The following is a 56,035-nucleotide window of genomic DNA, read 5'->3' as shown; positions in this document are numbered from 1 at the left end:
GTCGAGATCGACCACCCCGGTATGCGGCTTGGCGCGGTAGCCGACGAGCCCGCCGGGCCCCGGGCTGAGATCGACGGAGAAGCCGAGCCCCTCGGAGATCACCGCCGGGCCGCCATCGACCAGCGGCTCGGCCGCGTGGCGTGCGGCCAGTTCGGCATCGGTGATCACAGCCCGGCCGCGGCGCAGCCGGATCTGGTTCAGCCGCATGCCCGGGCGCACGAGCACCGAGAAGCTGCGCGGGCAGATCTCGGCATAGAGCGGGCCGTCATAGCCGGCCGGGATGCGGTCGAATTCGGTGCCGTTGTCGGTGACCAGCCGGGTCAGCAGGTCGAGCCGCCCGGTGGAGCTCTTGGCGTTGGCGATGCCCTCCAAGTCGGCGGGCAGGGACAGCCGCTCCATCAGCGGGACGAGGTAGACGCAGCCCTTTTCCAGCACCGCGCCCTCGGAGAGGTCGATCGTGTGCATCAGGAAATCCGGCAGCCTGTCGGAGATCGTCGCGTCGCGCCCGGCCAGGAACGAGGCCCTTAGCCGGTGGGCGGTGCGGCCGAGCCGCAGGTCGAGGGAAGCAGGCTGGATCTGGCCGTCCACGAAGGGCAGCTCTGGCGCGATCACCCCCTGGGAGGCGAGCGCAGCCAGCAGCTGCCGTGGCAGGACCCCCTGTCCGTTAAGTGCGGTCATGGATCCTCCACGTCGTATCGTGCGGTCTTAAATGGTCGGGCCAGCGAGATTCGAACTCACGACCTTCCGTCCCCCAGACGGACGCGCTAACCAGGCTGCGCCATGGCCCGACGTTTGGCTCTTCTACTGTTTTCTCCGGCGGCCGCAAGGCGAAAAAGACAGAAATTTCGGAAATGCCTACGCGGCGCCCAGGCGGTCGCGCAGGGCGGCCAGACGGGCCAGCTGCCGGGCGGCTTCGTCGCGGCCCAGACGGTCCAGAATCGCCTGGCGTCCGAGCGCGCGCAGCTCGGCTGCCTGGGTGGGCAGGGCGGGCCAGGCAGGCGCGGCGGCGGGCGGATCGACGGGCAGGACCGGGCGCGGCACGCTCTGCAGCTGCGGCGCGGGCGCCGCGGCAGGTAGCGCGTCCGTTGGGGCATCGTCCATCTCGTCCGTGCCGGGCGCCTTTCCTCCGGCCAGCGCATCGAGCGCCGAATAGCCCTGTCCCGGCTCCAGCTCCTCCTTTTCCAGGGCGGAGGCGGGCGGCGGCAGGACGTCCTGCTCGAGATCGTTGAAGAAGAATCCCTGGATCGCCGGGCGGTCCTGCTGTCCGGGCCGGTCGCGCCGGGTCCGGAACCCGCCGAGCTCGGCCGCGGGCGCCGGAGGCACGGCCGCGGGCGGCGGCGCAGGAGGCCGCTGCCAATGGCGCTGGAAGACGGGCGGCGGATCGGCGGGCACCTCTTCCGCGGACTCTCCGGTGTCGGCCATCGGCTCCTCGGTCCCGGTCTCCTGACCGGGAAGGCCGGGCGCCTGCGGGCCCGCGCCATCGCCGAAGGCCGAGGGCCAGGCATCGCCGCTTTCGCTGGGCCCGTCGCCGCCATCGAGCGGCTCGGGCATGGCGTCGGCGGTCTCGCTGGCATCCCCGTCGTCGGGATCGCTGCCGAAGGCCGAGGGCCAGCCCGCGGCGCCGTCATCGTCGGCAGGCAGCAGGGCGGCGCCGGAGATGTCCTCCGGGTCGCCAGCCCCGTCCATGCCATCGGCCATGGCGGGGCCTGGATCGCCATCAGGCCCGGCCGTTTCGGCTGCGGCGGGGAAGGGGGCGTCCGCACTCTCGTCGTCACCTGCGCCCAGGGCATCCGTCGCAACGGTTCCGGCGGGCGCGAGCGGGTCGTCCTCCTCCTGCGGATCAGCAAAGGGGGCTTCAGAGACCGGCGCGGGCGCGTCTTCCAGGGGCGGCGCGGCAAAGCTGGAGGTCGACGGCGCGGCGCTCTCCTCTATGTCCGCAGGCTCGGCAAGAGGCGCCATTCCGCTTACGTCCGGCCCTTCGGCGGCGCTCGGCGTCGTTTCTCCGAAAGGATCTGCCGTGCTGCCGTCGGTCTCGCCAATGCTGTCCGCATCTTCTGCATCCGGAGGTGACGGGTCCGAGGCGGTCTCCATCCTGACGGGGCCGTCCAGCGGCGCCATTCCGGTTGAGTCCGCTGCTTCGGCGGCTGCCGGCACAGGCGCAGCGGGGACGTCTGCGGCCGTGCCGACGTCTCCGGCTTCATCGTCATCGGCAATGTCCTGAGAGGAGAAGCTGGCAGCTGACGGATCGGTGCCGTCTGCCATGGGTGCAGCGATGGCGGGCGACGCCTCGCTCTCGTCGAGCGCTGACGTATCGGCTTGCCCCGCAGGGCTGTCCGGTGTGCGGCCCCAGGGAGTGAACGCTCCGGTCTGCTCCAGATCGGCGGCGGCCGGGACGTCCTCTTCGACGCTGTCCGCGTCGCCGTCACTGGCGCCAGAATCTGCGGAAGCCGGTTCCGAAGGTTCGAATTCGCCGGGCGCAGCGAAGGCGGGCTCTTGCGGATCATGGTCCATGGTCCCGGCTTCGGGGTGTTCCGCCGATGCAAAGCCGCCATCGGGCTCGCCGGTTCCGGCTTCGGCCGAGAGCTCCGTCTCGACGGGGTCGTGACCGGTCTCCCCGTAATCGGCGCTGATCTCCGGGCCCGGGACGTCCATCCCGGCATCCGCAGGCGCAGCGCCTGCCGCGCTTCCGAATCCGGCGGGCCAGCCTTCTGCGACAGCGGGCTGCTCCATGTCCGGAGCCGGCTGCGAAAGCATGGCGTCGTCCATGCCGTAGGGCGTCTCTGCGGTCTCCTCGGCCGAAGACGGGTCCGCGCTCCAGTCCTCGGGAGCAGAGCCCGCGTCCATCGGGCTGGGCGGGGTGTCGGAGAAGGAGGGCCAGCCCTCCGCTGCAGGCGGCTGTGCCCCGCCTGCCACGGCCTCGGGCCGGGGCAGCTCGGGGTCCGCCGAGGCAGTGGCAGGCGCCGGATCGATCGGGCCGTCCATGCCGTCGGCCTCCTCGGCCGGGGCGGCCGCCCAGCTTTCTCCGGATCCGCTTTCGGGCAGCTCGTCCGAGCCTGCCGTGGCGGAGGCTCCGCCCTGCACGGGCCCCGGAATGCCGTCCGCCGCGCGAGCTGCCGCCGCATCCGCGGCCGGATCGCCGGTGGGCGCCGGGGCATGGGCGCCTGCGGAGAGACCGTCGAGCGCGGCCGGGTCGTCTTCGGGGGCGAAGTCGCCGCCGGATTCGTCGGCGTCGGGATCGAGATTGCCGAGCCCGTCGAGCGCGGCCAGTTCTGCATAGGCCTCGGCGAAATCCCCGGGGGGATCCTCTGCGGGCCCGGCCGGATCGGCGGGCGCGTCGGCGGGTTCGGGATCGGCGATGAAATTCAGCCGCCCGGGCGTGCGCGGCGCGGGCGCGGCGGGCTGGGCCAGATCGACCGGCGCGCTGCGGGCGGCGACGGCCTCGACCCCGTCCGAGGCCAGCATGTCCTGCACGTCGCGGATGCTGTGCCCCTGGACATGCAGCAGGTCCTTGATGCCGCCGAGCAGCCGGACATCGTCGGGCCGGTAGTAGCGTCGGCCGCCGGCGCGCTGCACCGGCGCGACCTGGGGAAAGCGGCTTTCCCAGAAGCGCAGCACATGCGTCGGCGTGTCCAGCCATTTGGAAACTTCGGAAATGGTACGGAACGCGTCCGGAGACTTTTCCATCATCTGCCCGCCAGCCAAGTGTCATTGGCCCGCCGCCGCAGCGGCAGCGACCGGGCCGGTCAGGGTATGTTAACCGGGATCAGGTTTCCGGACGGTTACCCTGCGCGACCCGCTCTTTCATGAGATGCGAGGGGCGGAAGGTGAGGACGCGCCGCGGATGGATCGGCACTTCCTGCCCGGTCTTGGGGTTGCGCCCGACCCGGGCGGCCTTCTCGCGCACGTTGAACGTGCCGAAGGAGGAAATCTTCACGCTGTCGCCCGAGGCCAGCGCATCGCTGAGATGCGCGAGCACCGACTCGACCAGCTGCGCGGATTCGTTCCGCGACAGTCCGACCTCGCGGAATACTGCCTCGCTCAGGTCCATGCGTGTCAGAGTCTTTCCGGTCATCCGTCCCCCCGTTGATCTGCTGCCTGCGGTTGCCTGACCATAGGAACGGGGCGGTTCGAGAGTCAATATCCCCGGAACTCAATGGCTTGGCCGCGAGGCCGGTTTACCAGCGGATGACCGCTGATCCCCAGGCCAGACCGCCGCCGATCGCCTCGACCACGACGAGGTCGCCGGGCTTGATCTTGCCCTCGGCCTTGCCGACCGAGAGGGCCAGCGGAATCGAGGCGGCAGAGGTGTTGCCATGGTCCTGCACGGTGACGATCACCCGCTCCATCGGCACGCCCAGCTTGTGCGCCGTGCCCTTGATGATGCGCAGATTCGCCTGGTGCGGGACGATCCAGTCGATGTCCTCGCCGGTCAGCCCCAGCTTCTCCAGCGAGGTCCTGGCGGTGGAGGCGAGCTTTTCCACGGCATGGCGGAAGACCTCCTTGCCCTGCATCCGCAGGAAGCCGGTGGTCTGGGTCTCGGAGACGCCGCCATCGACATAGAGGATGTCCTTGTAGCGCCCGTCGGAATTCAGATCCGAGGCGAGGATGCCGCGGTCGGCCACGCCGCCCTGGCCCTCGCCGGCCTCGAGGATCAGCGCGCCCGCGCCGTCGCCGAACAGCACGCAGGTGCCGCGGTCGGTCCAGTCCATGATCCGCGAGAAGGTCTCGGCGCCGATCACCAGCACGCGCTCGGCCTGGCCCGAGAGGATCAGCCCGTTGGCATTGGTGAGCGCGAAGATGAAGCCCGCGCAGACCGCCTGGACGTCATAGGCGAAGCCGCGGGTCATGCCGAGCTTGGCCTGCACCATGGTCGCGCAGGAGGGGAAGGTCAGGTCGGCGGTGGAGGTCGCCACCACGATCGCGTCGATATCGTCGGGCTCCAGCCCGGCATCCTTCAGCGCCGCCTCTGCCGCGGCCGCCGCGAGATCCGAGGTGGTCTCGCCCTCGGCCGCGAAATGCCGCCGCTCGATCCCGCTGCGCGTCCGGATCCATTCGTCGGACGTGTCGACCAGGCTTTCGAAGTAGCTGTTGGGGACGATGCGTTCGGGCAGGCAGTGGCCCACCCCCCGGATCATCGCGCGTCTTGTCATTTTTGATTACCGTATAGCTGCCCGATCTGGGCGGCACCTTGGCGCGCCTCTTCGACGGATGCAACCCGATGGGCCAGCTGGCCGGGCAGATCCGCGCGGGCCAGCTCGAAGGCCAGCTTCACCGCAGAGCGCACGCCCATCGCGTCGGAAGAGCCGTGCGACTTCACCACGGTGCCGTTGAGCCCGAGGAAGACGCCGCCATTGACCCGGCGCGGGTCGATCCGCTTGCGCAGCCTGAGCAGCGAGGGCAGGGCCAGCAGGGAGGCGATGCGCGACAGGATGGAATGGCGGAAGGCCTGCTTCAGCGCGTCCGAGACCAGCCGGGCCGTGCCCTCGCCGGTCTTCAGGGCGATATTGCCGGTGAAGCCGTCAGTGACGATCACGTCGATCTTGTCAGAGGGAATGTCGCCGCCCTCGATATAGCCTGCATAGTCGAAAAGACCGCCCTTGGCGGTCTCGACGAGCATGTCATGGGCGACTTTGAGTTCCGCGCGGCCCTTGTGCTCTTCGGTGCCGACATTCAGCAGGCCGATGCGCGGGCGCTCCTGCTCGAGCGCGATCTGGGCGTAGAAGGCGCCCATCAGGGCGTACTGCACCAGATCCTCGGCTTCGGCGCGGATATCGGCGCCGACATCGAGCATGACATTGAAGCCGGCCGGATTGCGCGACGGCCAGAGGCAGGCGATCGCCGGGCGGTTCACGCCCGGCAGCTTGCGCAGCCGGATCATCGACAGCGCCATCAGCGCGCCGGTATTGCCGCAGGAAACGCAGGCACGGGCCTCGCCGTCGCGGACCGCGTCGATGGCGGCCCACATCGAGGTGTTCTTGCCGTGGCGCATCACGTGGCTCGGTTTCGAATCCATCGTGACCACGCCCTCGGCATGGCGGATCTCGCAGCGTTCCCGCAGGAGCGGGCGCTTCTGCACGAGCGGGTCCAGCTCGGCCTTGTTGCCGAAGACCAGGAAGCGCAGGCGTGGATTGCGCCAGAGCGCCTTGTTCAGGCCACTCAGTACGACGGCGGGGCCGTTGTCCCCGCCCATCGCGTCAATGGACAGGACGATAGCACCGGAATCGCCGTTGCCCTTTCTGGGCTGTGCCGTATTCGCCATGTCCCGCGTCTGTGCCGTGGCTTATGCCGCGTCGTCTTCGAGATCGACTTCTTCAGCAGCAGCAACGACTTCGCGGTCGTCATAGTGGCCGCAGGCACCGCAGACGTGGTGCGGGCGCTTCAGCTCGCCGCAGTTCGGGCACTCTGCCGGGTTGCCCGCGGTCAGCGCGTCATGCGAACGGCGCATGTTGCGGCGGGATTTGGTGACTTTATTCTGGGGGACTGCCATGTCTCAACCTCAGGTGGGCCGGGGCATGCCCGGGTTGGTTTGCGATCTGGGCCCGCGGGCCCGGCGAATAGGGACGGCAACGGGGCCGGAGCCCGCGGCTGACCAGCCCTGAAAACGAGACCGGTTCAATACTCTTCTTGGGCAGAAGTGCAACCGTTTTTTGCATCTTGCGGACGGGATCCGCGCTATTCTCCGTTGCCCGGGCCGGAATCCCCGCCGCCGAGCTTGCCGCGCAGCGCCGCCAGCCCGGCAAAGGGCTTCGTCTCCTCGTCGGTCATCGGCGCCTTGCCGGGCTCGGTCACCGCGGTGCCGCCGAAATCCGCCGTGCCCGCCCGCGGATAGAGCGGCAGCGCCAGCGCCAGCGCCTCGTGCATCACTTCCCCGAGATCGAGGACCCGCGGCAGCGCCTCGGCACTGTCATCCTCGGGCATTTCCACCTCGGCGGCGGCCTCGGGCTCTTCCCAATCGGCAAGATAGCGCCGCTCGAGCACCTCCTCGAGCCGCGTCGTCACCGGCTCCAGCGTGACGGTGCAGGGCTGGATCACGGTCGCGCCCAGCTGCGCCTCCAGCCGCCAGTCGCGCTTGCGCTCGGGCACGAGCCGCCCCTCGAACCGCAGCTTTCTAAGGCCCAGAAGCCCCAGGTGCTCGCGCAGCGCCTCGAGTTCCGCGGCGGACGGCTCCAGCCGGAAGACGGCGCCGTCGCGCGGCAGCTTCGAGAAGACGATCTCGGTCCCGTCGATTCGCTCCGGGGCTCTGTCGGTCATGGCCGCATCCTTCCTTGCAGTGGCGCGCCGGCTTGGATAACTCGGAGAACAGCATGCGGGCAAGCCGGCAGGACCGGTTCTCCCGCACAATCGGAACGGACGGAAGTGCAGGTGATGACAGTGGCTCGTATCAAGACCGCGATGCTGGGTGCGGGCCTGGCGATGGCCCTTGCGGCGATCTCGGGCTGCACCACGATGGTGGACAATTACGGCTACGTGCCGACGGACATGCAGCTGGAGGAAGTCCAGCTGGGCGATACCCGCGATGCCGTCACCGAGAAGATCGGCCAGCCGCCGCTCGAGGATTTCCGCCGCGACAACGTCTGGTACTTCGTCGCCTCCAAGACCGAGACCTATGGCTGGAAGGCGCCGGTGACGGTCGAGCGCCAGGTGGTCGCGGTGCGCTTCACCGACAATGGCACCGTCTCCAACGTGGAGCGCTTCGGCCTGGCCGACGGCGAGGTCGTCACCCTGTCGCGCCGCGTCACCGAGAGCGCGGTTCCCGACATCGGCTTCCTCAAGGGCCTGCTGAGCAGCACCTCGCTGCGTCCGGCGATGCCGACCGAGGATTCCCTCTGAGCGAGGCTCCGGCGCCGGGCTCTGCCGGGCGCTACCGGATCCGGCAGGCGCGGGCGCCGGGCGACCTGGCCCGCGCCGCCGCGCTGCGCGCACTGGCCTTCCGCGGCGATGCCGCCGGCGAGGACCGCGATGCGCTCGATCCGCTCTGCCGCCATTTCATGGTAGAGGAGGCCGCGACCGGCCGGCTCGCCTGCTGCTTCCGCGTGCTGGCGCTGGACAGCGGCCGGGCGGCCTGCGGCGGCTACGCCGCGCAGTTCTACGACCTCGCGCCGCTGGCTGCGATCCGGGCGCCGGTGCTGGAGCTCGGCCGCTTCTGCCTCGCGCCGGGCGCGGGCGATCCGGACATCCTGCGCCTCGCCTGGGCCGGGCTCGCCGCGCTGGTGGCGCAGACCGGCGCGGCGATGATCTTCGGCTGCAGCTCCTTTCCCGGCACGGATCCCGCGGCCCATGCCGAAAGCTTCGCGCTCCTGGCGGAGCGGCATCTCGCGCCTGCCGCCTGGCGGCCGCGCTGCAGGCCGGACACGGGCCGGGTGCCGCTGGCCCGCGCCGCCCCGGCCGATCCGCTGGCGGGGATGCGGGCGATGCCGCCGCTCCTGCGCAGCTACCTGCGGCTCGGCGGGCGCGTCGGCGACCACGCGGTGGCCGATCCCGATCTGGGCACGCTCCATGTCTTCACCGGGCTCGAGATTGCGGCGATTCCGCCGCGCCGCGCGGCGCGGCTGCGCGAGCTGGCGGGCATCGCCTTGCCAGCGCCGGGGACGGGTGCTTAGCTCGCCGCGACACGAGCGAGGAGACGCCGCCTTGACCAACCGCCCGCCCTTCGTGATCGGCAGCCAGCGCATCCCGCCGGGTTCGCGCCGCACCGTCGACCTGCCGGTCAGCGTGCTCTCGGACCACACGCCCGTCAGCATGTCCGTGCATGTCGTCCATGGCCGCCGCGAGGGGCCGGTGCTTTTCGTCTCGGCGGCGGTGCATGGCGACGAGGTGATCGGGGTGGAGATCGCCCGGCGGCTCCTGCGCTCGCCCCAGCTCGACCGCATTTCCGGCACGCTGATGGTGATCCCGATCGTCAACACCTTCGGGTTCCTCAACCATTCGCGCTATCTGCCGGACCGGCGCGACCTGAACCGCTCCTTCCCGGGCTCCGAGACCGGATCGCTGGCCGGGCGGCTGGCCCATCTCTTCATGACCGAGATCGTCGGCCGCGCCGATCTGGGCATCGACCTGCATTCGGCCGCCATCCACCGCATGAACATGCCGCAGATCCGCGTGAGCCCCGGCAAGCCCGAGACCCTGGCCCATGCCGAGGCCTTCGGCGCGCCGGTGGTGATCCGCTCGAAGCTGCGCGACGGCAGCCTGCGCGCGGCCGCCCAGCAGGCCGGGGTGGACATCCTGCTCTACGAGGCGGGCGAGGGGCTGCGCTTCGACGAGATGTCGGCGCGGGCGGGGGTCGCGGGCGTGCTGCGGGTGATGCACAGCCTCGGCATGATCCCGAAGCGCGGCGTGCCGATCCCCTCGGCGGCGCCGCTGCGCGCCTCGAAGACCGAATGGGAGCGCGCCCCCGCGGGCGGGCTGATGCGCGCCTTCAAGAGCTGCGGCGAGATGGTGGCGGAGGGCGATCTGCTGGGCATCATCTCCGACCCGTTCGGCGAGGCGGAGGCCGAGCTGACTGCCTCGAGCGGCGGGCTGATCGTCGGTCGCACCAACCTGCCGATCGTCAACGAGGGCGACGCGCTCTTCCACATCGCCGATGTCGAGGCCGAGGGCGCCGAGCGGCGGATCGAGAGCCTCTCGGCCCAGCTCGACGCGGCCGCGCTTTTCGACGAGGACGAGATCATCTGAGGGGAGAGGTTGAGGTCCCGGCGCTCCGCTGTGTGGGGGCTATGAGGCTCGGCCCCGGGACCTTTGCTCGCTCAGTTGCGATGGGACTGGTCTAGCCCTGCGCAATGGCGGCAGCAGGGAGGAAGCGGGGCGGGGACGGGATCATTCCGGGGCGGAATTGCGGCAGGTGCAGACAGGCCCGCCGGGCCGGGTGGCTGGCGGGCCGTTTCGGCGGGCCATGGGCCCGGGGCAGTGCCGCGCCGCCGGGGCGGGCGCGGCGCAGCCGTTGTCAGCCGTCGAAATCGACTTCCTCGATCAGCCGCAGCGCCGGCGGGCGCGAGCGGGCCAGATCCATCAGCGGCAGCGTGTCCGGCTCGAAGCTGCCCCAGCTTGCCACCCGCTCCGACGGCGCGGTGTCCGGCGAGACCGGGTATTCGTCATTGAGCGTGGCATAGAGCTGCTGCCCCTCGGGCGAGGCGAGGAATTCCATCAGCTTCAGAGCGTTCTCGCGGTTCGGCGCCGCCTTGGTCATGGCGATGCCCGAGATGTTCACATGCGTCCCGCCATCGGTGAAATGCGGGAATTGCAGGCGCACGCTCTCGGCCCAGGCGATCTGCTCGGGATCGTCGAGCATCTGTCCCATGTAGTAGGTGTTGCCCAGCGAGATGTCGCATTCGCCGGCCCAGATCGCCTTGACCTGCGCGCGGTCATTGCCCTGCGGCTTCTTCGCCAGGTTGGCCTTCAGTCCCTCGAGCCAGGTGCGGGTCTCGTCCTCGCCGTGATGCAGCATGTAGGCGCCGGCGAGGGCGACATTGTATTCATGCGTGCCCGAGCGGGTGCAGATGCGGCCCTTCCACTTGGGATCGGCGAGATCCTCGTAGGTGGTGATTTCGCCATCGGCCACGCGCTCCTTCGAGGCATAGACCACGCGGGCGCGGCTGGTCACGGCGAACCAGCGGTTCTCCGGATCGCGGAACTCGGCGGGAATCGCCGCCACCAGCGCCTCGGAGTCGACCGGCTGGATCACGTCGGCCTCGACGATCTCCTCGAGCCGCGCGATGTCCACGGTGAAGACCAGATCCGCTGGGCTGCGGTCGCCCTCGGCCTGCAGCCGCTCGACCATCCCCTTGTTGAGGAAGGCGACATTGACCGCGATGCCGGTCTCTTCGGTGAAGACGTCGAAGATCGGCTCGATCAACTCGGGCTGGCGGTAGGAATAGACATTCACCTCCTGGGCCATGGCTGTGGTGCCGAGCAGGACACTGGCGAGGACGGGCAGGGCGGGCAGGCGCATTGCGAGATACTCCGGTTGCGGAAACTACCGTGAGTAGAACATGACTAAAATACTCGGTCAATAGTCCGAGTGTTTCACTTAGTTTTTGCCGCAGCCCCCGTTGAGGTCTTCGCTGACGCCTTCTCCGCCGCCTTCGCCGCGTCCCAGATCGCGTCCATCTCGGCCAGATCCGACTCGGCCGGCGATTTGCCGCGGGCGGCCAGCTCGGCCTCGATGGCGCGGAAGCGGCGGGTGAACTTGGCATTGGCCGCGCGCAGCGCGTCTTCGGGCTCGACCCCCATGTGGCGGGCGAGATTGGCCATCACGAAGAGCAGGTCGCCCATCTCCTCGAAGACCTCCTCGGCGCTCAGCTCGTCGCGCGCCTCGACCAGCTCGGCGCTCTCCTCGGCGATCTTGGCCAGCACCTGGTCGGTGGCGGGCCAGTCGAAGCCCACCCGCGCGGCACGGCGCTGCAGCTTCACCGCGCGGGTCAGTCCCGGCAGGTTCAGCGCCACGTCGTCGAGCACGCCGCCCTTGGCGCGGGCCGCGCGCTCGGCTGCCTTGATCGTCTCCCAGTCGGCGGTCTGCTGCTCGGGCGTCTTGTCGCGGCTCTCCTCGCCGAAGACATGCGGATGGCGGTGGATCATCTTCTGCGCCACCGCGTCGGCCACGGCGTGGAAATCGAAGAGCCCGGCCTCGTCGGCCATCTGCGCGTGATAGACCGTCTGCAGCAGCAGGTCGCCCAGCTCGCCCTTCAGCTCGCCCCAGGCCTCGCGCTCGATCGCGTCGGCCACCTCGTAGGCCTCCTCGATCGTGTAGGGGGCGATCGTGGCGAAGTCCTGCTCGATGTCCCAGGGACAGCCCGCCTGGGGATCGCGCAGCCGCCGCATGATCTCCAGAAGCTGCGGCAGGCCGCCGGTCATGTCGAAGATCGGGTCGCGCGTTTCGCTCATCGGGCAGGCTCCGGGGCTGATGGGACAATTGGTCCGGCCCCGCCGGGGAGGACCGGGCCGCGTTTCACGCTAGTCTTGGCGGAAGTTCTGGGGGTGTACCATGCGACTCGTGACCATGTTCGCGGCCATCGGCATAGCTGTGGCCGTGCTGTTCTCGCTTTACGTGCGCTTTGCGCCGAGCGATCCGCGGATATGGCATGTGGATCCCCGCGTGATCGTCGATCCCGGGCAGGACGGCGCGTTCCTGCTGCGCGATGCCGACCCCTCGGACGGGCCCGCGCGCCATGTCGCGGGCAGCCCGGACGAGGTGATGGCGCGGCTCGACGAGATCGCGCTGGCCACGCCGGGGGTCAGCCGCCTCGCGGGCAGCCCCGCCGAGGGCCATGTCACCTATGTCGCCCGCTCGCGCGTCTTCGGCTTTCCCGACTACATCTCGGTCATTGCCGAGCCCGCGGGCGACGGCACGGCGCTGGCGGTCTATGCCCGGCTGCGCTTCGGCTCGTACGATCTGGGCGTGAACCGCAAGCGGGTGGAAGCCTGGCTCGAGGCGCTGGCCTGAGCGCGCGGCGGCGGACTTGACGGCGCGCGCGGGCTTGGGCATTGGCGATCCATGATACCCGAAGACAAGCTCGACCAGATCCTCGGCCGGTTCGAATTCCTCGAAGCCAAGCTCGCCAGCGGCGCGGCGCCCGCGGAGATCGTCCGGCTGTCCCGCGAATACAGCGACCTGAAGCCCGTCGTCGGCCAGATCCACGCCTGGCGCGGGATCGTGGCGGATCTTGCCGAGGCCGAGGAGATGCTTGCCGATCCCGAAATGCGGAGCCTTGCCGAGGAGGAGCTGCCGCGGCTGAAGACGGCGCTGCCCGAGGCCGAGCATGCGCTGCAGCTCGCGCTCCTGCCGAAGGACGCGGCAGATGCCCGCCCGGCGATGATCGAGATCCGCCCCGGCACCGGCGGCGAGGAGGCGGCGCTGTTCGCCGGCGATCTCCTGCGCATGTACCAGCGCTTTTCGGAATCCCAGGGCTGGCAGTTCAAGATCCTCGAGGAAAGCCAGACCGAGCTTGGCGGGATCAAGGAAGTCGTGGCCCATGTCGCGGGCGAGGGCGTCTTCGCCCGGCTGAAATTCGAATCCGGCGTCCATCGCGTCCAGCGCGTGCCCGAGACCGAGTCCGGCGGCCGCATCCACACCTCGGCCGCGACCGTCGCCGTGCTGCCCGAAGCGGAGGAGGTCGACATCCAGATCGACCCGAACGACATCCGCATCGACACGATGCGCGCCAGCGGGGCAGGCGGCCAGCACGTCAACACCACCGATTCCGCCGTGCGGATCACCCATATCCCCAGCGGCATCGTCGTGACCTCCTCGGAGAAGTCCCAGCACCAGAACCGCGCCATCGCCATGCAGGTGCTGCGCACGCGGCTCTACGACCAGGAGCGCCAGCGCGCCGACAGCGCCCGCGCCGCCGACCGGAAAAGCCAGGTCGGCTCCGGCGACCGCTCGGAACGCATCCGCACCTACAATTTCCCGCAGGGCCGCGTCACCGATCACCGCATCAACCTGACCCTCTACCGGCTGGAGCAGGTGATGCAGGGCGATCTGGGCGAGATCACCGACGCGCTGATCGCCTCGGACCAGGCGGCACGGCTGGCCGAGCTCGACGCATGAGCGCCACCGTCTCGGAGGTGATGCGCGCCGGGATGGCCCGGCTCGAAGCCGCCGGCGTGGCCGATCCCGCGCGCGATGCGCGGCGGCTGGCGGCGGCGGCGCTCGGCGTGGCGCCCTCGCGGATCTCGCTGATGGCGCGCGATCCCTGGCCCGGCGCGGCCGCGGCCCGCTGGGAGGAGATGCTGGCCGAGCGCGAGGCGCGGCGGCCGGTGTCGCAGATCGTCGGCACGCGCGAGTTCTTCGGCCGCAGCTTCCGGGTGACGCAGGACGTGCTCGACCCGCGCCCCGAGACCGAGGCGCTGATCCTCGAAGCGCTCAGGGCCCCGGCAGGTCGGGTCCTCGATATCGGCACCGGGACGGGCTGCATCCTGCTGACATTGCTGGCGGAATGGCCGGAGGCGACGGGCGTGGCCACGGATGCCTCGGCCGCGGCGCTGGAGGTGGCCAGGGGCAATGCGGCGGCGCTCGGCCTCGCGGAGCGGGCCGAATTCCGCCATGGCGACTGGGCGGCGGAGGCCGAGGGGCCCTTCGACCTCGTGGTCTCGAACCCGCCCTATATCGCCCATGAGGAGCTTGCCGGGCTCGAGCCGGAGGTCACCCGCTGGGAGCCCGCCATGGCGCTTTCGCCCGGGCCGGACGGGCTGGCGGCCTATCGCGCGCTCTTGCCGCAGGCTGCGTCACGGCTGTCGGCCGGGGGGCGCGTGCTGCTGGAAATCGGTGCTGCGCAGGGGCCGGATGTTGCGGCGCTCTGCCGCGCCGCGGGGTTCGAGGCACCGCGGATCCTGCCCGATCTGGACGGGCGCGACCGCGTCGTGGCGGCGCAAAAGCGCTGAAACGGCCCTCCGGCCTGGGGATATCTGCAATTTTTTGCAGATTTGTTCCGGCAGGGGCGTTTTTGACTTGTTTCGGATGCACTCACGTGTTTAGAACGTTCTGCAGAGTAGTGGAGCCGGAGTGGCTCCCCTCAGCCCCAAGCCAAACAGCATCAGATGCGCCAGTCCCCGAGGGACGAGGGATTTAGAGTTTGGCTAAGGAAATTCGAACAAGGCTGGAACCCGCAGTACAATGAGATCTTCGAAGTCACGATCACGGTCGAAGTCGAACCGTAACCGTTCGGTCGGGAACATCGTCAACCGCGTGTTTGACAGTTCCGGCCCCGAGGGCAAGGTGCGCGGCACGCCGCAGCAGATCATCGACAAGTACCAGCAGCTTGCGCGCGACGCGCAGCTGGGCAACGACCGCGTGGCGACCGAGAACTTCCAGCAGCATGCGGAGCATTACACCCGCCTGCTGGGCGAGGCCCAGCGGGATGCGGATGCCCGCCGCGAGCAGCAGGAATCGCAGCAGAACCGCGATGGCCAGCAGCAGCAGCCGCGCAGCCGCGACCGCGACGACCAGCGCCAGGACCGCGGCGATTCCGCGCCCGATCTGGATTTCGGCGCCGATCGCAGCGCCCAGCCGCAGCCGGGCCTTGCCGAGCCTGCGCAGGCCGAAGCGCCCGCGCCGCGTGCCGAAGCGCCTGCAGCGGCCCCCGCCGCTCCGGCCGCACCGGCACCGAAGGCCGAGCCCGCCGCCGCGGAAGCGAGCTCCGACTCGATGGGCGTGGTCGATACCGGCAACGAGGCCACCGAGGAATCTGGCCTGGTCGAGACCCCGGAAGACGCCGCGCCGAAGCCGCGCCGCCGCCGGACCCGCAAGACCAAGGACGAGACCGAGGCAGAGGCCGCCGCAGCCCCCGCAGAGGAGGCCGCCGAAGCACCGAAGCCGAAGCGCCGCACCCGCAAGGCCGCCGCGCCGAAGGCCGACTCCGACGCGCCCGCCGCGGACGGTCCGAAGGAAGCCGCGGAGTAAGCTCCGCGCAGGACATTGCCGAAGGCCGTGCCGCCCCGACGGGCCGCGCGGCCTTCTGCGTTTCCGGGCACCGCTACGCCCAACGCGGAAAGGCCGTTGCCCAGTGCCCCTATGCCTTGGCATCGGGCCCGCTAAGCGGCCTCTGCCGCCTCTGCCGCCTCTGCCGCATCTCCGCCAGCCGTTCCAGCACCACTTCCGCCCTGCAGATCCGCCCCGTCACGGGATCACGGTGGTGCGGCGCGCCGGTCAGCACCGCTAGACCCGCCGCGGAAAGGCCGTCGCCCAGAGCCCCTGCGCCTTGGCGGCCAGCCCGGCGAGCGGCCCCTGCCGCCCATGCGGCATCGCTGCCAGCCGTTCCAGCGCGACTTCCGCCGTGCAGATCCGCCCCGTCACGGGGTCGCGGTAGCGCGGCGCGCCGATCAGTGCCGCATGGACCAGCCCGTCGAGCGTCACCCCCCGCACGCGCCGCCGCGCGGGCACCGGGGCCAAGTCGCGCGTCAGCCCCCAGCCGCCATAGAAGGGCATGCCGCAGCAGGTCACCGCCACGCCGCGCATCAGTGCCTCGAACCCGGTGAGCGAGGTGATCGTCCAGAGTTCCGCCACCTCGCCGAGAAGCCAGGCCGTGTCTGCGCCCGCGAGCACCATGTCCGCCGCCTGCGCCTCTCCGGGCGAGAGCGCGCCGGGGCGCAGCCCCGCCTCGACATCGGGATGGGGCTTGTAGAGGATCGCCGCCCCGGGGGCCGCCCGGCGCGCGGCTGCCAGCAGCGCCGCGTTGCCGCGGATCTCGCCGGTGGCGCCGAAACGGATCGAGGCGTCGGTCTCCACCTGGCCCGCCACCAGGATGCGGTGCCCGCCGGGCAGGGCCGGGCGCGTGCCGCCCTGGCCGTATTTCGTCGCTCCGAGCGCCAGCACCCGCTGCCGCAACAGGGCCGCGCGGGCGATCGCGGCGGCAGGCAGTGCGGGGCTTGCCGCGATCAGCCGCTCGATCCGCGACGGGGCGGCCGGGTCGTAATGCACGCCCTCGGGATCGGCGATCAGGCTGACCGGCGGCACCAGCCGCGCGCCGAGCCCGCGCGAGCGCAGGAAGCCGTCCTCCACCCGCACCACCCGCGGCGCTGCGGGCAGGGGCCGGCTGGCCCAGGCCAGCACCGGGCGGGTCTCTGCCAGCCGCGCCAGCCCGCGCGCGCTGGCCGGATAGCGCAGGTCGCCGCCGAAGGCGCGGGCGAGATGGCGCCGCTTCCACAGCGAAATTCCGCTGCCGGCATAGCCCTGGCGGTCCTCGATCGCCGCGGCAGTCTCGGCCTCCGCCAGATCGAGCACGGTTTCGAAGTCGCAGAGCCGGTCGCGGAACGGGTCGTACCAGCGCGGCGCCAGCAGCATCATCCCGGCGAAGAGCTGCAAGGGCGACAGCCTCCGTCCGCGCCGCGGCAGGGGCGCGGGATCCTCGCTCAGCCCCCAGCCGGCATGGATTGGCTTGCCCCACAGGACCGGCCGGTGCCCCGCCCAGATCGCCTCGGCCCCCAGATGCGAGCTGACCGAGAAGACGGCATCGGCGCGGGCGAGGAGCGGCCAGGGGCTGATCCGCCCGGCGAGCCAGATCTCGCCCGGGGCGAGGTCGTCCGGCGAAAGGTGCCCGTCCGGAGCGGCGCGCAGCGCCAGGGGCCGTCCGGGAAAGCGCGCCCGGGCCGCGGCGAGCATTGCCAGGAAGGTCCGGCGGTCGGCGCCGCTTGCCGCGACCGAGGCATCGCCCCGGCGCTGGTCGACGACCAGCACATGGCCCGCGGGCGGCAGGTCGATGCCGGGGTCGTGGAAGGTGAACTTGCCGCCCAGCCGCTTCAGCCGGTCGAGCGCGGCCCCGGCGCGCGCCAGCAGGGCCGGGTCGTCCAGCGGATGGGTCGCCAGCAGCGTTTCCGGATCCGACGGGCGCGCGGCGTCGTAATGCACCCCCTGGCGGTCGATCAGCAGCCCCCAGGGCGGCACGCCCGAGCCGCGGCCCGGATGCAGTCCGCGCAGGAAGGCCTCTTCCAGCCGCACCAGCCCGCGCCCGGTCCAGAGCGCGGCCTGCGCCGCCCGCGACCCGCCCGGCCGCTGTCCCCAGACGGCAACGCCCCGGGCTGCGGCAGGCAGCCCGGGGCGCAGGTCGTATCCCGAAAGCGCAAGGATCCGCCGGATCCCCGGCGCGGCGAACAGGCCCCAGCCAAGCGCCCCCAGCGGCCCCGCATCGGGACCCGTCCGGGGGCTGGACGGGATCAGATATTCCCCGCGATCTGCTGGCTCGACGCAACCGTGTTCAGGCTGCCGAAGAAGGTCGCGAGCGCCTTGTTGAACTGCGTCCAGGGCGCCTCGGTGACATAGAGCGTGTCATCGTTGCGGATGGTGAACTGCTTGGCGACGAACAGGCCCTCGCCGGAGGTCAGGTTCAGCACGTAGACCACCTGCTGCGGCCCGTAGAGCGCCGGATTGCCGGTGACGACGCGGGCGACCTCCTCGGGCTCGGTGCGCAGTATGAAGATGCCGGTCGGATCCGCGGCATTGGTCTGCAGGCCGCCGACCTGGGCCAGGGCCTCCATCGCGGTCAGCTCCTGGCTGTTGAAGTTGATCCGGGTCTGCGAGCCGGTGGCGCCGAGCGCGGTATAGGCGCGGCGGTCGCCCTCGACCAGGATGCGGTCGCCACCGCGCAGCGCGATGTCGTTCTGCGGCGCCTCGAAGAGCGAGTTGAACCAGATCGTCCCGCGCTGGTTGCCGCGCAGCACCGTCACCTGGGCGATGTCGCTCTCGATCGTCAGCCCGCCGGCCTGGGCCAGCATGGAGCTGAGCGTCCGCGTCGGCCGCTCGATCGGATAGACGCCCTGGGCGCCGACGGAGCCTGCCACCGAGACGGTCGAGCCGTCGCCGGCCTGGCGGACCACCATGACCTGCGGGTCGGGGGTCTGGGCCTGCAGCGAGTCGGTGATGTCGACGCGCAGCTGCTCGGGCGTCAGCCCGGCGGCGCGCATCCGCCCGGCATAGGGCACGAAGATGTAGCCGTCGCCATCGACCTGCACCGTGTTCAGCGGCGTCGGCGCGCCGCTGGCGCTCAGGATGCCCTGGTCGACATTCTCCCAGATGGTCAGTCCCAGCGTGTCGCCCGCGCTGATCGTGTCGGAGCCGACGACGCCCGCGCTGCGGAAGGCGGAGGAGAAGCCGAGCGCCGGGGCGTAATCCGCCGCCCGGGCGACGCCCTGGGTGGCCATCACGACCTGCGTCGACCCGCGGCTCTCTTTCGAGCTGTCGAGCACTTCGCCCTTGGTCGGACCCGAGCGGGGCAGGCCGCACCCGGCCACTGCCGTCCCCAGAGCCACGAGCAGGGCGAGACGAAGCCCCCGCGTTGCCGTTGCAAAAGCCATATTGAGTACTCCACCTTCATCAACCGGGTGCATGCCGGCCGTCTGGCCAATATGCGCGTCTGTTGCTGGCGGCAAGTTGGCCAGAAGCCGGAGCGGGGATCAAGGCGTCGCGTGAAAAGGGTCCGGAATGTGCGGCTTCGAGGTCATAGCTGTCTGCCTCCGCCGCCAGCCGCGGCAGGAGCGCGGCAATCGCCCGGGCGCGCCCGGCGGCGGTGTAGTAGCTGCCCGAAAGCTGCGAGCTGCGCAGCAGGAAGGCGCTGAGCCGGGCATGCGCGCCGGGCAGGGGCGGGCGTGGCGCGGCCAGGAAGGCCTCCAGGTCGCGCTCGGGCAGGAGTTCGGGATGGCTGTAGACGGTGCGGCCGAAGGCGAAAAGCGGCAGCCCCCGCCAGAGCGCCTGCTGCCCCGCGGTCGAGGTCACGGTCAGCACCGCCCGGGCGTGGTCGAGAAGCGGCGCCAGCCGCCCGCCGGGCAGCGCCGCGACCCGGTCCCCGATCCCCGCCGCCGCCGCGCTTTGCCGCACCAGCCGCGCCAGATGCAGCCGCCGCGTTTCCAGCGGATGCATCTTCGCCACCAGCCGCAACCCGGGCGGCGCCGCGGCGGCGAAGCCTGCCATCACCCGCCCCAGCAGCGCCGCATGGTCGGCCAGGTCGCCGGCCGCGCCAAGCGCGCTGTCATGCTCGAGCTGCATCAGCAGCACGTCATAGGGCGCCTGCCGGATCGCGCGCGCCTGCGCCGCCTGCCGCCAGGCCATGGCCGCGGGCAGGAAAGCGGCCGCGCCGAGCGCGCGCAGCGCCTCGCGCCGCAGCGGTTCCGCGCGATGCGGCCGGTGGCCGGGATAACGCCGCGCCCCGGCCGCCAGCGCCAGATGGTAGGCCGCGCCGTGCCAGGCATGGTGGCGCAGCGCCCCCCAGGCCGCCGAGGGGCAGGCCAGCGCCGGTTCCGGTCCGGCGCGCATTTCGGCCAGCGGCCAGGCGGCCGCGGGCGAATTGCCGTTGCTGCCCCGGCGCTCATAGGTGATCCAGGCCGGGCGCAGATAGCCCTCCTCGAGGATATGCGTGCCGAGCCCGCGCGCCCGCGCCGCCGCCAGCATCCCGGCATGGAAGGGCCGCGCCTCGCCATAGAGCAGCAGATCCGTCGCCCCCAGCCGGTCGGCCAGCGCCGCCGCCTCCGCCGCATCCGCCACCGCGTGGTAGCCCGGGCCGCGCCACTCGGCCTCGTCCCCGGCATTCACCCCGGCGCGCCAGGCCTTGGCGCCAGCACGGCGCAGCGCCGCGGCCAGTTCGGCGAAGAACGGGCCGTGCGGGCCTTGCAGCATCAGGAACCGGCGGTCGCGGAGATCCATGTGCAAGTCCTGCGGCATTGCCGCCCGCCGATCAAGCACGGCCGCCGCCGCCTTGCGCGCCTTTCCCGCGGCGGCTAGTCAGGACGGGCAGCAGAGCAGGAGACGCCATGTTCACGGGCATCATCACCGATATCGGCCAGGTGACCGAGATCGCGCAGAAGGGCGACCTGGTGGCGCGCATCGCCTGCGCCTACGATCCGGCCGGCATCGAGATCGGCGCCTCGATCGCCTGCGACGGAATCTGCCTGACCGTCACCGACCGCGGCCCGCGCGAGGGCGGCGCCTGGTTCGAGGTCGACATCTCCGCCGAGACGGTCTCCCGCACCAGCTTGGCCTCGAAGCCCTGGCAGACAGGCAGCCGCATGAACCTGGAGCGCGCGCTGAAGGTCGGCGACGAGCTCGGCGGCCATATCGTCTCGGGCCATGTCGACGGCGTGGCCGAGGTCGTGGCCCTGGCCGAGGAGGGCGACAGCACCCGCGTCACCTTCCGCGCCCCCGAAAGCCTCGCCCGCTTCGTCGCCTCCAAGGGCTCGGTGGCGCTCAACGGCACCTCGCTGACGGTGAACGAGGTCGAGGGCTGCGCGTTCGGGGTGAATTTCATCCCCCATACCAAGACCCACACCACCTGGGGCGGCATCCGCGCGGGCGATGCCGTCAACCTGGAGATCGACACGCTCGCCCGCTATGTCGCCCGGCTGCAGGACTGGGGCTGAGGCCCCGGACCGGCGGGACCGGGTGCCGTCCCGCCCCGGCCCCGAGCCGGGGCCTCATGGCCGCATCAGCACCGAACGGGACGGATAGTCCGAGGCCCAGCCCGCGGGCAGGGGCGCGATGAAGACATTCTCGGTCCGCGTCCGGGCGATCCGCCAGCCGTCCTCTTCCTTCCGGAAGGCGTTGTTCAGCCGCGAGGACCGCAAGAGCGCCGTGCCGTCCGCATAGAGCCAGGGCTGCATATGCACCCATTGCCCCTCCGCCGTCCGCGCATCGGGCGCGACATGGATCTGCTCCGATGTCAGGTAGTGGCAGTTCAGCACCAGCGCCGGATCGCGCTTCTCTCCCCAGAAGGCGGTGAAATGCGCCCGGATCGCGTCCTGCCCCTCGGCGCGGCCGAACTGCCCGTCGTAATAGTCTCCGACGCCCTCCCAGACCGCATCCACGGTATAGAGCGCAACGATCTTGCCGATCCGCTCGTCGTCATCGGCGACGCCGAATTCCGGCAGTGGCGTATCGCAGAGGAACATGTAGCGCGCCTGCAGCCGCCGGATCTCCGCCTCGGCCTCCAGCAGGTCGATTCTGCGCGAGAGCCGGGCGATTGCCTCCGCCGCGCTGTGCTGGTCGGTATCGGCTGTTTCCATGATGGCGGTTTCCCGGGCAATTGCGTGAATTTTCATCTTTCATTTGCGGGCGGGCCGCGCCAGGCTGCAAGCGGTTATTTGTAAAATCACGTGAAATGGGTAGCAATAATCCACGGATGCCCGCGTCTCCGGCAGGAGCGGCGGGCGGCCGGGACCGCGATGACCGGCCGCGTCGGCCGGCGGCAGCGCGCAGGCAGGGCCCGGCGGCGCCTTGGTGTATTTTCGCAAGGTACTGATAAACAACGGAGAAAATGAAATCCCGAGGGCGGTTTTTCTTGACGCACAGATTTTTACGGTAATATTCACGTAAGAAGCCAGCGGAAGGAGGCCCCATGGAGCGCCAGGCAGACGCGGATCACGGCGCATTGACCGAGCGCTTCTCGCTTGGCGGCAGCGGGCTCACGGTGGCGGTCAAGGACTGCATCGACATCGCGGGCCATGTCACCGCCTGCGGCTCGGCTGCCCTGCGCGGACGCGCGCCCGCGGCGCGGAATGCCGATGTGGTCGACAGCCTCCTGGCCGCGGGCTGCCGGATCATCGGCAAGGCGGCGATGCACGAGCTGGCCTTCGGCATGACCGGGGTCAATGCCGCCTTCGGCACGCCGGTCAATCCGCGCTGGCCGGACCGAATTCCGGGCGGCTCCTCCTCGGGCTCGGCCGTCGCCGTGGCCGCCGGGCTATGCGATTTCGCCGTCGGCACCGACACGGGCGGCTCGGTGCGCCAGCCCGCCGCCTGCTGCGGCCTCTGGGGGATCAAGCCCAGCTTCGGCCGGATCAGCCGCCGCGGCGCCACCCCGGCCGAAAGCTCGCTCGACTGCATCGGCGCCTTCGCCCGCGACGGCGGCATGCTGGTCCGCGCCATGGAGGCCATGGATCCGGGCTTCGCCCCCGCCACGCCCGGCGCCGCGCCGGTGCTCCTGCAGCTCGATGCCGGGCTGCCCGGCATCGCCACGGCGGAGCTTCCGGGGCTCGACGCCGCCTTCGCCGCCGGCATGACGCTGATCGCCATCGAGACCGAGGCCGCCTTCGGCCATCTCCTCGACGCAGGCGCCGCGATCGGCCCCGACATTGCCGCGCGGCTCGCCGCCGCCCGCGAGATCCCGGCCGGGAAGATCGCCGCAGCAGAGCGCATCCGCGCCGCCTTCACCGCCGAAGTCGACGCCCTGCTGGAGCGCTGCGACGCCATCGTCACACCGGCGCTGGCGGGCATCCCGCCGACGCTTGCCGGGGCGCGCGACCCGCAGAGCGTGCTCGGCCTGACCCGCTACCAGCGGCCCTTCAACCTCTCGGGCCATCCCGCCATCGTCCTGCCGCGGCCCGGCCCCGGCGGCCTGCCCGCGGGGCTGCAGATCATCGGCCGCAAAGGCGACGATGCCCGCCTCTGCGCCATCGCCATCCGGCTCGCCGAGAGCCTCCAGACCCAGACGGAGACAGCATGACAGCTCCCGCGACCCTCGAGGAGACGCGGCCGGTCACCGACCGCGCCGCCATCCTGGCCGAGATCCGCGCCCGCCGCGCGGAGTTCGCCGCGCTCCGCCATGTCCCGTGCGACATGGTGGCGGGGCTGAAAACCCTCGGCGCCTACCGCGCCTTCGTGCCCGCGCGCTTCGGCGGCGACGCGCTGAGCCCGGCCCAGTTCTGCGCGCTGATCGAGGAGATTGCCGCCGCCGACGCCTCCACCGGCTGGGTGGCGAGTTTCGGGGTCTCGGCGCTCTATCTCGGCGCACTGCCCGCCCAGAGCTATGCCGCGATCTTCGGCGCCGATCCCGACACGGTCTTCGCCGGGGCGATGTTCCCGCCGCAGCCGGCCAGGGAAACCGCCGCGGGCTACGTCGTCAGCGGCCGCTGGCCCTGGTGTTCGGGCGTGACGGGCGCAGACCTCGTGGGCGTCGGTATCAAGCTCGACAGCGAGACCACGCCCCTGCCGCGCGTCGCCGTCATGCCGAAGGCGGAGGTGACGGTCGACGAGACCTGGGACTCGATCGGGCTTTCCGCCACCGGCAGCCATGATGTCGTCGTCGAGGACGTGACCGTCCCGCCCGAGCGGACCTTCGTGCGCGGCGCGGCGCCCTCGCTCGAGGATGCAGTCTTCCGCTACCCGGCCATGGCCATTGCCTCGCAGGTGCTCGCCGTCGTGGCGCTCGGCGCTGCGAAGGAGGCGCTTGGCTGGGTGCAGGAGAATTCGCTCTCCCGCGCCTCGATCACCGGCGCCGCGGCCCCGGGCGCAAGGCCCTATGTGCAAAGCGAATTCGCCAAGGCCAAGGGCCTCCTCTCGGGTGCCCGGGCCGCCTTCTACGACACGATCGAAGAGGGCTGGGCCCAGGTCCTCGCCAATGGCGAGACCGACCGCGACACCCATATCCGCCTGCGTCTGGCGGCCACGATGGCGGCCCGCGACGGGGCGGAGGCCGCGCGCCGCGCCTTCGTGCTGGGCGGCTCGGGCGCGATGCTCGCGGGCCACCCGCTCGGCCGCTGCATGATGGATGCCGCCTGCGTGGCGCAGCACGCCTTCCTGAACGAGGGAACTTGGACGCTGGCGGGCGCCGGGTTCTTCGACCAGCCCACCGCCCCCGGATACCCGTGAGGACAGACATGACCGAAACTGCCCCCCTCCGCACGCTGCTGTGCTTCAACAACCACCCGGCCTTCTTCGAGCTGCCCTTCGACCACATCGGCCCGGTCTGGAAGGCGACGCAGGAGCTGATGTATTCCATCGACCAGATGGAGGGCGTCACCATCGTCGGCACTTTCGACGACGACCAGACCTTCGTCGGCTCGTCCCGCGGCTTCCCCTACACCTGGTACATCCTGGCCGATTTTCCCAACCGCGAGGCGGTGCAGGCGGCCTGCAACCTCCTGCGCACCATCGTCGTGGGCGAGGAGAACCACCGGCTGTGGAAATACATGACCGTGGAGGCGCGGATGGGCCGCGCGCTCCAGATCCCCGAAAACATCTGAGCGGGAGGGCGCCGATGTCACTCGACATGCCGAAATTCGCCGATCTCGACGCGCTCTACGACGCGGACGGGGCCAGGGTCGCCACCTCGATGTACGAGGACCCGGCGCTCTTCGAGGCCGAGATGGAGAAGATCTTCCACAGGACCTGGGTCTGGGTCGCGCATGAAAGCGAATTCCCCGGCAAGGGGTCGTTCAAGCTCTCCCATGTCGGCCAGGAGCCGGTGATCGTGGTGCGCGACCGCAAGGGCGCGATCCACTGCATGGTCAACCGCTGCCGCCACCGCGCCGCGACGGTCTGCGAGGTGAAGAAGGGCAAAACCTCGTCCTTCCAGTGCCCCTATCACGGCTGGGGCTACGGGCTCGACGGCTCGCTCCGCGCGCTGCCCTATCCCGAACAGTACGGCGAGGATTTCGACAAGGCGCAGCACGGGCTCCTGAAGCTGCGCACGGACAGCTATGCCGGCATGGTCTTCGCCACTTTCAACGAGGATCTGGAGCCGCTCGCCGATTTCCTCGGCCCGGTGAGGAAATGGATCGACCTCTTCATGAAGCAGGGCGGCGGCTTTCCGGTGAAGGTGCTGGGCGAGCACCAGTTCAAGGTGCCGATGAACTGGAAGGTGCAGCTGGAGAACACCACCGACGCCTACCATTTCCCGATCGTGCACAAGTCCTTCCTGCAGTCGCTCGACGGCGAGACGGAGCAGGTGTTCAGCTTCCTCGAGACCGGCCGCGGCTATGTCGAGGATCTGGGCAACGGCCATTCGGTCATGGTGATGATGCCCGAGCTCGTCGATCTGGATGACAATCTCGACGCGCCCATTCCCGAGCGCTTCGCGGAACTGGCCGGAGAGCTGCGCGCCGAGGGCTATCCCGAGGGCCAGGTGAAGAAGATCGTCCGTGCCGTGGGTGGCGCCGGCTTCAACCTGAACCTCTTCCCGAACGTGTCCTTCTCGCTCTCCTTCTTCCGCGTGCTGCGGCCCGTCACGGTGGACGAGACCGAAATCCGCCATATCGCGCTCGGCATGGAGGGCGGCCCGGCGGCGGCGAACCGCATGCGGATGCGGCTCCACGAGCATTTCCAGGGGCCGATGGGCTTCGGCTCGCCCGATGACGCCGAGGTCTGGGAACGCGTGCAGCGCGGTACCAGGGGCGGCGGGGCGCTGCCGATCCTGGTCAATCGCGGCATGGTCGACGAGGCCCCGGGCGAGGACGGTCCGCGCGGCCATATCAGCGCCGAAACCGGCATGCGTGCCGCCTATGCCATGTGGAAGAGGATGATGTCGGCATGACCGAGATGACCAGGATCGAGAGCGGCACCGCGCTGGCGGAGGTCGCGGCCTTCCTCTGGGCCGAGGCGGACATGCTCGACCGCAAGGACTACGACGCCTGGCTGGCGCTCTGGGACGGGCAGGGCAGCTATGTCATGCCGATCACCCCGCCCGGCGAGGCGCTGAAGCCCGCCGCCGCCTATGCCGAGAGCCTCAACCTCTGCTTCGACGGCGCCAAGATGCGCAAGGACCGCGTCGCGCGCTTCCAGGCGGGGTTCTCGATCTCCTCGGCGCCCCCGGCCCAGACCGTCCGCACCGTCTCGCGCATCGTGATCGAGCGCGCCGAGGGCGGGCTGGTGCATCTGCGCGCCGCCGAGCAGCTGGTCGAGGACAAGTTCGGCCGCCAGCGCCTCTTCGCCGCCGACATGGGCTATGTGCTGGTCTCCACGCCCGAGGGGCTGAAGATCCGCGACAAGGTCGTGCGCCTGCTGAACTCCGACGGGATGCTGACCTCGATCAGCTACCTCTTCTGATGGCGGCGCCCTTGCCAGAGCAGATCCAGACCGCCGTCGTCACCGGCGGCGCCAGGGGCTTCGGCGCCGAGGCCGTGCGCGCGCTCCACCAGGCGGGCTTCCGCGTGGTGATCGCCGATATCGACCAGGCGCCCGCCGCCGCGCTCGCCTCCGAACTGGACCTTGCCGGGGAAACCGCGGTGACGGCGACGCTGGATGTCGGCAAGCCGGAGGACTTCGCCACGGTGCTGGAGAAATGCACCGCGCGCTGGGGCTCCGTCGAGGTGCTGGTGAACAACGCCGCCCGCACCAAGGCGCAGCCGCTGCTGGAGATCGACCCGGCCGAGTTCAACGCCATCATGGCCGTCAATGCCGGCGGCGTCTTCGCTGGCTGCCAGACCTTCGGGCGGCATTTCCGCGACTGCGGCTATGGACGGATCGTCAACATGGCCTCGCTGGCGGGCCAGAATGGCGGCACCGCGACGGGTGCGCATTACGCCGCCTCGAAGGGCGCGATCCTGACCCTGACCAAGGTCTTCGCCCGCGACCTCGCCCAGTACGGCGTGACCTGCAACGCCATTTCGCCCGGACCGATGGACACGCCCATGGTCCATGACATCGTGCCCGCCGAAAAGATGCCGGGCATGCTCGCCAATATCCCCGTCGGGCGCCTCGGCGATCCGTCCTTCGTCGCCTCTATGGTGGCGATGCTGGCCTCGCCCGCGGCCGGTTTCGTCACTGGCGCCTGCTGGGACGTGAACGGAGGCCTTTACCTCAGATGAGCTTCGACATGACCAATCCCATGACGCTGACCGTCGCCGAGCGGATCGAGGACCGCGGCGGCATCCTCCGCCTGCGGCTGACCGGCGACGCGCTGCCGCCGGTGACGGCCGGGGCGCATCTGGACCTGCACCTGCCCGCACTGGACCTCTGGCGGCAGTATTCGCTGTGCTCCGATCCGGCAGGGACCGGGGCCTATGAAATCGGCGTGCTGAAGGACCCGGCTTCGCGCGGCGGCTCCGAGGCCGTGCACCGCTTGGCCGTTCCCGGCGCGAGCTTCACTGTCGAGGGCCCGCGCAACCATTTCCCGCTGGAGGAGACGGCGGCGAAGACGGTTCTCTTCGGCGGCGGCATCGGCATCACCCCGTTGATCGCCATGGCGCATCGTCTGCACGCCCTGGGCCGCGATTTCACGCTGCATTACTGCACCCGCTCGGAAGGCGTCACCGCCTTCCTGGACGTGCTGCGGACCGCGGCCTTCGTCGATCGCGTGGTCTTCCATTTCGACGACGGTGCAGCGGCGCAGCGGCTCGACCTCGCCCGCGACCTGCCGGCGCCGGAGGCCGGGACGCATCTCTATGTCTGCGGGCCGCAGGGCTTCATGGACTGGGTGATCGCCGCCGCCGAGGCAGCAGGCCATGCGGGCAGCCATGTCCATCGCGAGTATTTCTCGGCCGAAATCGACGCCACCGGCGGCACCTTCGAGGTGGAGGCCGCGATCTCCGGCATCACCGTCACGGTCGGCCCCGAGGACACGATCGCCAAGGCGCTGGCCCGCGCAGGCGTGAAGATCGAGGTGAAATGCGAGGAGGGCGTTTGCGGCACCTGCGTCACCGACGTGATCTCGGGCGGCATCGACCATCGCGACTGCTTCCTGACGGAGGAGGAGCGCGAGGAGGGCGAAATGATCTGCGCCTGCTGCTCGCGCGCGTCAGGGCCGAAGCTGGTGCTGGACATATGAGCGATGTCAGCGCCTTCCGCGAGGGGATGAGCCGCCTCGGCGCGGCCGTGAACCTGATTGCCACCGACGGGGCGGAGGGGCGGCACGGCATCATTGCCTCCGCCGTCTGCCCGGTCACCGACGCGCCGCCGATGCTTCTGGCCTGCATCAACACCGCCGCGCATGCGCATGACCGGCTGCTCTCCAACGGGGTGCTCTGCGTCAATGTGCTGGGGGCGGAGCACCAGGCCCTCTCGGAGGTCTTCGCCCGCTATCGCCCGGGCGTCGACCGCTTCGCCCATGGCGACTGGACCACGATGTCGACCGGCGCGCCGGTGCTCGCGGATGCCAATGCCGCCTTCGACTGCCGGATCGTGTCGCGGAAGCTGCAGGGCACGCATTCGGTGCTGTTCTGCGAGGTCGAGGCCGTGCGCCTGCCGGGCACCCCCGGCGAGGGGCTGGTCTGGTTCGGGCGCGGCTATCGCAGGCTCGCCCGCCCGGCCTGATCTCAGAGCTTCCGGAGATCCTCGAGAACGCCCGCCAGAAGGGCGTTCATCCGGTCCATCTCCTCGACCGGGACCTTGCCGAAGCTCGCCTCGAAGACGAAGGCGGCCTCCTTGACGGCCAGCGCGCGCAGCCGGTTGCCCTCTGGGGTCAGGCAGACCTCGGTCACGCGCCCGTCGGTAGGCCGCACCCGCGTCGTCACCAGCCCGTCGGCGATCATCCGCTGCACCACCTTGGTGGTCGTGTTCAGCTTCACCGCAGAGAGTTCGGCGATCTCCGAGATCGACAGGTAGTCCTCCTCGTAGAGGCTCATCATCGCCCGCCAGCGCGGCGCGTCGATGCCCAGCGGCTTTATCCGCCGCTCGAGCGCGCGCATATAGGCCTCGTTCACCTGGGAGATCCAGAAGAACGGCCAGCGCCGCCGCTCGTGATCGAGCCCGGCATCCCAGATCCTGCTTTTCCGACTGCTCACGCGTTCCGCTGCCCTGCTTGTCCTGCGGGGGTCGTACCCCATGCCGCGCGTGCGCGAAACGCGAAAATGCGCCCGGCCCGGAGCGCCGCTAGCCCCCCGGCGGCATCGCCCGGACCTGCAGGAAGGCCCGACCCGGCTGCCCTCCGGCCCTTCTTCCCGAGGGCAGCCGAGTCGGGCCAGGCTGCTCCGCCAGCGGACCGCCCGGGGGCAGGCGCGCCGCGGGGGAAGGCGCCCGGGGGCGCCTCCGCCTGCGCGGGGTCAGAGCAGCGTGTCGGCCGTCAGGTCGAGCCCGACCAGCACCGGATCGTGATCCGAGGTGCGGTAGGGATCGGCGGAGAAGAGATCGCTGCCGCCCGGCTCCTCCTCGTAGGCGCTCTCGCCGCTGTCGAGCACGTCGTCATTGTAGTCGAAGAGCGGCACCTCGTCGGCATTGATGTGCCATTCCGTGGCGCCGGTGACGAAGTCGAAGAGGTCCTCGTTGGCCAGCGCGTAGTCGAGCGTGCCGAGCTGGCTGTCGAAGACGTAGCTATAGGCGTCCTCGCCCTCGAAGGTGCGGGCCAGGTCGGCATAGCCGGCCGCCTCCAGCCAGGTGATCGGATCCTCCATCGCATAGGCGTTGAGATCGCCCATCGCCAGCACGCGGGTGTCGCCCGAACCGGTCGGATCGGTGGCGAGCCAGGCATCGAGCGACTGCGCCGCCTGCAGCCGGATCGCGTTGTTGGCCCCCGCGCCGTCGCCTGCATCGGCATTGCCCTCGGCCGGGTTGACCGTGCCCTTCGACTTGAAGTGGTTCATCACCGCCGTGAAGCTCTCCTCCGTCGCGAGCTCGGTGAAGCTCACTGCCAGCGAGGCGCGGTTGGTCGAGGATCCGTCGAAGACCGCATTGCCGAACGCCAGCGGATTGGTGCTGTCATTGAGGATGCCGACGGTCGAGCCCTCGGTCACCTCGACCGTCGTCTGGTCGTAGATGAAGGCGCCGGTGATCACGTCGGTGCTGTCGACCGTGCCCTGGCCGGGATCGACCCAGGCATAGATCTCCGCCCCGGCCGCCGCGTTCAGCGCGTCGGTCAGGTACTCGACCGCGAAGCGCCCGTCGCCATTCTGGTCGCCGAACTCGTTCTCGATCTCGACAAGGCCGAAGACATCGGCCTCCATGCCCAGCATCGCCGCGACCAGCTTCTCCGTCTGCTGGTCGAGCTCGGCCTGGCTCGAGGCGCCGCGCGGATCGCCATTCACCGAAGCGGAGCCGTCATCGAGCGTGGTGAAGTAGTTCAGCACGTTGAAGCTGGCGACCTTCAGGCTGCCGCCGACATCCCCGGGCGTCTCCTCGCGCGGATTGGTCTTGTCGAAGGTGACGGGCGCCTCTTCGGTCGGGCGCAGCCGCCAGGCATCGGTGCCCGAGGATCCCGCCCAGCTCCAGCTCATCACCCCGGTCAGGCCGGTGACGCTGTCGCCGCCGCGGAAATAGTTGTCGACCGACAGCCCGCCATCGGGGAGGGGGATCACGTCCGTGTCACCGGTATATGCGTTCTGCGCGTTATTGGCGTCGTCGAGGATGATCTGCAGGCTGCCCAGTTCCTCGAGCCAGGCCTCGTAGCCCTCGACGGAGGGTTCGGAGACCTGGGTGTAGGTATAGGGGCGGCCGCCTTCGGTCAGGGTGATCTGGCCGTAGCGGGCGAGCTGGTAGTACTCGCTGACATAGAGGGTGGAGTCGATGGTGACGAGCATCCCCTCGACCGCCTCGTAGGTCTCCTCCGACAGGTAGCTGCCCTCGGAGGGCAGGCTCAGATGCGCCGCCTCGACCTGGCCGAGCTGGTCCCCGGCCAGGATCTCGAGCCCGGTGACCGTGTCGATCTGGGTCTGGCCGAAATACTCGTCCACCGTGCCGGTGACGCGCACCAGGTCGCCTTCGGAGACATTGGCCAGATCGCCGGTCGCGTCGCCCACATAGACGAAGATGCCATCCGAGGTCGCCGCGTCGCCATCGGCATCTGCGGCGGCCGACTGGATGTAGAAGCCGGCCAGCTCGCCCTCGTCGTCATAGTCGCCGACCACCACGCCGGTCAGCGCGACCTGCGCGCCCGTCATGGCGCTTTCGCTGCCCGTGCCCTGCACCGCGCCGATCGTCACGTCGGGCGTGTTGCTTTCCAGCTCGACGATCGCCAGCGTGCTGTTGGCTTCGCCCGCCACCAGCAGGAGCGGCTGCCCCGAGGGGCTGTCGGCGGCGGAGACGAATTCCAGCCCCTCGGGCTCGTCCACCTCCGGCAGGTCGATGACGCTGTCATAGACCGGGTTCCCGGGATCGGTGAGGTCGAAGACGACGACGCTCTGGGCGCGCTCCAGTCCGACGAAGAGATAGGGCGTGCCGCCGATCTCGCCGAATTCGACATATTCCGGCTCGACGCCCTTGTTGTCCGAGCGGCCGTCGGGATAGCGCTCCTCGCCCTGTTCCGCGAGGACGATCCGCGCCAGCAGGTCGCCCGAGTCGAAGAGCCGGTTGCCGTCGGCGTCGTAGATCGCGACGGAGCGGGTGCCGAAGGCGGTGAGCTGGTCGATATCGCCGTCGCCATCGGTGTCGCCGTCGATGGTCGAGACGGTCAGCCGGCCGAGGTTATCATCCGCCAGATCCGCGGCGGAATAGGCCGCGGGATCGACATCGGCGTCCTTGGCGCGGGCCTCGTCGGTGCCGCGGGTGTCGCCCTCGGAGGCGCCGGCGAAATAGGTCGTGCCGCCGATGTCGAAGGCGACCAGCCCGTCGGGCATGGCAAGCCCGGTGACATCGGCCGTCTTGATCTCGGCGCCGCTGTCGCGGTCGGAGGTGTCGAGGCCGAAGCCCAGCTGCAGATGGTCGATCTCGCCGGCGGTCACGATGTCGTCGATGGTGAAGCCGGTGAAGCTGGCGATATCCTCGATGATCGCGACCGCGTTGTTCTCCTGCAGCGAGATATAGGCGGAATTGCCGGTCACGGCGATGAATTCCGGCTCGATATCGGCGGCGACCGAGGGCGCGTCCGGGTCGATGCGGATGCCCTTGGCGGCCAGAGCCTCGGCGGTGATCGAGGGATCGGAGAAGTCGAAGGTCCGGATCTCGGAATTGCCGGTCAGAAGCCCGCTGCCGTCGCGCTCCAGCGCGATGATCGAGACCGAGCCATCGGGATTGGGCAGCACGCCCGGGGCGTTGTCGCCATCCGCCGACTGGCCCTCGTTGGCGACGAGCAGGTAGTTGCCGTCTTCGGAAAAGGCGACCATGTCGGGCAGGGCGCCGACCTCGACGCCATGGTAGCGCCCGTCGACGTAATTGCCGAAATAGACCATGCCGGCATCGGTCACGGTGGCGTCGGGCACCGCGAAGGCGACCGCGGCGGTGGCGCCCTCGCCGGTGGCGGCGACCGAGGTCACCGCGCTGGCATCAGAGCCCAGCACGGTCGGATCGAGCTGGTAGAAGGCGACCGGGTTGCCGATATCGTCGGCATTGAAGAAGGAGAGCCCGTCGCCATTGGCCACCACGACGGCGTCATGGCCCTTGATCTTGGCGACGATCTCGGCGCCGCCGACGATCTCGGTCACCGAGGCAAGACGGTGGCCCAGCCCGTTCTGCGCCTCGGGCGCGGGCGCGGCGGGGATGCCCGCCACCCCGGTCTGGCCCTCGATGACGACATTGTCGATCATCATCGATTCCGCGGTCCAGTTGGCGTCATGCTCGACGATCAGCTGGATGCTTTCGGGGGCGACGACCTGCGTGCTGAGCGTGACCCACTGGCCCTCGGCGATCACGTCGTCGACCAGCTGGCCGGTGCTGTCGACCAGATACTGGTCGATCTCGCCGTCGCCATCGGTGTCGACCCCGATCGCGATGCGGTCGCGCGCCTCCCAGTCCGTCTCGTTGACGAAGACATCCAGCGAGACGGTGACCAGATCAGAAGCGATGTTCTCGATCCGCTCGAATTCGAGGACGAAATTGCCGTCGGTGTCCTTGAACTGGTAGCCGTTCGCCCCGTCGCTCATGCCGCCGGTGAAGCCGGTATTGAGGCTGACGCCGGTCGGCGCGCCGTCGGTCATGCCGTCCTGCGAGGGGCGGGTGTCCTCGAACCGGGCGGAATAGGCCAGCTCGCCGGTCAGCGCGGCCGAGGAGGCCTCGCTATTCACCCGGCGGCGGTCCGCGTCTGCGTCATTGGCCAGAGCGTGATCGGCATTCGCATCGCCCTCGTCGAAATAGAGGTGCGCGCTCGCCGTCTCGTTCTCGAAGCTCTGGGTGAAGCGGAACTCGGTCAGCGGCGCGGTCCCGATCTTCACGCTGTCGATATAGATCGATTCCGAGCTGGAATTGCTGTCGAGATAGACCATCAGCGTCGCTTCGGCCGCCTCCGCGGGGACCGTCGCCGACAGCGTGGTCCAGCCGTTCTCCAGCCCGAGATCGTCGATGTCGAGCCCGGCCGTGTCCAGGAGCATCACGTCCACCTCGCCGTCGCCATCGGTATCGACGCCGATCCGGATCAGGTCGTCCTCCTCCCAGCCGGTTTCCTGCACGAAGAGGTCGAGCGAGACGAGGACCGCCCCGGCAGCCGAGGTGTCGACGGTCTCGAAGGTCAGCACCATCGCCCCGTCCGTGTCCTGCATCTCGTAGCCCTGGGCGCCCGACGTGTAGCTGCCCACCTCGCCGGCAAAGCTGGCCACCCCGACGAAATCGCCATCGGTCAGCCCTTCGTCGCCGCGGGTGTTGATGTAGGAGGCGGTGAAGGCCAGCTGGCCGTTTGCCGCGAGCCCCGAGACCTCGGAATTGACCGGCGCCTCGCCCGGGTTGTTGGCCAGATCATGGTCGGCCGCGGCGTCGCCCTGATCGGTGTAGATGCCGCCCGTGGTGGTCTCGCTGTCGAAATCCTGTCCGTAGGAGAAGATCGAGGGCGCGTCCGAGGGGGGGACGGGCTCCCCGGGACCACCGGTTCCGACCGCTGCGCCATTACCGGGGGAACCGATCGCGGGTTCCAGCCCGTCATCGCCCGCAGTGACCAGCGTGGCGACCGCGCCGTCGCTGCCGGCCTCCGAGAAGCTGCCGGTCACGGTGTTCCAGGACTGGCCGGAATTGGCCTCGGTCTCGCCATAGGCCTGGCTCTCGATGATCACGCCGGCCTGCAGCGTGTCGTCGCCCTGCGTGCCGGTCTCTTCGAAGATCGTCACCGTGTCGCCGCCCGAGCCCAGCCCGGCACCGTCCGCATGGCCGATCTGGACGCCGTCGAGATCGATGACCTCCTCCCAGATCTCCTCGAAGGCCACCGCGTCGGCGGAGGTGCCGACGACAACGACCGCGGTTTCGCCCGGGGCCAGGGACGCGATCCCCTCGATCAGGTCGGCTGCGGCGGGATCGGCGCTGTCATCGTCGTAGAAGAGGTCCGGATCGACGCCCTGCACCCAGGAGGCCGTGCCGGTATTGGCGATCTCGAACCAGTCCGCGGTGACGTCGTCGCCCTGCTGGCCGCTCCAGATCTCGGTGACCGACAGCGCATAGGCGCCCGCGGCCGCCGTGCCGACGACTTCGAGCAGGTCGAGCGCGATGTCCTCGTCGCCGGAATCGAGGGTGAAGGTGACGCGGATGTCCATCGCGCTGCCGGTGCCGGCCAGATCCGCGGCGAAGGCGGCAAACACCGGGGAAAGCTCCTGACCCTCGCCGATGCCGTCCAGATCGGCATCGCGCCGCGGCGCCGTGTTGTAGGTGCTGCCGTCATTGGCGATGGCGATGGCGGTCATCCAGGCGCCGCCGTCGATCCGGTACTCGATGGTGAAGCTGTCGGCTGCGTCCCAGTCCTCGTTGCTGCCGTCGTCATCCTCCGCCAGGAGCGCCGAAAGCGACAGATCCGCATAGCCCGAGATGTCGATGCCGGTGAAATCGAGCCGCTGGGTCGCCGCGGCGTCCTCGCCGTCGATATCGGAGGCGGCGAAGAAATAGCTGCCCTCCGCGCCGGAATATTCCATGAAGGCGCCGATATCGGAACCGTCGGTGCGCAGGAAGAAATCGCCGGAGCCGTCGGTGAATTCGGCCGTGCTCGTGGTGTAGCGGGTGCCGTTGCCGTCGGTCTCGAAGCCTTCGGAGAAAATCGCAGTCATGAAGTATCGCCTTTTCGCTCGTCTGAATCGGCTGGGCGAAACGGGCAAGAGCAGCCAGGCCACCGGGCAGGGCGGCAGGCCGTGCCGCTCCCCGGTGTGTCATGCTGCGGAATGGCCCCCCAAACCTATGTCTCCGCACCGTTAATCGCGGAATGTGAAGAGCGTAAGACAAGGAGGCGGATTTGCCCAAGCGCCGCGGCCCGGCCCCTTGGCGCGGCAAAGCGGCGCGGGCGGAATGCGAAACGGCGGCGGAAGCCCGTGCCTCCGCCGCCGTTTGCATCTGTTTCCGGGCAGGGCCCGCGGGGCTCAGGACCCGTGGGCGGAGCAGCGCTCGTCGCGGGCGGTCAGCCGCTGGCAGGTCTGCTGGGCATCGGCCTCGCTCAGCCCGACGAACTGCACCTCGTAGCCGGTCGGCTTCGACACCACCGCGCGCTTGGCATTGGCGAGCAGGTCGACCTGCTGCAGCGCGGTGCGCAGCAGCGCCCGCTCGGCCTGCCAGCGCGAGGAGTAGCGCCCGACGCTGACGCTCCAGCCTTCCGGACCGTCGACGGTGGAGACCGTCACCGGCTGCGCCGATGCCTGGTCCTCGAGCGTCATGTCCGAGGTCGAGAAGGTCACGGCCGGGCGCGGCTCTGGGCGTTCCATCCCGGCGGGAAGCTCCAGCGCGGCGGTTTCGACCATCGCCTCTGCCGGGGCATGGACGGGCACCGGCGAGCGCGGGATCTCGATCTTGAGCGCGGCGGTCTCTGCGGCGGCCACAGGGGCGGGGGCGTCGGTGGCGGTCTCGGCCATGGCCAGCTCTACCGTCTCTTCGGACGCCTCGGGCGCCGGAGCGGTCGCGGCGAGCTTCTCGGCCTCCTTCTTCACCTCGGTCTCGTCGAGCGCGGCGCGGGCCAGCTGGGTTGCGGGATCGCCCGCGGGCACCGGCGCGGCCGGGGCGGGGGCCAGATCCTCGGGCCGCGGCAGCGGCACGAAGGAGCGCGCGACGACCTCTTCGGGCAGGCTCGTCGCCTCGGTCACGGCGACCGTGGCCTGGGCCTCTTTCAGCGCGTCGTTGATGTCGGCCTCGGCGATGACGATGTTGCTCTGCGCCGCGGCCAGCGCCACGACATAGCCCGGGCGCGCCTTCGGCACGGCGCTGGTCTTCAGCATCGTCCCGCCGCGGCTGCCATTGCTGGCAACGGCGACGATCGAGGCGTAGTTCGGCTTGTGCGGCCGGTCGAGCTTGGCGTATTTCGGCGCCCGGCTGAAGCCGAGATCCAGCAGCTCCGCCACCCGCTTGTTGCGTGCCGCGGCCGAGGAGCCGCCCATCACCGTGGCAATGATCCGCACGCCGCCGCGCTCGGCCGAGGCGACCAGGTTCGAGCCCGCCGCATTGGTGTAGCCGGTCTTGATCCCGTCGGCGCCGCGATAGGAGCTGAGCAGCCGGCGGTTGGTATTCGCGACCGTCGTCACCTTGGCATCCGTGGTGATGCGCGAGAACAGGTTGTAGTACTCGGGATAGTCGTAGAACAGGTGCCGCCCCAGATTGGACATGTCGCGCGCCGTCGACAGGTGGCCGGGGGTGGTCAGGCCGTGCGGGTTCTTGAAGGTGGTGTTGTTCATCCCCAGCGCCTTGGCGGTGCGGTTCATCCGCGCCGCGAAGCCCGGGACCGACCCGCCGACCGCCTCGGCGATCACATGGGCGGCGTCATTGGCGGATTTCACCGCCGCCGCGCGGATGAGGTAGCGCAGCTCGATGCTGCTGCCGGCCTTGAGATAGAGCTTGGAAGCGGGCTCCGCCGCCGCCGCCTTCGACACGCGCACCTTGGTGTCGAGGCTGATTTCGCCGTGTTCCACTGCCTCGAACGTGACATAGAGCGTCATCATCTTGGTCAGCGAGGCCGGGTGGAGCCGCGTATCGGCGTTTCTCGAACGCAACACCTCCCCGGTTCTTGCGTCCATGACGAACTCTGCATATTGCCGCGCTGCCGCGGGTGTGGAAATGGTTGCGAAGATGAGAAGGAGGGGGAGCGCCGCAATCACGGCGGCCCAGCCTGCCCGCTGTCCCAGACGTATCATGAACGTCACCTGCCTGATTTTTTGCCGCCGGTTTTCCGGTCGGCGCCTGCCTTTGGGAACAGAGGCTAGCACAGGCCTATCGCCATGTCAGAGCATTTAGTTGGTTGCGCTGCCGTTTTCTCGGGCGCGCCGTCAACCTGCCGCTGGCGAATCGGGAATGTTGCGGGGACATGATGGGAGTCCCCCAATATGTATGGGGCATTTGCCGCGCCACCTGTTGCATTTCCACATCGGTCGGACCGGGAAACGTGGCGCCAGGGCGCGCATTTGCGCCCGTTCCGGGCAGGATCGCGCCTGCCCGGCGGCAATCTGCCTAGCGCCGCGCGATGATCCAGACCGCGTGCACGATGCCGGGGATATAGCCCAGCAGGGTCAACAGGATGTTAATCCAGAAGGGCCATCTCAGCCCGACCTGGAGCGCCACGCCGACGGGCGGCAGGAGGATGGCGACGAGTATGCGCAGGAAATCCATGGGACCTTTCCGGTGTCTTGCCTCTGGTGACTGTCGCCGGACGAACGTCCCGCGGCGCGACCCGGTTCCGTGGCGCCAGTGCGGCGGGCCAGGGCATGGCACAAAAAAAAAGTGGCCGAGACAAAGCTCGGCCAAAGTCCAACAGGGAGGTAGAAGAAGGCCGAAACCTTCGTCTGCAGCTCACATAATCGGCTGCCCTGTACCATTCAAGGTTAAATTTTCCGCAGTAGCGAAAAATGCGCGTGATTTGGCCTATTCGCTCGCACCTGCAGAAATCTGCGCGTTGCGGCGGTAGATGGCGATTTCCTCCATCACGAAGTCGCGGAAGGCGGCGATCCGCTTGGACTGGCGCAGCTCCTCGGGATAGGCGAGGTAGACGGGCACCTCGCCGCTGTCGACATCGGGCAGCACCCGCACCAGGCCGGGAACGTCATGGGCGACGTAATGCGGCAGCACGCCGATCCCCAGGTGGTTCAGCACCCCCTGCAGCACGCCGAAATAGTTGTTCACGGTCAGCAGCGACGGCATGTCCTCGGCCATCAGCGCCTGCACCATCCGCAGCCCCGCCATCACCTGGAAGCTGGTCGCGTTCTGGCAGATCAGCCGGTGGTTGCGCATGTCGGCCCGGGTCTGCGGCGTGCCGTGCTCGGCCAGGTATTCCGGCGTCGCGTAGAGCCGCATGTGCACCGCCATCAGCCGCTTGCGAATCAAGTCGGCCTGGGAGGGCTCCTTCATCCGGATGGCGACATCGGCCTCGCGCATCGGCAGGTCGAGCACGCGCTCCTCCAGCATCAGGTCGATCTTGAGGTCGGGATACTTCTTGTAGAGCGCGGGCAGGCGCGGCACCAGCCAGAGCGAGCCGAAGCCCGTGGTGGTGGTCACCCGCAGCTCGCCGAAGACCTCTTCCTCGCTGTCGCGGATGCGCGCGGCGGCGGCGTCGAGCCGCTTGACCATCGCCGAGGTGGCGTCGAACAGCAATTCGCCCTGCTCGGTCAGGATCAGTCCGCGGGCATGGCGGTGAAACAGCGTGGTGTTGAGCGAGGTCTCGAGCGCCCGGATCTGGCGGGAGACCGCGGATTGCGACAGATGCAGGTGCTCGCCCGCATGGGTGAGGCTGCCTGCATCGGCAACAGCGTGGAAAATCCGTAACTTGTCCCAGTCCATCTTCGCGCCTGTGTTGAGTGCTGCAAACCTGACATGCGCCGCCGAGGATTGCAATTATGTGAAATCAGCTTTGCGCCCAGACTATGGCACCCTTGCCGCAGGCAGCGGCGCGCTGGTATCTGGGCGGGCATCCCGAGCCACGGAGGAGCCATGGGCCGCACCAGCCGCGAGGACCGGCACCGAAGGCGCGACATAGCACGCGACATCAGCTATGCAAGTTCGGCCGCGACCCGCGGCGGACGCGCGATGATCCGCGTCATGGAGAATGCCACCGGCCGGATCAAGCTGATCCGCCGGGCGGAGGGCTATGAGCGGGAAGTCGCGCTCGGCCGCGATTTCTGGGAGGTCATCGCCGAGCGCTACGGCCTGTCGCTGCGCATCGTCGGCGGCAGCCTCGGCAGCATCCCGCGCGAGGGCCCGGTCGTCGTGATCGCCAACCATCCCTTCGGCATCCTCGACGGGCTGATGATGGGGCTGATCCTGCGCCGCGCGCGCGGCGATTTCCGCATCCTCGCCAACCAGGTCTTCCGCCGCGCCGAGGATCTGGACCGGGTCATCCTGCCGGTCAGCTTCGACGGCACCCGCGAGGCGGTGCAGCAGAATCTGCAGACCCGGCGCGAGGCGCTGGCCTATCTGGGGCAGGGCGGCGCCATGGGGGTGTTTCCCGGCGGCACGGTCTCGACCTCGGCGACGCCGTTCTCGCAGCCGATGGATCCGGGCTGGCGCAGCTTCACCGCGCGGATGATCGCCAGGTCCGGCGCCACGGTCGTGCCGGTCTTCTTCGTCGGCCACAATTCCAGATTCTTCCAGCTTGCCAGCCACCTGCACCAGAATCTCCGGCTGGGTCTGCTGATCAAGGAGTTCAAGGCGCGGGTGAACCGGCCGGTCGACGTGGTGATCGGCACGCCGCTGGCCGCCGGGGCGCTGGCGCCCTATCTGGGCGATGCGCGCGCGATGATGGACTTTCTGCGCGAAGAGACGTATCGCCTGTCTCCGACGCCCGTGAGATCCATGGGCTACGGGTTCGAATTCGAGGAAAAGCACCGGAACTGATGGCTGTCGGCATTTTCGACTCAGGCCTGGGCGGGCTGACCGTCCTTGACGCGGTGTCCCGGCGCTTGCCGGACGTGCCCTTCGTCTATTTCGGCGACAACGCCCACGCGCCCTATGGCGTGCGCGACGCCGACGACATCTACGACCTGACCACCCGCGCAGTGACGCGGCTGTGGGAGGCAGGCTGCGATCTGGTGATCCTGGCCTGCAACACCGCCTCGGCCGCCGCGCTGAAGCGGATGCAGGAAACCTGGCTGCCGCCCGAGAAGCGCGTGCTCGGCGTCTTCGTGCCGCTGATCGAGGCGCTGACCGAGCGGCAATGGGGCGACAATTCCCCGCCGCGCGAGGTCGCGGTCAAGCATGTCGCGCTCTTCGCCACGCCCGCCACCGTCTCGAGCCGCGCCTTCCAGCGCGAGCTGGCCTTCCGCGCGATCGGCGTCGATGTCGAGGCGCAGCCCTGCGGCGGGCTCGTCGACGCGCTGGAAGCGGGCGACGACATCCTCGCCGAGGCGCTGGTGCGCAGCCATGTCGAGGCGCTGAAGCGGCGGATGCCGCATCCCGAGGCCGCGATCCTCGGCTGCACGCACTATCCGATCATGGAGACCGTGTTCCAGGAGGCGCTGGGGCCGCAGGTGCAGGTCTATTCCCAGGCCAACCTGGTGGCCTCGAGCCTCGAGGACTATCTCAAGCGCCATCCCGACATGTACGGGCCGGGCGCCGAGAACCGGTTCCTGACGACCGGGGACGCGCGCGCGGTGTCGAACAAGGCGACGCAGATCCTCCGACGACGCATTGTCTTCGAACAGCTCGACCACTCCTGAAGAATTGCTCCGCAAGGACCTGACATGACCAAGAAAATCGCAGTCCTGGGCGCCTCCGGCTATACCGGGGCGGAACTTGTCCGGCTGATCGCCACCCATCCCTCCTTCGAGATCGCGGCGCTGACCGCGGACCGCAAGGCCGGGCAGACGATGGGCGAGGTCTTCCCGCATCTGCGCCATCTCGACCTGCCGGTGCTGACGAAGATCGACGAGGTCGATTTCTCCGCCGTGGACCTGGTGTTCTGCGCGCTGCCCCACAAGACCTCGCAGGCGGTGATCTCCGCGCTGCCGCGCGACGTGAAGATCGTCGATCTCTCGGCCGATTTCCGGCTGCGCGATCCGGCCGCGTACAAGACGTGGTACGGCAACGACCATGCCGCGCTCGACCTGCAGGAAGAGGCCGTCTACGGGCTGACCGAGTTCTACCGCGACGAGATCCGCGGCGCGCGGCTTGTCGCGGGCACGGGCTGCAACGCGGCCACGGGACAGTTCGGTCTTGTGCCGCTGATCCGCGCGGGCGTGATCGATCTCGACAACATCATCATCGACCTGCAGGCCGGGGTCTCGGGGGCGGGCCGCTCGCTGAAGGAGAACCTGCTGCATGCCGAGCTGAGCGAGGGCACCCATCCCTATGCGGCCGGGGGCACCCACCGCCATCTGGGCGAGTTCGACCAGGAATTCGCCAAATGGGCCGGGCGGCCGGTCACCGTGCAGTTCACCCCGCACCTGATGCCCGCCAACCGCGGCATCCTGGCGACGATCTATGTCCATGGCGAGGCGCAGGCGATCCATGACGCCTTCGCCGCCGCCTATGCCGAGGAGCCCTTCCTGGTACTCCTGCCGATGGGCGAGGTCGCCTCGACCCGCTCGGTGCGCGGCTCGAACTTCGTGCATGTCGGCGTGACGCCGGACCGGATCCCCGGTCGCGCGATCGTGACGGTCAGCCTCGACAACCTCACCAAGGGCTCTTCCGGCCAGGCGCTGCAGAATGCTAACCTGATGCTGGGCGAGGCGGAGACGGCCGGCCTGATGCTGGCCCCGGTCTTCCCCTGAGCCAGGGATCTACCGCGTACCGGCCAGGGAGGGCAGAATGGCGGGCATGAAGGGCCTCAAGAAGAAGCGCCGCATCCAGATCATCCTGGTGGCCGCCGTCGCGCTGACGGTCTCCACCGGGCTGATCGGCTATGCGATGCGCGACGGGATCAACTTCTTCCGCTCGCCGAGCCAGGTCCTGGCCGAGCCGCCGCGCGCCACCGAGGTGTTCCGCATCGGCGGTCTGGTCGAGGATGGCAGCCTGGTGCGCGGCCAGGGCGAGACGATCTCCTTCCGGGTCACCGATGGTGGCGGCTCGGTGCCGGTCGCCTATACCGGCGTGCTGCCGGATCTCTTCGACGAAGGCCAGGGCATGGTCGGCACCGGGCGCTATGTCGACGGCGTCTTCGTGGCGACCGAGATCCTCGCCAAGCATGACGAGACCTACATGCCCAAGGAGGTCATCGACGCGCTGAAGGAGCAGGGCGTCTACGAGGCCCCCGAAAGCTGAGCCCCGATCCGGCAGGAACCCTGCCGGGGGCGTCCCCGTTGAGGGGGAGACGCTTGAAAGGAGGCCAGGACAATGGACAAGCAAGCCCTGCGCGACCGCATGCTCGACGTGGAACGTGCCGAGCTGGAGGAAGACACCGGATTCTTCGCCGATTTCGCCCGCGGCAGCGGCGAGGAGGACGGCGCGCCGCCCCAGCATGACAGCGAGAGCCGCGCCGAGCAGGCCGCGGACATGGCGGCCGCTCTGGAAAACCCGATCGCCGCCCATGCCGCCAAGATCGACCGGCTGAAGGAGATGGACTTCTCGCCGCGGGACCTGGTGGAGGAGGGCGCCGCCGTGCTGGTCGACGGCCGCTGGCTGGTGGTCTCGGTCGCGACGACGGAATTCGAATTCGAGGGCGAGCCCTGCATGGGCATCTCCCCGGCCGCGCCGGTCTTCCAGGTGATGGAGGGCCTCGAGGCGGGCGACAGGTTCCGCATCGGCGGCCGCGAGCGCCTCATCGAGGCGGTGGCCTGAGGCAGCCCGTCCGCCGGGCCCCGGCCTGGCGCGCGCCCTTGCGGGACCGCCCGGGTGCCGGGACGCCGACCAGCGGCACGGCCAGCGCGCGCCCGCCGCTGGCGGGCCGCGTCCGGCGTGCTTCCGGATCGTGGTCGACCGAGCGCGCGCCGTTCCTTCATTCCTGCCGCCCGACGGGCAGAGTCCGCGGCTGCGCCAGCGCTGCCTGTCGCAACGGCAGCCCGGAGCAGGTGGCAGCTCCGCTCGATGGCCGCTGGCCGCATCTCCGGAGCGACGCCGCGCTCCCCTGACGCCTCCGCCCAGATGTTCGAACCGAGGGCTTGATGGTGCGATCCTTTCGCCAGAATGGAAGGCGGCCACATTGGACTAATCCGCTACCCGAGCGCCTGCGCAGTCCGCCGCGCCTGTCCCGCTGTCTCGCCCGTCCCCGCCGTGCCACGTTTGGGGAGGTCTGGCGGGAGTAGCTGCGCCAGGCCGGATCACGCTCCGTCCCGCCGCGGCGGTCCACTGCCGCAAAGGAAATGGAGCCCTGCCTGTCATCTGAAAGCGCGACCGTCCCAACGTGTCTCGACCGCCACCGGCGCGGCCACGCCCGTTTCGGCTAGATCATCGCCCCCCCTCGTGCAGGGCAGGGAACCGCCCGCAAATCTGCGCGAGCTGCCCGGCCATTGGAGAGCCAGCGCTCGAACCCTGAACGACGGACCGGCCGCCCTGCTGACCCTCACTCGGCAGGCTGTCAGGCATAGGCTGAACGGCCGCCCTAGGGGCGGTGACGGCACGCAGTTTGGCGATCGTGCCGCCCGTTCCGGGGGCAGATGCCCGGATTTCTCCTGGTCCTCGGCCGCCGCCCGGTCCGCCGCTCTCATCCCCGCTTGGCGAAGAAACGAGCCACTGGATCGCTTTCGGTTCCGCCGCATGCGCCCGGAGGCTGGACGCTGTCGCGGCCGCTCTGAGAAAGGCATCGTCGATCATCGCCATTCCTATGTCCCGGGGGCCAGTACGTCCACGATTGGGCGAAGACGCTCATCCAGCTTCCGCGGAGCCGGCAATTGGACCGCGTCTCGCGCGGGTCCTGTTCTTCAGGCGCGCCGCGCCCGCGCAACCCGTCGCGATCCACAAGGATAATTCCGCTGAACACGCGCCGGGCGCCGACGCGCGGGTGACGCCTCGACTTCGGGCGGTCCCGAGGACTGCTTGCCCGCCGGGTGGACGGGGGCTGTCCTTACGGACTCACGTCAGGCGGAACATGCCTTTCGTGATGCTGGCCAGGGGAGGCCGTGAGCCACCCGCGCCGGAAGACATCAATGGTCGCCGACCCTGGCAGGGGGCTGAAGCGGCCCGCGCGGCGACGTAGCTTTCTGGAAGAACGGGGGAAATGGTCCTGCAAGCGGCTGGACGTGCTCCATTCCGGGCGCAGCCTGGGCGGACCCCGGAACCATGTCCTCCGCGACGTCGCCCTGGCATCCTTTCACAGGCACGCTGCCAGGGGATGAGGGCGGAAATGCGGACGACCTCTCCCGGACCTCGTCCCGATGCATGGCGGCCGCGGCCGGAGAGGGGACGGGCCGACCAGGGCGATCCTCGCGACGTAGCCGGCCCGGGCACAGCGGCAGGCGCAGGCGGGGCACAGCGGCAGGACTGCCAGGCGGATCAGGATGAAGCCGATGCCTCCGCCGGGATCCGCGGGACAGACGCGCATGCGCTGCGCAGCGGCCGGACCTGCCGTCCCGACTCGCCGCGGGCTTCGGAGCGCGTGCGGCAGGCGCCTGCGGGAATGGCGGCGCCTCCTCCGGCGCCGGTCACGACTGCGTGACAGCGTATCGTGGCTGCGCGAGGCCCGGATCGCGCTGCCGCCGGGGTTTACCGGCAACTCCGGCAGGGCCGGGGCGGCGCAGGCCCTCGGGCCCGGGAGCTGCGCCCGGCACGAGCCCTTGGCGCGGGGGCTCGCGCCCGCTAGAAGGGGCGAAGCCACGGGAAGGAGGCCCCCATGATCTCAGAGCTCGGCCATTTCGCGCTGATCCTCGCCGGCTTCGTCGCGCTGTTCCAGGCGGTGGTGCCCTTCATCGGCGCGCATCGCGGCTGGAGCTCCTGGATGGCCGCCGCCGTGCCCGCGGCAACGGCGCAGTTCCTGCTGACCGCCTTCTCCTTCGCGGCGCTGACCCATGCCTTCGTCACCTCGGATTTCACGCTGAAGCTCGTCGTGGAGAACTCCCACAGCCTCAAGCCGATGCTCTACAAGGTCTCGGGCGTCTGGGGGAACCACGAGGGCTCGATGCTGCTCTGGGTGCTGATCCTGACGCTGTTCGGCGCGCTCTGCGGCTGGTTCGGCCGCAATCTGCCGCCGAGCCTGAAGGCCCGCGTGCTGTCGGTGCAGGCGATGATCGCGGCGGCCTTCTTCGCCTTCATCCTCTTCACCTCGAACCCGTTCCTGCGCCTGGCGGTGCCGCCGATGGACGGCCATGACCTCAATCCGCTCCTGCAGGATCCGGGGCTCGCCTTCCATCCGCCCTTCCTCTACCTGGGCTATGTCGGGCTGTCGCTGACCTTCTCCTTCGCGGTCGCCGCGCTGATCGAGGGCCGGGTCGACGCCGCCTGGGGCCGCTGGGTGCGGCCCTGGACGCTGGTCAGCTGGATGTTCCTGACCGTCGGCATCGCGCTGGGATCCTGGTGGGCCTATTACGAGCTCGGCTGGGGCGGCTTCTGGTTCTGGGACCCGGTGGAAAACGCCTCCTTCATGCCCTGGCTGATCGCCGCGGCGCTGCTGCACTGCGCCATCGTCGTCGAAAAGCGGGAATCTCTGAAGAACTGGACCATCCTGCTGGCGATCCTGGCCTTCGGATTCTCGCTGATCGGCACCTTCATCGTCCGCTCGGGCGTGATCACATCGGTGCATGCCTTCGCCAACGATCCCGAGCGCGGGGTCTTCATCCTCGCCATCCTCGCGGTCTTCATGGGCGGGGCGCTGACGCTCTATGCGGCGCGGGCGGGCGCGATGCAGTCGAAGGGCGTCTTCGGCCTCGTCAGCCGGGAAAGCGCGCTGGTGGCGAACAACATCCTCCTGGCCGTGAGCTGCTTCACCGTCTTCATCGGCACGATCTGGCCGCTGGTCGCCGAGCTTCTCTTCGGCCGCAAGCTGACCGTGGGCGCGCCGTTCTTCAATGCCGCCTTCACCCCCTTCATGGTGGCGCTGGCGGTGATCCTGCCCCTGGGCGCGCTCCTGCCCTGGAAGCGCGGGCGGCTCGGCCGGGTGGCGATGCAGCTCTGGCCGGTGGCGCTCTTGGCGGTGGCGGTCGGGCTCCTGGCCTTCGCCGTCCAGACCGGGCGCTCGGCGCTGGCGCCGATCGGCATCGCGCTGGGGACCTGGCTGATCCTCGGATCGCTGCGCGACCTCTGGCTGCGCACCGGCCGCGGCGAGGGCCGCCTGCGCCGCCTGGTGCACCTGCCGCGCGCCGACTGGGGCAAGTCGGTGGCCCATGCCGGGCTCGGCGTGACCTTCATCGGCATCGCCGCGATGACCGCCTGGCAGATCGAGGACATCCGCGTCGCCAAGATCGGCGACCGGTTCGAGGTCGGCGGCTACGGCATCCAGCTCGACAAGGTCGAGGAGGTGAAGGGGCCGAACTACTTCTCCACCATGGCGACGATGACGGTCTGGGACGGCGACCGGCAGATCGCCATGCTGCATCCCGAGAAGCGCGTCTATCCGGTGGCGCAGATGCCGACGACCGAGGCCGGGATCGACAACGGCATCTGGCGCGACTTCTACCTGGTGATCGGCGATCCGCAGGCCGCGGGCGGCTATGCCGTGCGCACCTACGTGAAGCCCTTCGCCAACTGGATCTGGGCGGGCGCGATCATCATGGCGGGGGGCGGGCTCCTCAGCCTGACCGACCGGCGCTTCCGCGTCGCGGCGGGCGCCGCCAAAGCGCCGGGCCGCCGTCCGGTTCCGGCGGAGTGACGGCGATGCGCCTGATCCTTGCCGCCCTGATGCTGGTCCTGGCGCTGCCGGCCTTCGCCGTGCAGCCCGACGAGATGCTCTCCGACCCGGCGCTTGAATCGCGCGCCCGCGAGCTGTCGAAGGAGCTGCGCTGCCTGGTCTGCCGCAACGAGAGCATCGACGAGTCGAATGCCGGGCTGGCCCGCGACCTGCGGCTCCTGGTGCGCGAGCGGCTGGTCGAGGGCGACAGCGATGCCGAGGTGATCGACTTCGTCGTCGACCGCTACGGCGAATACGTGCTGCTGAAACCGACGCTGACAGGCGCCAACCTGATCCTCTGGGTGGCGGGGCCGGTGCTGCTGCTTGCGGGCATCGGCATCGGCATCGGCTACCAGCGCCGCAACCGGCTGTCGCGCGAGGCGCCCGCCGAGCGGCTCAGCGAGGACGAGGCGGCGCGGCTGAAGGCGATCCTCGACGACGGATCCGCGTGACGGGGCGTAGCGCTTTCCATCCGGCGAAGCCCGGCTAATCTGGCCCGCGGGACATCCGGGGAGGACGCCATGGACTACGAGACGATCGCGCTGGACTTGGCCGAAGGGGTGGCGGTGATCCGCCTCGACCGGCCGGAGCGCAAGAACGCGCTGAACACCCGGATGCGGGTGGAGCTGCTGCATGCGCTGAAAGCGGCGGAGCGCGCGGCGCGGGTGATTGTGATGACCGGGGCGGGCGACGCCTTCTGCGCGGGCCAGGACCTGGCCGATCGCGGCAATGCCGCCAATCTGGAGGTCGAGCGCACGCTGCGCGACGAGTACGAGCCGCTCCTGCGCGCCATCCACGACAGCCGCCTGCCGGTGATCGCCGCGGTCAATGGCGCTGCGGCGGGCGCAGGCGCCAACCTGGCGCTGGCCGCGGACGTCGTGATCGCGGCCGAGCGGGCGGTCTTCGTCCAGGCCTTCTCGCGGATCGGGCTGATCCCGGATGCAGGCGGCACCTACTGGCTGCCCCGCCAGGTCGGCGTCGCCAAGGCGATGGGGGCGATGCTTTTCGCCGAGCCGGTCAGTGCCTGCCAGGCCGAGGCCTGGGGGATGATCTGGCAGGCCGTGCCCGATGCCGGGTTCGAGGACGCCTGGAAGGCGCGCGCGCGCCAGCTCGCCGACGGGCCGACCGAGGCCTATGCACGGATGAAGCAGGCGCTGCGCCAGAGCTACGAGAACGGGCTCGACGCGCAGTTCCGGCTGGAGGCGCATCTGCAGGGCGAATGCGGCCGGACCCGCGACTTCACCGAGGGCGTCATGGCCTTCCTCGAGAAGCGCCCGGCGAAATTCGAGGGCCGCTGAGCCCGCGTCTCAGCCCGCCCGCGCCAGCTCGTGCAGGTCGATCATGTCCTTGTGCGTGCGCTCCGCCCCGGTGACGCCGGGCCGGTAGTGGCGCATCAGCCGCCGCCAGTAGGGTTGCACGATCACCGCCTGGTCGCGCAGCTTCTGCTGCAGCCCGGCCATCACTTCGCGCCGCTCCTCGACGCCGGGCAGCCCCTTGGCGCGGTCGAGCAGCGCGTCGAATTCCGGATCGGCAAAGCCGGTCTCGTTCCAGGCCGCGCCCGAGCGGTAGGCCAGATCCAGCACCTGAACGCCAAGCTCGCGCGCGTTCCAGTTGGTCGAGGAGAAGGCGAAGTCCTTCCAGCCGGCATTGTACTCGGAGGCGGGCAGGATGACCCGCTTCACCTTGAACCCGGCATCGCGCAGCTGCGCGGCCATCACGTCGGTGGTGAAGCGGCGCCAGTCGTCGTCGATCGAGACCAGCTCGTGCTCGTATTCCAGCAGCCCGGCCTCGTCCATCAGCCGCTGCGCGGCCGCCACGTCCTGGCGCGGCGGGGCTATGCGGGCATAGGCGGGGTGCAGCGGCGAGACATGGTGATTCTCCGCCACCGTCCCGCGGCCGTCATAGCCGAGCTCCAGCAGCACCTGGTTGTCGACCGCCAGCTGCAGCGCCTGGCGCACGCGCAGGTCGCCATAGGGGCGGAAGCCGCCCATCTCATGGGTCTGGCTGGCGCGCAGCACGATGGTCGCAGAGGTGTCGATCTCCGAGCGGGTCCAGCCGATCCCGTCGAGCACCGAGACATAGGCGCCGATCGTGTCGTAGGTCACGTCGATCTGCCCGGCCTCGGCCGCCGCCGCCACTGCCGCGGGATCGGGGCCGAGATCGACGAATTCGATCCGGTCGACGCGGCCCGGCCGCCAGGGGCTGCGCGCCGGGTCGCGCTCCAGCACGGCGCGCGCGCCGGGGCTGTATTCGGCAATGCGGTAGGCGCCGGTGCCGATCTGCCGCTCCAGCGGGTCCTCGCCGATGGCGGAGCGGTGCATCACCACGGCGGGATAGTCGGAGAGCCCGGGCAGCAAAGTGATGTCGGGAAAGCCGAGCTCCAGCCGCACCGTCAGCGGATCGACGATGCTGACCGCGCCCGCGCGCAGCCCGCCGGTTCCCGGATCGACCAGCGAGGCCAGGCGCGAGGCCATGGAATTGCCCGCCAGGCGGCTGTCGCACCAGCCCTCGAAATTCGCCAGCACGTCCTCGGCGGTGAAGGCGTCGCCATTCGACCAGGTCACGTCCGGGCGCAGATGCAGCGTGCAGGAGGCGGCATCCTCCGCGGTCTCCCAGGACTCGAGCAGCCGCCCCGAGAGCCGCCCGTCCGGATCGGCATGGACCAGCGTGTCGAGGAGCCCGGCGCAGGCATTGTACTTCTCGGTGAAGTCCCAGAGCCGGGGGTCGCCCTGCGGCAGCACGCGCATCTGGATCCGCAGGCCGCTGCCCGGCGCCTCCTGCGCGCGTCCGGGGCCGGGCGCGCCAAGGGCCGCGGCCGAGACGCCAAGCGCGGTGGCGCGGGCGAGGAATTCGCGGCGGTCCATGCCGCCCGTCCGCCAGTCGCGGCCGAGTTCGCCAAGCAGGGAACGGGGCAGGGCGGCGGGGCGGCGGGATTGGCTCATCGGGGCTTCCTTCGGGCGCGGCTGTCACGGCGGCAGCATGGGCAGCGCGGGAAGGGCGCCCGGGGGCGGCTCCGCGCCGGACCGACTGCCGGGTCCGTATCCGAAGATGGGACGGAAGCCGCGATGCGGCAAGGGCAATTCTGGAAACGCGACTGCGCGGAAGGGGGGCTCAGCGCTTGGGCTGGGCGATGGCGCGCAGCATGTCGGAGGCCTGCGCGCTCGGGACATGGGGGCGGCCGGTCTGGCGGGCGAGCCAGAGCAGCATCAGCGCCGCGCGGTGGAACAGCATCAGGTCGCGGTCGGGGCTGTCGCTGGAGGATTCATGGCGCAGATCCTCGATCAGCGCGTTCATCTCCGACTGCACCTGCACGCCCTGCATCCGCAGATGCAGCTGCTGCTGCGGGAAGGGCAGCATGCATTTCTCGGCGAAGAACACCGCCGTGCCCTGGCAGCGCGGCGAGATCTCGATCCCGTGGGACAGGTTGGCGGGCAGGAAGATCGCGTTATGGCCGGTGAAGCCGCGCAGTTCGCCGTCGACGCTCAGCCGTCCCTGCCCATGGGCGATCCAGAACAGGACCGGCGCCATGTAGCTGCGTTCCGCGCCGAGCCCGAATCCGCCGGCCCGGGCCAGCTGGGACAGCGGCACCACGATGAGCGGGTGGGATACGTTTTCGTTGTACTGCGCGTCAAACATGGGATCTCCCTCGCAACTTAGCAGGATACTAGAGAACCGGGACAGATTCGGCCAAGGCCGGATCGCCTCGACCCGCGAAGACGGCCTCCCGGCTGCGATAACATGCCCAACTGGTAAAGAAACTCCTAATTTTTGGCGGGAATCGGTTCCCAGCCCGCCATCTTGCTGCGCATCCACGTCCTCTGGCGCTTGGCATACTGGCGGGTTGCCAGCTTGGCTGCGTCAACTGCCTCAGCTTCGGGCATCATGCCTCTTATCGCGGCAATGAGCTCTGGGGCGCCGATGGCGCGCGAGGATTGCAGATCGGGGTCCCAGCCGGGCTCCATTCGCCGCGCTTCGTCCCATCCGCCGGCCTCGAGCATCGCGTCGAAGCGGCGGTCGATCCGGGCGTTCAGCGTGTCGCGGCCGATCTCCACCCGGAAGAATGCGGCTTCCCCGGCCGGGAGCAGCGCCGGGCCGGTCTCGTCCTGCCAGGAGGCGAGGCCGCGGCCGGTCTGGCGGCGGACCTCCCAGGCGCGCTGCACCCGGGCGGGATTGCGCAGGTCGATGCGCCCGGCGGTCTGCGGATCGAGCTCTGCGACCATCGCCTCCAGCCCGTCGGCGGCAAGCCGCGCATTGGCCTCCGCGCGCACCCCGGGATCGGTCGCGGGGATGTCGGCCAGCCCCTTCAGCATCGCCTGGAAGTAGAGCCCGGTGCCGCCGACAATCACCGGGGCGGGACGGCGCGCGAGCAGCGGCGCGACATCGCGCAGCCAGTCCCCGACCGAATAGGCGCGGCGGTGCCCGACATGGCCGTAAAGCCTGTGGGGCGCCCGCAAAAGCTCGTCATCCGAGGGGCGCGCGGTGAGGATCCGCCAGCCGTCATAGACCTGCAGCGCGTCGGCATTGACCACCTCGCGGCCCTGCCGTTCGGCGAGATCGAGCGCGAGGGCGGATTTCCCGGACGCGGTGCAGCCCGAAAGCAGCACAACCTTTGCGGGATCGGTGTCGGGCAGGCGGCTAGACATGCCGCCGGGTCCCTGCGCGGCGCCCTGCGCGCCAGAGCGAGGTTGTGCCACGTCGCGGATTCGGACTAAGTGGCCACGCAGAATTTGAGTTCGAGGAAGACTGTGCCATGGGAGACGAGAAAGCAGCGACGCCGGTGACGTTCAAGCGGGTATTGCTGAAGATTTCCGGCGAAGCACTGATGGGGGACGCGGGCTTCGGCCTGAATCCGCCCACGGTGGAGCGGATCGCCTCCGAGGTGCAGCGCGTGCACGCGCTCGGCGTCGAGGTCTGCATGGTGATCGGCGGCGGCAACATCTTCCGCGGCCTGCAGGGCTCCGCCCAGGGCATGGAGCGGACAACCGCCGATTACATGGGGATGCTGGCCACCGTGATGAACGCGCTGGCGATGCAGTCCGCGCTGGAGGCGCACAACATCCACACCCGCGTGATCACCGCGATCCGGATGGACGAGGTGGCCGAGCCCTATATCCGCCGCCGCGCCGTGCGCCACCTGGAGAAGAAGCGCGTCTGCATCTTCGCCGCGGGCACCGGCAACCCCTATTTCACGACCGACACGGCGGCGACGCTGCGGGCCAACGAAATGGGCTGCGAGGCGATCTTCATGGGCAAGAACGGCACCGACGGCGTCTACGACAAGGACCCGCGCCAGAACCCCGATGCGCGCCGCTACGACAGCGTCACCTATGACGAGGTCCTGGCCAAGAATCTCAAGGTGATGGACGCCTCGGCGATCGCGCTGGCACGCGACAACAACAAGCCGATCATCGTCTTCTCGCTGGACGAGCCGGGCGGGTTCTGCGGCATCTTGCGGGGCGAGGGGACCTATACAAGAGTGCATGGTTAGGCGTATAAACTTCTGCCGGACCCCGCTGCCCGGACGGCCACGCCCCAATGAAATCCCGGTTCCCGATGCCACGGTCAGAGCCGGCAAGGACAGAAACAAGAGGCTGCTCGCTGATGTCTACCGAAGACGACCTAGAGATTGACCTGGACGACCTGCAACGGCGGATGGACGGTGCCATGACCGCGCTGAGGCACGAATTCCAGTCGCTGCGCACCGGCCGCGCCGCTGCCACCATGGTCGATCCGATCCATGTCGATGCCTATGGCGCCTCCACGCCGATCAACCAGATCGGCACGGTGAACGTGCCCGAGCCGCGCATGCTGACCATCAACATCTGGGACAAGTCGCTGGTCGGCAAGGCCGAGAAGGCGATCCGCGAGAGCGGGCTGGGCATCAACCCGGTGGTCGACGGCACCATCATCCGCCTGCCGATCCCCGAGCTGAACGAAGAGCGCCGCACCCAGCTGACCCGCGTCGCCGCGCAATATGCCGAGCATGCGCGCGTCGCGATTCGCAATGTGCGCCGCGACGGGATGGACCAGATCAAGAAGGCGAAAGCCGCCGGGATGAGCGAAGACGACCAGAAGATCTGGGCGGACGAGATCCAGGAATTGACCGACGGCGCCATCGCGAATGTGGACAAGGTGCTCGAAGCCAAGCAAGCTGAGATCATGCAGGTGTGAACCTCATCTGCTGGCGTTCCCCGCGATTTTAGGCTGGGGGGCGTCTGTATTGCCGGTAGCGGCGCGTATGTTCAGCCATCTCACGAGGATACATTGGCGGCAAAAGATTCCTCAGCTTCCCCCGCGGCACATGTCGCCATCATCATGGACGGCAACGGCCGCTGGGCCAAGGGCCGGGGGAAGCCGCGGCTTCACGGGCACAAGATAGGCGCGCGCCGCGTGCGCGAGGTGGTCGAGGCCTGCCCGGATTACGGGGTCCGCTATCTGACGCTCTATGCCTTCTCGACCGAGAACTGGAAGCGCGCGCCCTCCGAGGTGGCCGGGCTGATGGCGCTGTTCCGGCAGTTCATCCGGTCCGAGACTGCAGAGCTGGTGCGCCAGGGCGTGCGCGTGCGCTTCATCGGCGACCGCCGCCCGCTCAATTCCAAGCTGCGCCGCATGATGGGCGAGCTGGAGCAGGCGACGGCGCGCAACGAGACGCTGAACCTGACCGTGGCGCTGAACTACGGCGCCCGCGACGAGCTCAGCCGCGCGGCGGCGCGGATGGCGGCCGATGTCGCCTCGGGCAAGCTGCCCGAGGCCAATCTCGACGCCGACAGCCTGCGGCCCTATCTCGATACCGCCGACCTGCCGGATCCCGACCTGGTGATCCGCACCTCGGGCGAGACGCGGATCTCGAATTTCCTGCTCTGGCAGTCGGCCTATTCCGAATTCGAGTTCACGCCGGTCTACTGGCCCGATTTCGGCCGCAACGAGCTGGCGCGGATCCTGGCGAATTTCGGCTCGCGAGAGCGCCGCTTCGGCGCTGTGCTGACATGACGGAGCCGGCCGCGCCGCGGCCGGGCTCGAAGCTCACCGATCTGGGGCCGAGGACGATCTCGGCCGTGGTGATGGCCGGGACCGGCATCGCCGTCGTCGCCATTGGCGGCGTCGTGCTGGCCGTGGCCGTGGCCGCGGCGGTCGGGCTGATGGTCTGGGAACTGGCGCGGATGTGCGGCTCGCGCGAGCCGGTGCTGCTGGCGGCGGTGGCCGGCGTCTCCTGCCTCTTCGCGATGCTCCTGCCCGAGGGCTGGGGCGTGCCCTTCCTGATCCTGCCGGCCTTCGTCGGCATCTCGCGGCCGGGGCTGCGCAAGATGTCCTTCGCGATCTTCTCCGTGCTGATGCTGCTGGCGGGCTTCGGGCTCGTGCATGTGCGCGGCGATTTCGGCGCGGCCTGGATGACCTGGCTGATCCTCGTCGTCGTGGTCACGGATGTCTGCGGCTATTTCGCCGGCCGGCTGATCGGCGGGCCGAAATTCTGGCCGAAGATCAGCCCGAAGAAGACCTGGTCCGGCACGGTGGCGGGCTGGATCGGCGCCGGTCTCGTCGGCTGGGGCGCGATTGCGCTGCTGCATGGCGGCAGCGAGGTGATCGGCCTGTCGATCGGCCTCTCCATGGCCTCCCAGCTCGGCGACATCGCCGAGAGCGCGCTGAAGCGGCGCGCCGGGGTCAAGGACAGCTCCAACCTGATCCCGGGCCATGGCGGGCTCTTCGACCGCTTCGACGGCATGCTGGGCGCCACCGTCCTCTTCCTGATGGTCGAGCAGGTGGTGGGCTTCCCGCCCTCTCCCTGGGGCTGAGCGATGCGCAGGGTCTCCATCTTCGGCGCGACCGGCTCGATCGGCGACAGCACGCTCGACCTGATCCGCCGCGACCGCGACGGCTACCGCGTGGTCGCGCTGACCGGCGGCGGCAATATCGCCAAGCTCGCCCGGCTGGCGCGCGAATTCCGTCCCGAGATCGCCGTCACCGCCTATCCCGAGCGCCTGGCCGAGCTGCGCGCCGCGCTCGAGGGCAGCGGCGTCGCGGCCGCGGCCGGGTCGGAGGCGCTGCTCGAGGCCGCGGACCGGCCCGCCGACTGGATCATGTCGGCGATCATCGGCGCCGCAGGGCTGCCGCCGGGGCTGCGCGCGCTGCGCCACGGCACGACGCTGGCGCTGGCCAACAAGGAGAGCCTGGTCTGCGCCGGGCCCCTTCTGCTCGAGACTGCGCGGCGCCACGGCGCCACCATCCTGCCGGTCGACAGCGAGCATTCGGCGGTCTTCCAGGCGCTGGCGGGCGAGGGGCTCGACAGCGTCGAGCGGGTGATCATCACTGCCTCGGGCGGCGCCTTCCGCGACTGGCCGCTGGAGCGGCTGGCCGAGGCGACGCTGGCGGAGGCCTCGAGCCACCCGAACTGGGACATGGGCCAGCGCATCACCATCGACAGCGCCTCGATGTTCAACAAGGCGCTGGAGCTGATCGAGACGAAGGAATTCTTCGGCATCGCCCCGGAGAAGATCGAGGCGGTCGTCCATCCCGAGAGCATCATCCACGCGATGGTGGCCCATAGCGACGGCGGCATCCTCGCGCATCTGGGCGCGCCCGACATGCGCCACGCGATCGGCTACGCGCTCCACTGGCCCGAGCGGCGGCCGCTGCCGGTCGAGCGGCTGGATTTCGTCAAGCTCGGCAGCCTGAGCTTCCGCCCGGCCTGCGAGACGCGCTATCCGGCGCTGCGGCTGGCGCGCGAGGTGATGCAGGCGGGCGGGCTGCATGGCGCGGCGTTCAACGGCGCCAAGGAACGCGCGCTCGACCATTTCATCGCCGGGCGCATCCGCTTCACCGAAATGGCGGACATGGTGTCGCGCGTTCTCGAAGATTTGGCCGGGTCCGGCGCGCTGGCGGGCGGCGTCACCCTTGAAGAGGTGCGCCGCGTGGACCAGATTGCCCGGGAGACCGCTGACGCAGCGCTGCGGCTCGGCACGGCCGCGCAGTGACGCGGCACGGAACTAGAAAGGCTAAGGCGTGGACCTGATCGGGCTTATCCCGCAATTCGGAAATCTCATCTGGACCATCGCGGCCTTCGTGGTTGCCCTGTCGGTCATCGTCGCGATCCATGAATACGGGCACTACATCGTCGGCCGCTGGTCGGGGATCCATGCCGAGGTGTTCAGCCTGGGCTTCGGCCCGCGGCTCGCCTCCTGGCGCGACCGGCGCGGGACGCTCTGGCAGATCTCGGCGCTGCCGCTCGGCGGCTACGTGAAATTCCTCGGCGATGCCGATCCCGCCAGCGCCGGCAAGGACGGCGCGATGGAGGCGATGGATGCCGAGACGCTGCGGAAGACCATGCATGCCGCGCCGCTCTGGGCGCGGGCGGCGACGGTCGCGGCCGGGCCGGTCTTCAACTTCCTGCTGTCGATCGCGCTCTTCACCGGGGTGATCCTGTG

At 69.7% G+C, this 56,035-nt stretch carries 51 protein-coding genes and 1 tRNA gene (2 of these 52 only partly in view); 30 read left to right on the top strand and 22 right to left on the bottom strand.

The genetic code is table 11. The features are described 5' to 3' along the window. The 8 genes from FGX59_RS05760 to FGX59_RS05725 all read right to left on the bottom strand — a co-directional run. A protein-coding gene (locus FGX59_RS05760) for a 2'-deoxycytidine 5'-triphosphate deaminase (protein WP_138465564.1) crosses the window boundary here: on the bottom strand, positions 1-678 show its 5' portion. Its footprint begins 438 nt before the window's first position; the window shows 678 of its 1,116 coding nt (coding positions 1-678); the start codon lies at positions 676-678; its stop codon lies off the left edge, out of view. A gap of 32 nt (positions 679-710) precedes the next feature. Beyond that, positions 711-788 (bottom strand) — tRNA-Pro (locus tag FGX59_RS05755). A gap of 67 nt (positions 789-855) precedes the next feature. Beyond that, positions 856-3,684, bottom strand: a complete 2,829-nt coding sequence (locus FGX59_RS05750) for a MerR family transcriptional regulator (RefSeq protein ID WP_138465563.1) — start codon at positions 3,682-3,684, stop codon at positions 856-858. 79 nt (positions 3,685-3,763) lie between these two features. Then, positions 3,764-4,072: an integration host factor subunit alpha gene (gene ihfA / locus FGX59_RS05745; RefSeq protein WP_138465562.1), complete on the bottom strand. Its 309-nt coding sequence runs from the start codon at positions 4,070-4,072 to the stop codon at positions 3,764-3,766. 103 nt (positions 4,073-4,175) lie between these two features. After that, positions 4,176-5,150: a beta-ketoacyl-ACP synthase III gene (locus FGX59_RS05740; protein ID WP_138465561.1), complete on the bottom strand. Its 975-nt coding sequence runs from the start codon at positions 5,148-5,150 to the stop codon at positions 4,176-4,178. Continuing rightward, complete coding sequence (gene plsX, locus FGX59_RS05735; RefSeq protein WP_138465560.1) at positions 5,147-6,259, bottom strand: phosphate acyltransferase PlsX; 1,113 nt, start codon at positions 6,257-6,259, stop codon at positions 5,147-5,149. Before plsX ends, FGX59_RS05740 begins: the two co-directional genes overlap by 4 nt. A 21-nt stretch (positions 6,260-6,280) precedes the next feature. Then, complete coding sequence (gene rpmF, locus FGX59_RS05730) at positions 6,281-6,487, bottom strand: 50S ribosomal protein L32 (RefSeq protein ID WP_108261419.1); 207 nt, start codon at positions 6,485-6,487, stop codon at positions 6,281-6,283. A gap of 185 nt (positions 6,488-6,672) precedes the next feature. Continuing rightward, on the bottom strand, positions 6,673-7,251 hold the full coding sequence (locus FGX59_RS05725) for a DUF177 domain-containing protein (RefSeq protein WP_138465559.1): 579 nt from the start codon (positions 7,249-7,251) through the stop codon (positions 6,673-6,675). A 114-nt stretch (positions 7,252-7,365) separates the two neighbouring features. Here FGX59_RS05725 and FGX59_RS05720 point away from each other — a divergent pair, with 114 nt between their 5' ends. The 3 genes from FGX59_RS05720 to FGX59_RS05710 are packed head-to-tail and all read left to right on the top strand — an operon-like array spanning position 7,366 to position 9,672. Further along, complete coding sequence (locus tag FGX59_RS05720; protein ID WP_138465558.1) at positions 7,366-7,830, top strand: outer membrane protein assembly factor BamE; 465 nt, start codon at positions 7,366-7,368, stop codon at positions 7,828-7,830. Further along, a complete protein-coding gene (locus tag FGX59_RS05715) occupies positions 7,827-8,600 on the top strand; it encodes a GNAT family N-acyltransferase (RefSeq protein WP_138465590.1) in 774 nt (257 codons plus the stop codon). Before FGX59_RS05720 ends, FGX59_RS05715 begins: the two co-directional genes overlap by 4 nt. Before the next feature lie 31 nt (positions 8,601-8,631). After that, positions 8,632-9,672 (top strand): succinylglutamate desuccinylase/aspartoacylase family protein, encoded by a 1,041-nt coding sequence (locus tag FGX59_RS05710; protein ID WP_240722263.1) that lies wholly within the window; start codon positions 8,632-8,634, stop codon positions 9,670-9,672. A 268-nt stretch (positions 9,673-9,940) separates the two neighbouring features. On the opposite strand, the gene FGX59_RS05705 is transcribed toward FGX59_RS05710, so the two are convergent. Together FGX59_RS05705 and mazG are read right to left on the bottom strand one after the other, a co-directional pair. Continuing rightward, complete coding sequence (locus tag FGX59_RS05705) at positions 9,941-10,945, bottom strand: Fe(3+) ABC transporter substrate-binding protein (protein WP_138465556.1); 1,005 nt, start codon at positions 10,943-10,945, stop codon at positions 9,941-9,943. Positions 10,946-11,019: 74 nt separating this feature from the next. Next, positions 11,020-11,877 (bottom strand): nucleoside triphosphate pyrophosphohydrolase, encoded by an 858-nt coding sequence (gene mazG / locus FGX59_RS05700; RefSeq protein ID WP_138465555.1) that lies wholly within the window; start codon positions 11,875-11,877, stop codon positions 11,020-11,022. Between the two features lie 100 nt (positions 11,878-11,977). On the opposite strand from mazG, the gene FGX59_RS05695 reads away from it, so the two are divergent. The 4 genes from FGX59_RS05695 (at position 11,978) to FGX59_RS05680 (ending at position 15,394) form a co-directional block, all read left to right on the top strand. Next, positions 11,978-12,436 (top strand): DUF1499 domain-containing protein, encoded by a 459-nt coding sequence (locus FGX59_RS05695; RefSeq protein ID WP_138465554.1) that lies wholly within the window; start codon positions 11,978-11,980, stop codon positions 12,434-12,436. Positions 12,437-12,487: 51 nt separating this feature from the next. Then, complete coding sequence (prfA, locus tag FGX59_RS05690; protein ID WP_138465553.1) at positions 12,488-13,543, top strand: peptide chain release factor 1; 1,056 nt, start codon at positions 12,488-12,490, stop codon at positions 13,541-13,543. After that, entirely contained in the window at positions 13,540-14,376 is an 837-nt protein-coding gene (prmC, locus tag FGX59_RS05685) for a peptide chain release factor N(5)-glutamine methyltransferase (protein ID WP_138465552.1), read from the top strand. Before prfA ends, prmC begins: the two co-directional genes overlap by 4 nt. A gap of 232 nt (positions 14,377-14,608) precedes the next feature. Next, on the top strand, positions 14,609-15,394 hold the full coding sequence (locus FGX59_RS05680; RefSeq protein ID WP_138465551.1) for a DUF4167 domain-containing protein: 786 nt from the start codon (positions 14,609-14,611) through the stop codon (positions 15,392-15,394). Between the two features lie 255 nt (positions 15,395-15,649). On the opposite strand, the gene FGX59_RS05675 is transcribed toward FGX59_RS05680, so the two are convergent. The 3 genes from FGX59_RS05675 to FGX59_RS05665 all read right to left on the bottom strand — a co-directional run bounded on the left by FGX59_RS05675 (position 15,650) and on the right by FGX59_RS05665 (position 20,122). Further along, complete coding sequence (locus tag FGX59_RS05675) at positions 15,650-17,521, bottom strand: capsular polysaccharide biosynthesis protein (RefSeq protein WP_240722271.1); 1,872 nt, start codon at positions 17,519-17,521, stop codon at positions 15,650-15,652. Between the two features lie 122 nt (positions 17,522-17,643). Next, positions 17,644-18,780, bottom strand: a complete 1,137-nt coding sequence (locus tag FGX59_RS05670; protein ID WP_138465549.1) for a polysaccharide biosynthesis/export family protein — start codon at positions 18,778-18,780, stop codon at positions 17,644-17,646. Between the two features lie 19 nt (positions 18,781-18,799). Next, a complete protein-coding gene (locus FGX59_RS05665) occupies positions 18,800-20,122 on the bottom strand; it encodes a capsule biosynthesis protein CapA (RefSeq protein WP_171060522.1) in 1,323 nt (440 codons plus the stop codon). Between the two features lie 107 nt (positions 20,123-20,229). On the opposite strand from FGX59_RS05665, the gene FGX59_RS05660 reads away from it, so the two are divergent. Next, positions 20,230-20,835 carry a riboflavin synthase gene (locus FGX59_RS05660; RefSeq protein WP_138465547.1) on the top strand — a complete coding sequence of 202 codons (606 nt, stop codon included), beginning with the start codon at positions 20,230-20,232 and terminating at the stop codon, positions 20,833-20,835. A 54-nt stretch (positions 20,836-20,889) separates the two neighbouring features. On the opposite strand, the gene FGX59_RS05655 is transcribed toward FGX59_RS05660, so the two are convergent. Continuing rightward, positions 20,890-21,477 (bottom strand): nuclear transport factor 2 family protein, encoded by a 588-nt coding sequence (locus FGX59_RS05655; RefSeq protein ID WP_138465546.1) that lies wholly within the window; start codon positions 21,475-21,477, stop codon positions 20,890-20,892. Between the two features lie 332 nt (positions 21,478-21,809). On the opposite strand from FGX59_RS05655, the gene FGX59_RS05650 reads away from it, so the two are divergent. From FGX59_RS05650 to FGX59_RS05615, 8 genes are read left to right on the top strand one after another with little or no spacing between them, the layout of a single operon-like run. Then, the gene (locus FGX59_RS05650; protein WP_138465545.1) at positions 21,810-22,916 is read left to right on the top strand and encodes an amidase; all 1,107 of its coding nucleotides are present in this window, start codon (positions 21,810-21,812) and stop codon (positions 22,914-22,916) included. Further along, entirely contained in the window at positions 22,913-24,061 is a 1,149-nt protein-coding gene (locus tag FGX59_RS05645; RefSeq protein WP_138465544.1) for an acyl-CoA dehydrogenase family protein, read from the top strand. The genes FGX59_RS05650 and FGX59_RS05645 overlap by 4 nt, the downstream gene beginning before the upstream one ends. Before the next feature lie 8 nt (positions 24,062-24,069). After that, complete coding sequence (locus FGX59_RS05640) at positions 24,070-24,435, top strand: hypothetical protein (RefSeq protein WP_138465543.1); 366 nt, start codon at positions 24,070-24,072, stop codon at positions 24,433-24,435. 14 nt (positions 24,436-24,449) lie between these two features. Continuing rightward, complete coding sequence (locus FGX59_RS05635; RefSeq protein ID WP_138465542.1) at positions 24,450-25,724, top strand: Rieske 2Fe-2S domain-containing protein; 1,275 nt, start codon at positions 24,450-24,452, stop codon at positions 25,722-25,724. Next, entirely contained in the window at positions 25,721-26,236 is a 516-nt protein-coding gene (locus FGX59_RS05630; RefSeq protein ID WP_138465541.1) for an aromatic-ring-hydroxylating dioxygenase subunit beta, read from the top strand. Before FGX59_RS05635 ends, FGX59_RS05630 begins: the two co-directional genes overlap by 4 nt. 11 nt (positions 26,237-26,247) lie before the next feature. Then, positions 26,248-26,997 (top strand): SDR family NAD(P)-dependent oxidoreductase, encoded by a 750-nt coding sequence (locus FGX59_RS05625; RefSeq protein ID WP_240722261.1) that lies wholly within the window; start codon positions 26,248-26,250, stop codon positions 26,995-26,997. Between the two features lie 8 nt (positions 26,998-27,005). Continuing rightward, the gene (locus FGX59_RS05620; RefSeq protein ID WP_138465539.1) at positions 27,006-27,956 is read left to right on the top strand and encodes a PDR/VanB family oxidoreductase; all 951 of its coding nucleotides are present in this window, start codon (positions 27,006-27,008) and stop codon (positions 27,954-27,956) included. Further along, positions 27,953-28,441 carry a flavin reductase family protein gene (locus FGX59_RS05615; protein WP_206078287.1) on the top strand — a complete coding sequence of 163 codons (489 nt, stop codon included), beginning with the start codon at positions 27,953-27,955 and terminating at the stop codon, positions 28,439-28,441. The genes FGX59_RS05620 and FGX59_RS05615 overlap by 4 nt, the downstream gene beginning before the upstream one ends. A 2-nt stretch (positions 28,442-28,443) precedes the next feature. On the opposite strand, the gene FGX59_RS05610 is transcribed toward FGX59_RS05615, so the two are convergent. The 5 genes from FGX59_RS05610 to FGX59_RS05590 all read right to left on the bottom strand — a co-directional run bounded on the left by FGX59_RS05610 (position 28,444) and on the right by FGX59_RS05590 (position 38,707). Then, on the bottom strand, positions 28,444-28,911 hold the full coding sequence (locus FGX59_RS05610) for a MarR family winged helix-turn-helix transcriptional regulator (RefSeq protein WP_240722259.1): 468 nt from the start codon (positions 28,909-28,911) through the stop codon (positions 28,444-28,446). Between the two features lie 258 nt (positions 28,912-29,169). Then, positions 29,170-35,010, bottom strand: a complete 5,841-nt coding sequence (locus FGX59_RS05605) for an ExeM/NucH family extracellular endonuclease (protein ID WP_138465537.1) — start codon at positions 35,008-35,010, stop codon at positions 29,170-29,172. 306 nt (positions 35,011-35,316) lie between these two features. Beyond that, positions 35,317-36,954 carry a serine hydrolase gene (locus FGX59_RS05600; RefSeq protein WP_240722257.1) on the bottom strand — a complete coding sequence of 546 codons (1,638 nt, stop codon included), beginning with the start codon at positions 36,952-36,954 and terminating at the stop codon, positions 35,317-35,319. Positions 36,955-37,384: 430 nt separating this feature from the next. After that, the gene (locus tag FGX59_RS05595; RefSeq protein WP_138465535.1) at positions 37,385-37,543 is read right to left on the bottom strand and encodes a YqaE/Pmp3 family membrane protein; all 159 of its coding nucleotides are present in this window, start codon (positions 37,541-37,543) and stop codon (positions 37,385-37,387) included. Between the two features lie 252 nt (positions 37,544-37,795). Continuing rightward, positions 37,796-38,707, bottom strand: a complete 912-nt coding sequence (locus FGX59_RS05590) for a LysR family transcriptional regulator (protein WP_138465534.1) — start codon at positions 38,705-38,707, stop codon at positions 37,796-37,798. A gap of 150 nt (positions 38,708-38,857) precedes the next feature. Here FGX59_RS05590 and FGX59_RS05585 point away from each other — a divergent pair, with 150 nt between their 5' ends. The 8 genes from FGX59_RS05585 (at position 38,858) to FGX59_RS05550 (ending at position 47,914) form a co-directional block, all read left to right on the top strand. Then, the gene (locus FGX59_RS05585) at positions 38,858-39,760 is read left to right on the top strand and encodes a lysophospholipid acyltransferase family protein (RefSeq protein WP_138465533.1); all 903 of its coding nucleotides are present in this window, start codon (positions 38,858-38,860) and stop codon (positions 39,758-39,760) included. Beyond that, the gene (locus FGX59_RS05580) at positions 39,760-40,581 is read left to right on the top strand and encodes a glutamate racemase (RefSeq protein WP_138465532.1); all 822 of its coding nucleotides are present in this window, start codon (positions 39,760-39,762) and stop codon (positions 40,579-40,581) included. Before FGX59_RS05585 ends, FGX59_RS05580 begins: the two co-directional genes overlap by 1 nt. A 24-nt stretch (positions 40,582-40,605) precedes the next feature. Then, positions 40,606-41,634, top strand: coding sequence for an N-acetyl-gamma-glutamyl-phosphate reductase (argC, locus tag FGX59_RS05575; protein ID WP_138465531.1), 1,029 nt, complete (start codon positions 40,606-40,608; stop codon positions 41,632-41,634). 46 nt (positions 41,635-41,680) lie between these two features. Continuing rightward, a complete protein-coding gene (gene ccmE, locus FGX59_RS05570) occupies positions 41,681-42,124 on the top strand; it encodes a cytochrome c maturation protein CcmE (protein ID WP_171060526.1) in 444 nt (147 codons plus the stop codon). A gap of 72 nt (positions 42,125-42,196) precedes the next feature. Then, positions 42,197-42,640, top strand: a complete 444-nt coding sequence (locus FGX59_RS05565) for a hypothetical protein (protein WP_138465529.1) — start codon at positions 42,197-42,199, stop codon at positions 42,638-42,640. Between the two features lie 1,987 nt (positions 42,641-44,627). After that, positions 44,628-46,598, top strand: coding sequence for a heme lyase CcmF/NrfE family subunit (locus FGX59_RS05560; RefSeq protein WP_138465528.1), 1,971 nt, complete (start codon positions 44,628-44,630; stop codon positions 46,596-46,598). Positions 46,599-46,603: 5 nt separating this feature from the next. Continuing rightward, positions 46,604-47,068, top strand: a complete 465-nt coding sequence (locus FGX59_RS05555; RefSeq protein WP_138465527.1) for a cytochrome c-type biogenesis protein — start codon at positions 46,604-46,606, stop codon at positions 47,066-47,068. A gap of 69 nt (positions 47,069-47,137) precedes the next feature. Then, positions 47,138-47,914, top strand: a complete 777-nt coding sequence (locus tag FGX59_RS05550) for an enoyl-CoA hydratase-related protein (RefSeq protein ID WP_138465526.1) — start codon at positions 47,138-47,140, stop codon at positions 47,912-47,914. A gap of 9 nt (positions 47,915-47,923) precedes the next feature. Here the strand turns inward: FGX59_RS05550 and FGX59_RS05545 are convergent, their stop codons facing one another. From FGX59_RS05545 to miaA, 3 genes are all read right to left on the bottom strand, one after another. Continuing rightward, a complete protein-coding gene (locus tag FGX59_RS05545; RefSeq protein WP_138465525.1) occupies positions 47,924-49,558 on the bottom strand; it encodes an ABC transporter substrate-binding protein in 1,635 nt (544 codons plus the stop codon). Positions 49,559-49,727: 169 nt separating this feature from the next. Then, positions 49,728-50,252: a hypothetical protein gene (locus FGX59_RS05540; RefSeq protein WP_138465524.1), complete on the bottom strand. Its 525-nt coding sequence runs from the start codon at positions 50,250-50,252 to the stop codon at positions 49,728-49,730. A gap of 125 nt (positions 50,253-50,377) precedes the next feature. Then, positions 50,378-51,259, bottom strand: coding sequence for a tRNA (adenosine(37)-N6)-dimethylallyltransferase MiaA (gene miaA / locus FGX59_RS05535; protein WP_138465523.1), 882 nt, complete (start codon positions 51,257-51,259; stop codon positions 50,378-50,380). A gap of 107 nt (positions 51,260-51,366) precedes the next feature. On the opposite strand from miaA, the gene pyrH reads away from it, so the two are divergent. The 6 genes from pyrH to rseP all read left to right on the top strand — a co-directional run. Beyond that, positions 51,367-52,104 (top strand): UMP kinase, encoded by a 738-nt coding sequence (gene pyrH, locus FGX59_RS05530; RefSeq protein ID WP_138465522.1) that lies wholly within the window; start codon positions 51,367-51,369, stop codon positions 52,102-52,104. A gap of 113 nt (positions 52,105-52,217) precedes the next feature. After that, a complete protein-coding gene (frr, locus tag FGX59_RS05525; RefSeq protein WP_138465521.1) occupies positions 52,218-52,787 on the top strand; it encodes a ribosome recycling factor in 570 nt (189 codons plus the stop codon). 93 nt (positions 52,788-52,880) lie between these two features. Next, positions 52,881-53,606 (top strand): polyprenyl diphosphate synthase, encoded by a 726-nt coding sequence (uppS, locus tag FGX59_RS05520; protein ID WP_255471541.1) that lies wholly within the window; start codon positions 52,881-52,883, stop codon positions 53,604-53,606. Continuing rightward, positions 53,603-54,406, top strand: a complete 804-nt coding sequence (locus tag FGX59_RS05515) for a phosphatidate cytidylyltransferase (protein WP_138465520.1) — start codon at positions 53,603-53,605, stop codon at positions 54,404-54,406. Before uppS ends, FGX59_RS05515 begins: the two co-directional genes overlap by 4 nt. Before the next feature lie 3 nt (positions 54,407-54,409). Continuing rightward, the gene (gene dxr, locus FGX59_RS05510) at positions 54,410-55,585 is read left to right on the top strand and encodes a 1-deoxy-D-xylulose-5-phosphate reductoisomerase (RefSeq protein ID WP_138465519.1); all 1,176 of its coding nucleotides are present in this window, start codon (positions 54,410-54,412) and stop codon (positions 55,583-55,585) included. A 28-nt stretch (positions 55,586-55,613) separates the two neighbouring features. Next, a protein-coding gene (gene rseP, locus FGX59_RS05505; protein WP_138465518.1) for an RIP metalloprotease RseP crosses the window boundary here: on the top strand, positions 55,614-56,035 show its 5' portion. 913 nt of this gene lie beyond the right edge of the window; only the first 422 of its 1,335 coding nucleotides appear in the window; its start codon is at positions 55,614-55,616; its stop codon lies beyond the right edge, outside the window.

This window comes from Poseidonocella sp. HB161398, from assembly GCF_005870025.1.
Taxonomy (GTDB): domain Bacteria; phylum Pseudomonadota; class Alphaproteobacteria; order Rhodobacterales; family Rhodobacteraceae; genus Mangrovicoccus.
Note: the sequence above shows the minus strand (reverse complement) of the source record. Positions and strands in the feature narration are given on the sequence as shown.

What these genes read in the sequence shown, in the direction of transcription:
- FGX59_RS05545 (WP_138465525.1), bottom strand. Translation starts at nt 49,558, where the DNA reads ATGAGCCAATCCCGCCGCCCCGCCGCCCTGCCCCGTTCCCTGCTTGGC.
- FGX59_RS05695 (WP_138465554.1), top strand. Translation starts at nt 11,978, where the DNA reads ATGCGACTCGTGACCATGTTCGCGGCCATCGGCATAGCTGTGGCCGTG.
- pyrH (WP_138465522.1), top strand. Translation starts at nt 51,367, where the DNA reads ATGGGAGACGAGAAAGCAGCGACGCCGGTGACGTTCAAGCGGGTATTG.
- FGX59_RS05620 (WP_138465539.1), top strand. Translation starts at nt 27,006, where the DNA reads ATGACCAATCCCATGACGCTGACCGTCGCCGAGCGGATCGAGGACCGC.
- frr (WP_138465521.1), top strand. Translation starts at nt 52,218, where the DNA reads ATGTCTACCGAAGACGACCTAGAGATTGACCTGGACGACCTGCAACGG.
- prfA (WP_138465553.1), top strand. Translation starts at nt 12,488, where the DNA reads ATGATACCCGAAGACAAGCTCGACCAGATCCTCGGCCGGTTCGAATTC.
- FGX59_RS05705 (WP_138465556.1), bottom strand. Translation starts at nt 10,945, where the DNA reads ATGCGCCTGCCCGCCCTGCCCGTCCTCGCCAGTGTCCTGCTCGGCACC.
- rpmF (WP_108261419.1), bottom strand. Translation starts at nt 6,487, where the DNA reads ATGGCAGTCCCCCAGAATAAAGTCACCAAATCCCGCCGCAACATGCGC.
- FGX59_RS05630 (WP_138465541.1), top strand. Translation starts at nt 25,721, where the DNA reads ATGACCGAGATGACCAGGATCGAGAGCGGCACCGCGCTGGCGGAGGTC.
- plsX (WP_138465560.1), bottom strand. Translation starts at nt 6,259, where the DNA reads ATGGCGAATACGGCACAGCCCAGAAAGGGCAACGGCGATTCCGGTGCT.
- FGX59_RS05660 (WP_138465547.1), top strand. Translation starts at nt 20,230, where the DNA reads ATGTTCACGGGCATCATCACCGATATCGGCCAGGTGACCGAGATCGCG.
- FGX59_RS05595 (WP_138465535.1), bottom strand. Translation starts at nt 37,543, where the DNA reads ATGGATTTCCTGCGCATACTCGTCGCCATCCTCCTGCCGCCCGTCGGC.
- FGX59_RS05665 (WP_171060522.1), bottom strand. Translation starts at nt 20,122, where the DNA reads ATGGATCTCCGCGACCGCCGGTTCCTGATGCTGCAAGGCCCGCACGGC.
- FGX59_RS05540 (WP_138465524.1), bottom strand. Translation starts at nt 50,252, where the DNA reads ATGTTTGACGCGCAGTACAACGAAAACGTATCCCACCCGCTCATCGTG.
- ccmE (WP_171060526.1), top strand. Translation starts at nt 41,681, where the DNA reads ATGAAGGGCCTCAAGAAGAAGCGCCGCATCCAGATCATCCTGGTGGCC.
- FGX59_RS05560 (WP_138465528.1), top strand. Translation starts at nt 44,628, where the DNA reads ATGATCTCAGAGCTCGGCCATTTCGCGCTGATCCTCGCCGGCTTCGTC.
- FGX59_RS05680 (WP_138465551.1), top strand. Translation starts at nt 14,609, where the DNA reads ATGAGATCTTCGAAGTCACGATCACGGTCGAAGTCGAACCGTAACCGT.
- FGX59_RS05650 (WP_138465545.1), top strand. Translation starts at nt 21,810, where the DNA reads ATGGAGCGCCAGGCAGACGCGGATCACGGCGCATTGACCGAGCGCTTC.
- FGX59_RS05555 (WP_138465527.1), top strand. Translation starts at nt 46,604, where the DNA reads ATGCGCCTGATCCTTGCCGCCCTGATGCTGGTCCTGGCGCTGCCGGCC.
- FGX59_RS05655 (WP_138465546.1), bottom strand. Translation starts at nt 21,477, where the DNA reads ATGGAAACAGCCGATACCGACCAGCACAGCGCGGCGGAGGCAATCGCC.
- FGX59_RS05600 (WP_240722257.1), bottom strand. Translation starts at nt 36,954, where the DNA reads ATGGACGCAAGAACCGGGGAGGTGTTGCGTTCGAGAAACGCCGATACG.
- FGX59_RS05725 (WP_138465559.1), bottom strand. Translation starts at nt 7,251, where the DNA reads ATGACCGACAGAGCCCCGGAGCGAATCGACGGGACCGAGATCGTCTTC.
- FGX59_RS05670 (WP_138465549.1), bottom strand. Translation starts at nt 18,780, where the DNA reads ATGGCTTTTGCAACGGCAACGCGGGGGCTTCGTCTCGCCCTGCTCGTG.
- dxr (WP_138465519.1), top strand. Translation starts at nt 54,410, where the DNA reads ATGCGCAGGGTCTCCATCTTCGGCGCGACCGGCTCGATCGGCGACAGC.
- argC (WP_138465531.1), top strand. Translation starts at nt 40,606, where the DNA reads ATGACCAAGAAAATCGCAGTCCTGGGCGCCTCCGGCTATACCGGGGCG.
- FGX59_RS05750 (WP_138465563.1), bottom strand. Translation starts at nt 3,684, where the DNA reads ATGGAAAAGTCTCCGGACGCGTTCCGTACCATTTCCGAAGTTTCCAAA.
- ihfA (WP_138465562.1), bottom strand. Translation starts at nt 4,072, where the DNA reads ATGACCGGAAAGACTCTGACACGCATGGACCTGAGCGAGGCAGTATTC.
- FGX59_RS05565 (WP_138465529.1), top strand. Translation starts at nt 42,197, where the DNA reads ATGGACAAGCAAGCCCTGCGCGACCGCATGCTCGACGTGGAACGTGCC.
- FGX59_RS05550 (WP_138465526.1), top strand. Translation starts at nt 47,138, where the DNA reads ATGGACTACGAGACGATCGCGCTGGACTTGGCCGAAGGGGTGGCGGTG.
- prmC (WP_138465552.1), top strand. Translation starts at nt 13,540, where the DNA reads ATGAGCGCCACCGTCTCGGAGGTGATGCGCGCCGGGATGGCCCGGCTC.
- FGX59_RS05580 (WP_138465532.1), top strand. Translation starts at nt 39,760, where the DNA reads ATGGCTGTCGGCATTTTCGACTCAGGCCTGGGCGGGCTGACCGTCCTT.
- mazG (WP_138465555.1), bottom strand. Translation starts at nt 11,877, where the DNA reads ATGAGCGAAACGCGCGACCCGATCTTCGACATGACCGGCGGCCTGCCG.
- FGX59_RS05590 (WP_138465534.1), bottom strand. Translation starts at nt 38,707, where the DNA reads ATGGACTGGGACAAGTTACGGATTTTCCACGCTGTTGCCGATGCAGGC.
- FGX59_RS05720 (WP_138465558.1), top strand. Translation starts at nt 7,366, where the DNA reads ATGACAGTGGCTCGTATCAAGACCGCGATGCTGGGTGCGGGCCTGGCG.
- FGX59_RS05635 (WP_138465542.1), top strand. Translation starts at nt 24,450, where the DNA reads ATGTCACTCGACATGCCGAAATTCGCCGATCTCGACGCGCTCTACGAC.
- miaA (WP_138465523.1), bottom strand. Translation starts at nt 51,259, where the DNA reads ATGTCTAGCCGCCTGCCCGACACCGATCCCGCAAAGGTTGTGCTGCTT.
- FGX59_RS05645 (WP_138465544.1), top strand. Translation starts at nt 22,913, where the DNA reads ATGACAGCTCCCGCGACCCTCGAGGAGACGCGGCCGGTCACCGACCGC.
- FGX59_RS05640 (WP_138465543.1), top strand. Translation starts at nt 24,070, where the DNA reads ATGACCGAAACTGCCCCCCTCCGCACGCTGCTGTGCTTCAACAACCAC.
- FGX59_RS05615 (WP_206078287.1), top strand. Translation starts at nt 27,953, where the DNA reads ATGAGCGATGTCAGCGCCTTCCGCGAGGGGATGAGCCGCCTCGGCGCG.
- FGX59_RS05585 (WP_138465533.1), top strand. Translation starts at nt 38,858, where the DNA reads ATGGGCCGCACCAGCCGCGAGGACCGGCACCGAAGGCGCGACATAGCA.
- FGX59_RS05740 (WP_138465561.1), bottom strand. Translation starts at nt 5,150, where the DNA reads ATGACAAGACGCGCGATGATCCGGGGGGTGGGCCACTGCCTGCCCGAA.
- FGX59_RS05605 (WP_138465537.1), bottom strand. Translation starts at nt 35,010, where the DNA reads ATGACTGCGATTTTCTCCGAAGGCTTCGAGACCGACGGCAACGGCACC.
- FGX59_RS05515 (WP_138465520.1), top strand. Translation starts at nt 53,603, where the DNA reads ATGACGGAGCCGGCCGCGCCGCGGCCGGGCTCGAAGCTCACCGATCTG.